Below are 57,671 nucleotides of genomic sequence, written 5' to 3'. Positions count from 1 at the left end.
CCCTTGGCTGGCGCCGGTTCGAGGCCCTCGCCGGTCAGGACCAGACCAGGGCCACCGCCCGGCTGACCCTGGAACGCCTGGCCAAGGCCCGCCGGGCGGGTGCCGACGACGCCGCCGACCTGGTGATCACCGGTCGGCGGGGGAGTGGCCGCACCGAGTTCGCCAGGCTGTACGCCCAGTCACTGACCGAACTCGGCCTGATCCGCACCGGCGTGCTGCACCGGGTGCACGTGGCCGCCGAGCTGTGGCCGCAGTGGCCCGGCCAGGCCGAGGCACTGGCCCGCGACGCGGTGGCCCAGGCCCGCGGCGGGGTGCTGGTGCTGGACCTGGACGGGGACTGGCTGGCCGAGTCCGCCGACCCGGTGTTCGAGGCGGTGGAAGCGGTGCTCACCGAGACCGCACGGCGGGCCGGCGATCAGGTGCTGGTGCTGCTCGGCGAGCCGGAGCGGATCGGCGCGCTGTCCGGACTGCTCAACCTGCCCGCCCGCTTCGGGCACGCCTGGCCGCTCGGACCGTACACAGTGGAGGAACTGGCCCAGGTCGCGGTGGCGGCGCTGGCCCGGCGCGGCCACGAGGTGCCGGAGGACGTGCGCGAGGCGCTGGCCGGTGAACTGGCGAAGTCCGGAGTGGACAGTGTGCGCGGCGCCCACCAGCTCGCGCTCGCCCTGGCCCGCACCGCGGCCACTCGCACCCTGGTCGCCGCCGACCTGCGCGCGCTCGCGCCGGTCGGCGCGGAGGAACTGCCGCTGGGCCAGGGCCTGGCCGCGGTCGGATGAGAGGGAGCACGATGAACGCCAACTACGACGACCTGCGGGCCGAGGCCCTCAGCGCGTACCAGAGCAGGCGGGCCGAACTACTGGCCCTGCGCGGTGATCTGGCCGCGGTGTCCGGGGTGGCCAAGGCTCCGCGTGATGTGGTGACGGTGACCGTCGGCCCGCACGGCGAGCTGAAGGACATCAAGTTCCCCACCGCCGCCTACAACAAGCTCACCCCGGCCGAACTGGCCGCGGTGATCCTCAAGACCGCGAACGCGGCCCGGACCAAGGCGGCCCGCACCGCCGGTCAGAAGCTCGGCGCGCTACTGCCCGCCGGACTGACCGGGGAGAAGTTGCTGCGCGGCGAACTGGACCTGGGCGCGCTGCTGCCCGAGGCACCCGACGTGGCCTGAGGCCACCGGACAAACAGGAGGAGCACATGGCAGGCGAAGAGCACTTCGAGGTGGTGCCGGACGGGCTGCGGGTGGCCGCCCGCGGTTTCCACACCAAGGCCGACCACCTGATGCGACTGCACCAGCAACTCGCGGTCCTGGTCGACGGCAACCGGCTGGCCCCGCTGGTCGGCGACAACGACAACGCCAAGACCTTCCTGGCCGGGTTCACCAGATCGGGTGGCGGGGTACGGGACGTGGTCGGCGGCTGGGGTACCGCGATCCGGGTGACCGGCGACGTGGCCGGTGGCATGGCCGAGAACTACGACCTCGCGGAGCGTTACGCCACGGATTCGGGGCGTGGCCTCGGCAACGCGCTGGCCAACATCACCGGCGGCGGGCCTGTCAACAACATCGTCGACAACCTGTCAACACGTCGCTGATTCCCTGAACACGGGCGGATCGGCGGTCTGGCGCGGGTCCCGGCAAGGAGGACGGATTCATGCAGCCACCGGAGGGCATCCTGTGGATCTTCCCCTTGCTGGGCGGCGACTTCTGGCCCAAGGGCGATCCCGAGGCGCTCTTCGCCGAGGCTGATCAGTGGCAGAACCTGTCCAGCCAGATCGCCGCGGCCGGCGGCGGACTGCCGGACCTGGTCCGCAACGTCAACACCAACCTGACCGGCCCCGCAGGCCGGGCCTTCGTCCGCTGGGGCCAGAAACTCAGCGGCTTCGAAGGCGACCTCGGCACCATGGTCGCCAACCAGGGCGAGTCGCTGCGCCAGTACGCGGTCAACCTGGAAAACGCCCAGTACTCCCTCATCATCCAAACCGCCTTCACCGCAGCCGAGATCCTCTGGGCCATCGCCGACCCCTTCACCGCGCCGCTGGTCCCGGAAATCCTGACCCTGGGCCGCATCGCGGTCCGCGAAACCCTGGAACGCTTCCTAGGCAAGGCCGCCACCCAGGCCGTGCTCGCCATTACTTCCGAAGCCGCCGAAGAAGCCTTCACCGCCTTCCTGGCCAGCGCCATCCAGAAGGGCCAAGGCCACGTCGACAACATCGACTGGAAGAGCGTCGGCCTGGGCGCGGCCATCGGTGGGGCGGCGGGGCTGGTCGGTCACGGGGTGCATCTGGGGATGCACAAGTGGGCGCCGAACGTGGCGAAGACCTGGGTGGGGGCGGGGATCACCGAGGCGGTCACGGAGGGTTTGGTCGGGCTGGGCACGATGCCGTTGGGTGGTGGGCTCAGTGGGGTTGGGCTGGGGGCGGCCAGTGGGTTCTTCACGGGTGCGGCTAGTCACGGGGCGCACAACCTGGGGCAGAACCTGCATGGGAAGTTCGAGAACTGGCGGAACGGGCCGCAGTTGCAGGGCGCGCCGAAGACGCCGGATGCGATCGCGCCGCCGGCTGCGTTGGCCGGGCCGGGGTCGGTGGGGCCGGTGGATGTGCCGGGTGGGCTTGGTGGGGATGGGCCGGGGAACACCGGCGGGACGAGTGGCGGATCCGGTGCAGGGGGCAATGGCGGACCGGGCTCGGGTGGCTCGAACCAGAACAATGGCGGCTCGGGCACGAACGGCTCCGAGGGCAGCGGTGGGTCCGGGACCAACACGCCGCTGAGCGGGTTCGGCGGCTCGAACAACAGCTCCGGCAACTTCGGGCAGACCAGGGACAACACCACGACCTCGCCCAACACCAACGGCACAACCCACAACTCCGGCGTGCCTGGCAATTCCGGCACGCCGGGCATCCCCGGCGGCCCGGGAACGCCCGGCGCCCCTGGCACTTCGGGCGGTTCGGGCACCCCCGGCACCCCCGGCGGTCCGGGCACTCCTGCTGACTCCAACACTCCGGGCACCACGGCTCACGGCACGGGCAACACCAGCACCGACGCCCCCGCCTCGCCGAACACCGGCCCAACCCGGGACATCACCTCCCACATCGAGGTCACCTCCCCGGCCACCAACACCCCCAACACCTCAACGCCGAACCCCAACACACCCGCCAGCACCACCCCGACACCGTCGAGCCCCAGCCCAACCCCAGCCACCAACACCGCAACCCCGTCGACGACCACCAACACCCCGTCGACCAGCAACGCAACGCCGTCCAACACCAGCGTGCCCGCCAACACCGCAACCCCATCGCCCTCCACCCCCACCCCCAACTCCTCTCAACCGTCCACAATCGACACCACCCCAAAGCCAACCCCCGCCCCCCAAGCCCCCACCCCCAGCATCAAACCCACCACCCCCACCGAAACCCCCGCCCCAACCACCACCCAACTCACCACCGCCACCACCCTCCTCACCCAGGCCAACATCACCCCCGCCCTCTCCGACAACCCCACCTGGCAACAACTCCACGCCAACCTCACCCACACCATCGCCACCACCCAGGACCCCGCCCTCACCACCAAACAACTCCGCGCCGAACACGGCGAACGCATCCTCACCTACCGAGCCATCGCCGCCGCCGACACACTGTCCAATCTGGACACCAAGACCCAGCGCCAAGCCAACAAAGAAGCCGCGAAACTGGTCAGTCAGCACCACCAGATCCCGCTCGTCATCGGCGAACCGAACGAGCGGCAACAACACAACCGGGACCTGATCGACCACGTCGTGACCGTGGTAGCCGCCGAGTACGCCCAGCACGGTCCGCAACGTGCCGCCGCGCTCGCCAAGGATCTGGCGCAGGAGTCCGGCACCGGTCGCAGAAGCGGTGGCCCCGGCGGGAATCCGGTTACCGTGCACGGGATTCCGCAGGTGCACTTCGGGCCGTTCCAGCAGCAGCCCGGCACCTGGGTGAACACCCGGTTCGCCCAGCTGGCGCGATCCGGCGGACCGAACTTCACTCCCCAGTCCTATGCGAACTTCCTCGCCCAGAGCGCGGACAGGTCCGAGATCTCCTTCGTGGTCAACGTGATCCTCCCGGCCAAGAAGGCCGGCGAGATCCCGGCGACCATCGCCAAGGTGCTCGAACAGTACTCGGGCAACCGGCGGGTGGCCTTCGTGTTCGGGGTCAACGGCAACGCCAAGGATCTCAACTCCTTGGCGAACTCCTTGCCGTACCAGCACATCGAGGCTTCCGGGGTGCCGGTCGCGGTGGTCCAGACCCCGCTGCCCACCGGGTTCCGCAAGTCCAAGGACAACTTCCCCTACGGCACCATGCGCAACGACACGCTGAACTCCGGGGCCACCAGGGGCGCGCTGGCCGGGCTGCTCAGCCAGGGCACGCACCCCTACATCTCGGTGCAGGATCTCGACCAGGGCAGCCGGACCACGCCTGCGGGCACGCACATCTTCGACCACTTCGACCAGATGACCGGGGCGAGGGGACACGGGGAGGAGCGGCTGGCGGCGGATCGGCCGTTGCTGATGGCCGGTGGTTACCGGCCGGGGCAGGGCAGCACGGTGCGGGCCAACACCCAGGCGGCGATCCTGGCCGATATGCAGACCAGGGACCGGCAGGCCGGTGATCACCCGTTGCTGCCGTACTCGCCCGAACCGAACCTGTACTTCGACGGCACGCTGCTGTTCAGCCAGCACGCCACCATCGCCTTCGGGCAGGGCGGCGGCGAGTTCAGCCACCTGGCCGAGCAGCTCAACCTGGCCTTCGCCGCCGAGCTGAACCACTACCACCAGTCCGGTGTGGACGTTCAGGTCTTCGGCGCCACCAGCAGTCACCCCGACCGCGGCCGCGCGTACCTGACCCAGTTCGAGGACGCGTCGATCGTCACCGATCTCAAGCGGTTCCAGTCCAAGTTCAAGGGCACCTACGGCACCCTGCCGCAGAGCCACCTCGGCCTGACCAACGTGGCCACCCAGTTCTTCGAGACCCGCAGTGCCAAGGGCGGCATCGAGATGTCCCCGTACCGGCACGCCTACCCGGGTGTCGCGGCCACGGATTCGCCGCTCGCGCCACGGGTCCAGCCCGGTGGTTCGAGTCACTGGCGGCCTGGGCCGCAGCCGTTGCGGACCACCGAGCACGGCACCGTCCCGGCCAACCACCAGCGCTGGGCGCCGCCGGACTCCGGGCGCGCCAACCAGCTCGGCGTGCCCGGCACGAACCTGATGAACCCGCGCATCTCCGCACCGCTGAGTGCGGGCGGGCACGCCGGGATCGCCGCGGGGGAACAGGTTCTCTCGGCGTGGAACACCGCGCTGTCGGACCCGTCCTCGCGGATCGTGGTGAAGTTCCAGAACTTCCAGCACCTGGTGCAGCCCAACCAGCAGCAGTCGCTGTGGACACCGCCGCAGCAGGTGGTCTTCGACGGCAACCGGATGTACGCCCGGCCGACCGGTCCGGCCACGCCGCCGGGGGTGGCGCCGAACACGTTGTTCGACGCGGTGTCCAGGGCCGACGGCACCCGCTCGGCCGGTGGCATCCGCCGGGACGCGATCGCGGTGGCCATCGCCGAGGGCGGCAACCCGGACTCGATCAACCGCCTGGTGCCCGGTTCGCTCCAGGAACAGCTGACCAACCACCGGGTCCAGGACGCCGACCTGGCGACCACCGTGTTGCAGACCGCGGGACTGCACTTCGACCCGAGTCCGCTGGGCGGGCAGCGCAACACCGAGGTGGCCAACGCGGTCGCGGTGGCGGGCAGACTGGCCGCGAGTGTGCTGAACCGGCGGGTGGTGATCACCAGCAACGGGCAGGAGTACTTCACCGCGACGCCGTTCCGGGACCGGCCGGTCAACCAGGCCGATGTGGTGGTGGACATGACGGTGGACCAGCACGGCCGGGTCCGGTTCCAGCCGCAGGCCGGGGGATCGGCGTTCGGCAACCAGCCGGACACCACGGCCAACGCGCAGCACCCGGCGCCCCAGCAGGCCCCGGCCAACCAGACCCCGCAGCCCGCGACGACCCCGCGGCCCGACCAGCCCGGCAACGCGAATCCCACCGAGGCGACCCCGACTGACACCCAGTCCGCCGACAACCCGCCGCTCAAGCCGAAAACCACCGTCCTCGACGACGAGTCCTGGCGGCACTACCCGGGCCCCACCGCCGACTGGATGTCCCCTGACCCCCGCCCCCTGCACCGCGACCAGTGGGAACACCTGCGCGCCACCGCACCCGTCAGCCACGTCGAGTCCGAGCTGACCGCGATCCTGACCAACACCAGCGCGGTGGTCGACGCCAACGGCCGCCCGCGGTTCGCCCTCAACTCCGAGATCGTCCCGGTGCGGCACGACGTGCGCCGGATCGAGGTCGAGCCGGGTCGCTGGGTCAAGGAGTTCACCCTCAAGGTGCACCTGACCGCGCAGGCCGGGGTGTCGCCGGAACGCCTGGACCTCGTGCGGCGCAACGCTCATCGCGGGGTGGACCGGATGTACAACCAGGGCTACCGGATGCCCGACGGCGATCAGTTCCACGTGCGGCTGGAGTTCGTCGAGCATGCCGAGGACGCCTTCCAGCAGGTGAACGTCTGGCCGAGTACCGACCGGTCGGTGCACAACCAGTGGGACGCCAACCTGCCGCCGCAGGACATCGCGCATGAACTGGGGCACTACGGCTTCGGGCTCTACGACGCCTACGACACCAACCTCGCCCTGCAGCACAAGCCCGCCGGATCCCAGCACCACGGCCGGGGCGGCAAGGTGGTCGGCGAGGTGTCCAACCGGGTCATCCGGGACGCCGACAGCGGTCTGATGTCCCTGTCCCACCGCCCGGACACCGTGTTGCGCCCCCGCGAACTGTGGCAGATCGGCCGGAACCTCCAGTCCACCACCAAAATCGTCCAGGACAACCCGCACGTGTCGCCCGGCCAGGGTGTGCCCATACCGGAAACCTCGCTGTACGCCAGGGCCGCCAACGGTGATCTCGACGCGACGATCGCCCTGGCCGATCAAGGTCACCAGGAGTCACTGCGCACGCTTGACCAGCTCGCCGTCGGTGGCAACCAGCAGGCGCACCACGCCCTGGTCGTGCTCGGCTCGCAGGGCGAGACGCACGCGCTGGACGCGCTGGTCCGGGCCGGGGACAACAACCCGCACCCGGAACTGGGTGGCCGCACCGCGGTGCAGGAGCTGGCGCAGCTGACCTTCCAGCCGGTGCCGCACCGGCAGGCCAAGCTGTTCCTGGAGAACCTGGCCAAGGACCGGAACCTGCCGACCCTGGTCGTCTTCGCCCAGCACGGCAACGAAGAGGCCCGCGATGAGGTCCGCAAGCTGGCGGGGGAGGGCAATCAGCAGGCGCTGATCGCGTTGGCGGACAACGGTGACGCGGTCGGCCTGGGCCAGTTGGCCAAGGCGGGCAACGCCGATGCCTACGCCGGGCTGAAACTGCTGGCGCGCAACGGCAACAACGACGCGGTCAAGGTGCTGGGCGAGGCGGGGGATGTGCCCGCGCTGGTCGAGGCCGCCACCGGGCCTGGGCCCGCCTACGACGCGGTCAAGGAGTTCGCCACCCGGGGCAATGCGCAGGCGGTGGCCAAGGTGACCGAGGCCGGGGACGTGCCGCTGCTGACCCGGCTCAGCCTGGACGGCAACCCGGATGCCAAGAACGGCCTGCGAACCTTGGCGGGCAACAACAACCCGGCCGCGCTCACCGCGTTGCGCGACCAGCAGGACATCACCGGACTGCTGGAAGTGGCGAAGAAGGGCAGTGCGGACGCGCACACCGCGCTGAAGCAGTTGGCGGGCCAGGGCAATGAGGCCGCGGTGCAGACCCTGGTGACCGCCGGGGACGTGGCCGGGCTGGTCGAGTACGCGGGCACGGACGGACCGGCCTACCACGCGGTGCGCGAGTTCGCCGCCAACGGCGACACCACCGCGCTGGCCAAGGTGGTCGACAACGCCGACGTGGCCACCCTGATCACCCTCGCGGACCGGAACGTGCCGCACGCCCAGGACGGACTGCGGCACCTGGCGGGCAACGGCAACGGGCAGGCCACCCAGGACCTGGCCCGGCGCGGGGATGTGACCGGGCTGACCACGTTGGCGCAGAACGGGAACGAGACCGCGCAGCAGGCGTTGTTCGCACTGGCCAACGGCGGGAACCGGGACGCGATCGTGGTGCTGGCCAACCTCGGCGACCAGAACGCCGTGCAGTACCTGGCCCAGGAGGCCGCCCGCAACAACAGCGCCTTCGGCACCACGGCCGCAAACCAGGACCGCCCCGAGCGCGACCTCCCCGCGCTGTTCCAGCGGGTCGCCACCGAGCAGAACCTCACCGGCACCGAGCTGGAAATGCGCATGTACCACCCGGCCGCCGCCGTGATGGAACTCGGCTTCACCGAACCCGACCTCACCCAGGCCCAGTCCTACCAAACGGCCCTGGCCAACTTCCAGGGCGTCTGCGGTGAAAGCTCGGCCCACCTCCGCGACATCTACTTCGCCAACCCCGTTCAGCCCCAGCGCGGCCTGGACGCCCTGGCCGCCGCCCTGAACACCCCCGGCGACGCCGCCATCCGGGTCAACACCTACGCGCACAGCTGGTTCGTGGAGAAGCGCGGCGACATCGCGCACCTCTACCAGAGCTACCTCGGCAGAGCCTCCTTGACCGAGTACCTCAGCAACCCGGTCACCCTGCCCGCGACCGAACTCCTGGCCAAGGTCAGCACCATCGACTCCGCCTACCGCAAGGCCATCGCGGACGGCGAGACCGTCGGCAAACAGGTCATGCACCCCGACGAGCAGCTGCTCTTCGGCGGGATCGGCCTCAACGCCAAGGACTTCACTCCCGACGGCGGCTTCAAGGTCGAGGTCACCAGGGACCTCGCCGACCCGGAGACCCAGCGGGACCGCCTGCGGGCCAAGCTGGACGAGAACAGTCGCTACTGGAACCACCTGCGGGACAACCACTCCCAGACCATCGAAGCCTGGAACAACACCTACTTCGAGGGCGGCCTGGACACCGCTATCGCCGAACAGCAGACCCTGGCCCACCGCGCCGAAGTCGCCGCCACCACACTGTCCACAATGGACGACGACTCCCGGGGGCAGGCGCTCGAAGCCGCGGCCACCATCGCCACCCGCTACCATCACGCGCCGCTGACCATGGGCGAACCAACCCCGGAACAGCAGCACCTCAAGGACGTGGTCGACCAGGTCGTCACCGTGGTCGCCGCCGAGTACGCCCAGCACGGCCCGGACCGCGCCGACACCCTGGCGCACGAGCTGGCCAAGGACTCCGGCACCCGGCGCACCCACGGCGGACCCGGCGCGGGCAAGAAGGAGGACCGCAAGGGCAAGGGCCGCGCCAATCCCTATCCCAGCCGCAACAACAACGGGGCCTCCTCCTCGCACAGCCAGGAACCGCCGACCGTCTACCACCAGGTCGGCCCGTACACGCCGCCGGCGGGCACCTTCGCCAACACCGCCTTCCTCGGTCTGGCCCGCACCGGAGGGCCGGAGTACAACCGCACCGACTACCAGAACTTCCTGCGGGAGAGCGCCGCGCAACGGCCGGTCTCCTTCGTGGTCAACATCATGCTGCAGCTCAACCAGCTGCACCGGATCCCGGCCACCGTGCACGAGATCATGCAGGGCTACCAGGGTGATCCGCGCCGGGTGGCGTTCGTGTTCAACGCCAACGCGACCACCGACTCACCGGAGTGGCAGCAGCACTGGAACGGCAACCGGGAGACCTGGCAGTGGCTGCAGGCATCGCTGTGGCCGATCGCGGTGGTCGGTGGCAGGCACGACGGGTTCCGCTACGGCTCGGTGCGCAACGATACGCTGAACTCCGGCGCCACCAGGGCCGCGCTGAACGGGATGATGCAGTTCGGCACCCACCCGTACGTCTCGGTGCAGGACTTCGACCGGGGCAGCCGGGTCACCCCCGGTGGCAGGCACGTCTTCGACTACTTCGACCGCCAGACCCGCGGCAGCCGGGACATGCCCGCGGAACGCCCGCTGTTGATGGGCGGCGGTTACCGGCCCGCGCCGAACTCCGGCTTCGAGCAGAACACCGAGGCGGCCATCCTGGAGGACATGCGCACCAGGGACCGGCAGGCCCGGATCGCGCCCACGCTGCCGTACGTGCCAGAGCCCAACCTGTACCTGGACGGCACGCTGCTGTTCACCCAGCACCGGCAGGTGGTCTTCGGTGACGGCGGGGCCGAGTTCGGCAGGCTCGCCGACACGGTCGGCCGGACCTACGCCGACGAGCTGAACCACCTGCGCGCCAACGGCATCGACGTGCACACCGACCAGAGCAACAACCGGCACCCCAACCGCGGCCGGGCCTACGTGGTGCACTTCGAGGACGCCGCGATCGTCACCAACCTGCAGCGCTTCCAGGACGAGTTCACCAGCGGCGGCCGCCAACCGGCCCGCGGCAACCTGCCGCAGTCGCACGTGCCGCTGGGCAGTGTGGTGGACCAGTTCTACGTGGACAAGGACGCCAAGAAGGGCGTGTCCGCCTCGAAGTACCGCGACTCCTTCCTGAAGAAGCTCGACCAGGACCAGCCCTTCGGCCCGCGCAGGCTGCCCGGTGGCACCTCATACTTCAACACCGGTCAGCAGCGGCAACGTCCCGAGCAGCCGCTGCCCAAGCACAGCTGGCTGCCGACCGCCCGGCCGGATCAGGGCCACCTGGGCAACCTGGTGCGCAACGAGCCCAGCCACCGGGTGTCCGCGCCCATGGGCAACGGCGAGGCCGCCGGGGTGCAGCCGCACCACAAGGTCCTGGCCGCCTACCTGATGGCCACCTCGGACCCGGCCTCCACGCTCACCCAGCAGATCCACCAGCTCGGTCTGCAGCTCCAGCTCGGCGATCCGCTGAACCAGCAGCCGCAGGTGGTCCGGGACGGGTTGTTCGACCAGGTCGGCCGGGCCGCGGGCACCTCCGGCGAGGCGATCCGGGCCGGTGCGATGCGGCTGGCGTGGGAGCTGGCGGTGGCCGAGACCTCCGCCCAGGCGATGATCCCCGGTTCGATCCTGGACCAGCTGCACCGGGCCCCGGTGCGCGGCAACGGCAACCTGGTGGTCGCGCTCGGCCAGACCAGCCGGTTCCAGTACGAGACCCGCACCAGCACCGGCGATGCCCAGCGGGACCGGCGGATCGCGGCGCGCAACGAGGAGGTGACCAACTCGATCATGCTGGCCGCCCGGCTGGCAGCCACCGACCAGCAACGGCAGATCATCATCCACCACCCGCGGGTGCAGGGTCCGTTCATCACCGCCAACCCGTTCAACGCCCAGCCCGCCCAGCCCGCCCTGGTGCTGCGGATGATCATCGACGACAGCACCGGCCGGGTCCGGTTCGCCGTGGTGCCCACCTCGGTGTTCGGCAACCGGCCGGAGACCGAGGTGCTCCGGGACGAGAGCTGGCGGGACTTCCCCGGCCAGACCGCGGACTGGATGACACCGGACCACCCGGTGCGGCCGGAGCTGTGGGCGCACCTGCGTGGCACCGAACAGGGCAGTTTCGCGCAGGTGAGCACTGAACTGGCCGGTGTCAAGGTCCAGCAAAACCTCGCCGACCGACCGGTAGGTAGGTTGTCCGGCGAGATCGTCGAGGTCCGGCACGATGTGCGCCGGATCGAGGCCGCGCCGAGCCGCTGGGTCACCGAGTTCACCCTCAAGGTGCACCTGGACGCCCAGCCGGGGGTCACTCCGGCGCAGCTGGACACCGTGCGGCGCAACGTGCACGCGGGCGTGGACCAGTTCTACAACCGGGGCTACCGGCTGCCCAGCGGCGACCAGTTCCACGTCCGGGTCGAGTTCACCACCGATCCGACCCAGGCGTACCAGCACGTGCGGGTGCACCCGGACCTGGACCGGATGACCCACCAGGACTGGAGCGTCAACGCCGACCCCAAGGACCTCGCGCACGAACTCGGTCACGCCGGGTTCGGCCTGCACGACAGCTACCACCACCCCGGCCTGGCCCTGCAGGACAAGGCCGCCGGGAGCCAGCACCTGGGCGCCGACGGCCGGCCGGTCGGCGAGGTGCGCAACCGGGTCGCCGGGCCGGGACAGCAGGGCCTGATGTCCGGCGCGGACTCGCTGCGGCCCAAGGAACTCTGGCGGATCGAGCACAACCTGGTGGCCAGCAGCAAGATCATCCCCGAGACGGCCTACACCGCGCCCGCGGTCGACCCCAGGGTGGCCAAGGCCGACCCGCTGGTCACCACCGACTACACGATCAGCGTCACCGGCAGCGAGGTCCCGTTCCGCCGGTTCGGATTGCCCGGCACTACCGACCGTTCGGTAGGCGACACCGGCCTGCACCTCCAGCTGCTGCACCAGCCCGCGGTCACCGATGAGCACCCGCCGCTGCGGATCGCCGAGGACGGCAGCCTGGCCGTGGTGCACGACCCCGGCGTGTTCCCGCAGGAGTTCTTCGCCACCCAGGAGATGATCACCAAGTCGCAGCACGCGTTGCGCGCGGCGGACAGCAACGTCCGGCTGACCCCGAACCCGGACATCACCATCACCCTGTCCCACCAGGGCAAGGCGCGCACCCTGGTGCAGGTCCGGCCGAGCTTCACCGGCACGCCGCCGCCGGATGTCTGCCGGGACGCCACCGCCGCCGTGCTCGGCGGCCAGCCAGACCGGATCGTGCTGCGCGGCAACGGCCCCACCGTCGCCGCGCGGACCAACTCCGGCAACAGCACCGAACTCACCGGCACCCACCACCTGGCCGAGGCGCTCATCGACGCGGTCGAGCACGCCGAACGCACCGGCGGCCCGGTGCGGCTCGACCCGGCCACCGCAGGGGACGCGGTGCACCGGGACGACCGGCCGGTGGTCGGCGTGGGCACCGCGCCCGCGCCGGGACAGCGTTACGGCAGTGCGCAACGGACCACAGTGGACAATCACGACCGCCGCGAACTACTCGGCGAGGCCGCCGGGCAGATCGGCGTCAACCAGCACGCCTGGGCGCGGATCGGCGAGGGCTACAGCGTGCACTCCATCGCCGGGATCGACGCCGAGGGCGAACGCGGGCTGGACACCAACCACGCCCGACCGGACAACAACCGGGTGCCCTACGGCTACCACTTCGGCGCGGTGGTCGCCGAGAGCGGGGACACCCGCACCCAGCTGACCTTCGAGAACTTCAACCGCACCGGCGGCACCAACCGGGCCGCCCAGGCCGCGGTCGAGCACAACCTGACCGCCCTGTCCGGCAAGTTCGACGAAGCCGAGGCCAATACCACCGGCCTGGAACAGCACCTGGTGCGGGAACTGCGCGAGCTGCACGACCTGCGGGCCGCGAACGCGCCGGCGGAGCAGCAGCGGCGCCAGGCCAACACGGCCAGGGACCTGCTGATCGCCGCCTCGAAACTGCCCAGCCCGCCCACGCTGTGGCACTTCCAGGCATTCAGCAAGCGGCCGGGGGAGAGCTTCCACGAGCAGAAGTCCAAGCTGCGCGCGGACGAGCCGATGTCCTCCATCGTCAACCCACTCACCTTCGTGGTGCTCGGCGGGCACGGCAAGGACCAGCACGGCGTCACCTTCCCCAAGCACGGCAAGGACATCGACGGCGGTGAGCAGCACAGCCTGAACCAGTTCGCCCGCAAGGTCGCCCGGCAGAGCGTGTGGCGGGACAACCAGCAGCTGCCCCGGCCAGAGGTCACCGTGACCGGCTACGGCAACGCCTGGCAGCCGGGCAGGGCCAAGGACACCGGCCAGTCCAGGGCCGAGCAGACCAAGCGGCAGTTCACCGGACAGCTGGACCGGCACGTCGCCGACCTCACCGGCCAGCCCCAACCGAACCCGGCCGAGGTCACCGTCACCGCCGCGAGCGCTGGCCGCGGCACCCCGCCCAACCTGCGGCCCTACGGCGACCAGGACCTGTCCAGTCGACGTAGACAAGCCGTGCTCAGCCTGTCCGTGCGCGAACAGGAAGCGCCGGAGTTCATCGAACGCGGCTCGGCCGCCTCCAAGGCCGCCCAGCCGACCGTGCTCACCGGCCTGGACCACACCGGGGCCGAACAGGAGTTCAGCCTGGCCGACCTGGAGGTCAGCCTCGCCAAGGACGGCGACCGGGTCAAACTGCTCAGCTTCCGCCCGCACGTGCAGGCCGAGCACGCGGTGGACTGGGCCGGGCACCGCACCGCCGAGCACACCTACCCGGTCGACCCGGACAAGCACCCGGACAGCGACGCCCTGCGCCGAGCCATCCGCAAGCAGGACGTCAAGTCCCAGCCGCTGCCCTGGGCCGGGCGCAGCCCGCTGTTCCTCGACATCGACGGCACCCCGACCCGGTTCACCGTGCAGCACAAGGACCTCGGCCCGCTGTCGGTGGACCCGGCCACCCTGGCCGAGGTGCTCCGCCAGTCCGGCCACCACACCGAGGGCAGCGAGCTGGACCTGGTGCTGCTCACCAACTCCGGCGGCCTGGTCAAGGGCGAGACCGGCAGCGCGCACGAACTCGCCCAGCACCTGGGCGACAAGGTCGCGGTGCACGCGGCCAGCCGCCAGGTCGAACTACTGCGCGAACCCAAATCCGTCGACCCGGACCGGCCCGGACTGGTCGTCACCCTCGGCGGTGGCCGCTGGTACACCTTCCGCCCCGGACCCGGCCTCAAAACCGGCTCCGGCACCTACCTCGGCTACACCGCCGAGGGCATCCCGCGCCGGTTCGATCTGTCCACTGTGGACGTGACCCCGATCCTGGACCGGCAGGGCGAGGTGCTCGGCGCCAGCTTCCGCAAGGCCCGCACCGACTCCGCCATGCTCGCCGAGGACCAGCGCATCGGCCAGGCCCGCGGCCCCGCCCTCGCCGGCTACGAAGGCCCCGGCGGCCTGCCGAAGAAACTCGGCCCCGTCGACCACCTGACCGCCCCCTGGTCGGGTGAACGCGCCGAACCGTTCCTGGTCTCCGGGCACGCAGGCGAACACCTGCTGCACCTGGACGAGAGCCTGCTCGTCGACGGCGAGACCCTGGCCAGGGTGGTCGACGACTGGCACCGGCTCTACCTCGGCGTCGGCCTGGGCGAACGGCACCAGTCGGTGATCCTGTTCGCCTGCTCCACCGGCGGCCTGCCCGGCCCCGGCGGCGTCGCGCACGACTTCTCCCGCACCCTGCACGAGGGTGGGGTGCGCCGGGTCTACGGCGCCACCAAGAACGTCGTCGGCCGCTCCACAGTTCCCGGTGACCCCGGCCGTCGCTCGTTCGTGGTCCGGCACGGCGGCACCTGGGAGACCTTCCACAACGGACTCGCCGAGAGCACCTCGGAAGGTCAGCTCGCCCGCGCCAAGGACCTGTTCGACCTGCACGGCCTCACCGATCCACTGCGCGGCCACCCCATCGCGCTGGAGACGCTGACCGAGCAGACCGTGCAGACCTTCGCCTACCTCGACCCGGCCGAGGTCACCCAGCAGGTGGAGCGGTACGCGATCGCGGCCGACCTGATCCGCCGGGCGGGCATACTCGGCCGGGTGCCCGACGGCGGCGACATGCTGATCCTGCTGCAGAAGATCGAACAGCTCATCGACAGCCAGGGCGTGGCGGCCGCGGAGGCGCAGGTCCTCGGCGGCAAGCCGGTCAAGCAGGAGGTGGCACCGTGACCGAACAACACTGGGTCTACCTGGTCGACCCGGACTGGCGAGGCGGCCCCGACGGCGGAGAGCCCCCGGCCACCGCGGTCACCGGCGGCTGGCTGGTCGAGGCCGACGGCCGGATCGGCGCCTTCCACCCCAACCCCGACTACCTGCCGGCCGGACCGGACTCGCCGACCGACCCGGTGGACGCCGCGCTGCGCCGCCTGGACGAGGGCCTGCTGGACGCGGAGGCGTTCTTCGCCGTACTGCGCACCGGGATACTCGGCCTGGCCGTGGACCAGTCCGAGGAACCGGTGGTCGCCCCCGCCCCCGACGACGTGCCCTCGCTGCTGATCACCACCGCGCCCGCGCACCGGCCCAGGGTCGGCGCGGCCGGCTGGCGGGCGGTGTCGCTGACCGAACTGGCCCTGCTGCTCACCGAGTACCAGGTGGACCTGCTGATCAACCCGGGCGCGCCCGCCTCGCTGCGGCTGCACGGCGCGGCCGTGGTGCGCGCGGCCGGCTAGCCGGAACGTCCTTTAATCGCCGCGAACACCTGGGCGCACCGCTGTTACCGTCAGCGCCGAACCAGGGAGGCGGTATGGGCCGGGGAGTGCTGGAAGGCGCGTTCTTGCTGCTCGAGGAGATCATCGACACCGAGGAGTGCGGGCTGAGCGAACTGGCCGCCCGGACCGGGTTGCCCAAGGCCACCGTGCACCGGTTGCTGGACCAGCTCGTGCAGCTGGGCGCGGTGGAACGCGGCGAGGGCCGGTACCGGATGGGTGCCCGGATGTTCCGCTTCGGCACCGGCTGGCGCTCCGGCGCGGACCTGCGCGCGGCCGCGCTGTACCCGTTGCGGCAGTTGGCCGCCGCCCTGCCCGGAGCCGCGGTCAGCGTGGCCGTGCCGGACCGCGAGAACACCCTGGTGCTGGGCGCGTTGCGCGGGGAGACCGATGAGGCGCTGCCGCTGCGCGCCGGGCTGAAGTACCCAGCCGAAGGCGCGTGGCAGGTGCTGTTCAAGGCAGCGCGGGACGGCGACGGCGTGTTGTACGTGCAGGAGTCCACCTGTGCGCAGGAGGTGGCGGGGATCAGCGTGGTGGTGCGCACCCGGACGGGCGAGGTGTGCGGCGCGGTGTCCGCCTCGGTGCTGGACCGGCGGCGGCTGCCCGCGATGGTGCCCGCGGTGCGGCACGCCGCCGACCTGGTCAGCGGCCAGCTCGCCCGGATCTGGCGACCCAGCGGCCCGGTCACCGCCTAGCCTGTGGACAACCCGCGCCGATTAGGCTGAACGGCCCATCCTGGTACTACGATTGGCCCCCGGTTCGCAGATCGGACACAGAGGGGCCTCCCTTGACCCAGGGACTGAAGTTCGCCGTGCTGGGGCCGGTCCGGGCCTGGCGGAACGGTTCCGCCGTCGGCCTCGGATCGCCGCAGCAGCGCACCGCACTGGCCATCCTGCTGCTCGCCCGCGGCCGGATGGTCTCCACCGACGAGATGGCCGCCGCGCTGTGGGGCCTGGACGTGCCGCGGGCCGCCCGCGGCACCATCCGCACCTACGTGCACCGGCTGCGCCGCGCCCTGGAAGAGGAAGCCGGCGAGCCGGTGGTGCACTCCACCACCGGCGGCTACGCGTTGCAGGTGCCGCCGCAGACCCTGGACCTTGGCCGGTTCCGCGAGCACGTGCGCGCCGCCGAGGCGGCCAAGGCCCGCGGTGACCGGGAGAGCGCGGCCACCCACCTGCACCAGGCATTGGCCGAGTGGCAGGGCGAACCCATGTCCGACCTGAACTCCGAGTTCGCCGAGTCCGAACGCGGCAGGCTGGGACAGCGGCGACTCGCCGTGCTGGAGGAGCTGGCCGCACTCGAACTCGACCTCGGCCGCAGCCCCGACCTGCTCGACCCACTGGCCATGGCGGCGGCGGCCGAACCGCTGCGGGAGCGGTTGCACGAGCTGCTCATGCTCTGCCTGTGCCGCGCGGGCAGGCAGGCCGAGGCGCTGAGCGTCTACGACCGGCTGCGCCGCCAGCTCGGCGACCAGCTCGGCGTCGACCCGGCCCCGGCCATGCGTGAGCTGTACCAGCGCATCCTGGAAGGCGACCCGGTGCTGCTGGCCCCGCCGCCCCCCGCCGCGCCCCCCGAACCCGCCGCCGCACCCGCCCTGGTCCCGGCCCAGCTGCCGGTCGACCTGCCCGTGTTCACCGGCCGCGAGCAGGAACTCGACCGCCTGATCACCGCGGTCCGCCCCGGCGCACCCGACGCGCCGGGGGTGGTGATCGTGCACGGCATGCCGGGACTGGGCAAGACCACCTTCGCCGTCCGCGCCGCGCACCGGCTGGCCCCGCACTTCCCGGACGGCCAGCTCTACCTGGACCTGCGCGGCTTCGAGGACGGCGACACCGAGGTCGACCCGATGGAAGCGCTGTGGTTCCTGCTGGACTCCCTCGGCGTGCCCACCCAGCAACTGCCCAGCCGCCTGGACACGCTCACCGCGTTGTACCGCAGCGTGCTCGCCGACCGCGGCTGCCTGATCCTGCTGGACAACGCCCGCGACACCCGCCAGGTGCTGCCGCTGCTGCCCGGCAGCTCCCGCTCGCTGGCCGTGATCACCAGCCGGGACAACCTCTCCGGCCTGGTCGCGGGCACCGGCGCGCACACCGTGCCACTGGAACTGCTCAGCGACACCGAGGCCACCAACTTCCTGGCCCGCCGCCTCGGCGAACCCAGGGTGGCCGCCGAACCCGAAGCGGTGCGACAGATAGTCCGCACCTGCGCCCGGCTGCCGCTGGCCCTGGCCCTGGTCGCCGCCCGCGCCGCCAGCTACCCCTCCTTCCGGCTGGCCGACCTGGCCGCCGAACTCGACGGCAGCGAAGGCGCCCTGGACGCCTTCGCCGGACCGGACAGCCGCAGTGACATCCGCTCCATCCTGTCCTGGTCCTACCGGGCGCTGAGCCCCGAGGCGGCCCGGATGTTCCGGCTGCTGTCCTGGTTCCCCGGCCAGGTCATGGAAGTCCGCATCGGCGCCACCCTGGCCGCGCTGCCCATCCCCAAGGCGCACGCGCTCTTCCGCGAACTCGCCGCCGCCCACCTGGTCGAGGAGATCCGCCCCGGCGGCTACACCTGGCACGAACTGCTGCGTGCCTACGCCGCCGAACTCATGGAGGAGATCGACAGTCCCGAGGAGCTGCTCGCGGTCCGCGGCCGCGGTGCGCAGACCGCGCTGCACACCGCCTACAACGCGGCCCGGCTGCTCTCCGTGCACCCCGACACCGCCCGGCTGGGCGAGCCGGCCCCGTTCGTCTACCCGCGCAAGTTCATCGGCCACAACGACGCCTTCGCCTGGTTCGCCAACCACCACTCGGTGCTGATGACCATGGTGGAGCGCGGGATCAGCCTCGGTGAGGAACGCGCCGCGTGCAGCCTGGCCTGGTCCATGCGGCACTACCTGGACTGGGCCGGGCACTGGCGGGACCTGGAACACGTCAACCGGATCGCGCTCCAAGCCGCGCAACGCATCGGCGACCGCATCGCGGCCGGATACGCCCACCGCGGCCTGGCCAGGGTCGACTGCCACCACTACCGCTTCGAGCAGGCCAACGCCCACCTCGACGAAGCCCTGGACTGCTTCGCCGAGGACGACCTCGCCCGCGCCTACACCCTGCGCCAGTACCTGGGCGTGCGGCAGCTCGAAGGCGACTTCGCGGGCGCGCTGGCGCAGGCCAACACCGCCATCGAGTTGTTCCGCCAGGCCGACTGCGCCATCGGCGAACACGGCGCCCTGCTCGGCGTGGCCTACAACCAGATCCGGCTCGGCCAGGTCGAGGAGGGCCTCACCACGGCGCTGGACGCGTTGGAGGTACTGGAGAACGCGGGTGAGATCTACGGCCTGTCCTCCGCGCTGGACACCGTCGCCGGCGCCTACCAGCGCCTCGGCCAGTACCAGGCCGCCGCCGAGTACCGCCGACGGCACGTGGCCTTCAACCGGGACCTCGGCCAGGGCAGCGACCTGGTCAGCTCCCTGTTGCACCGCAACGTCACCAGTGGCCTGATCAACCTCGCCGAACTCCACCACACGATGGAGCAGCACGCCGAGGCCGACGCCGAACTACGCGAGGCCATGACCCGCCTCAGCCGCGAACTCGCCGAGAGCTACCTGGCCATCAGCCGCTACGACGAGGCCAAGGCCACCCTGCGCGCCACCCTGGCCAACCTGGACGACTTCCTGGCCGAACCCGATGGCGCGCAGTGGTATCCGCGGGCGATGAAGGTGCTGCAGAAGACGGTGGCCATCGCCGAGGAACTGGGTGTGGGCGCCTACATCCTGGACAACTGACGATCGGCCCGGCCGCGGTTCAGTCTTTCGCCTCGCGGACGTCCGCTCCACGCTCGGCGAAAGCCTTGAAGTCCCGCATGTGCTGTAGCGACTGCTTGCGGAAGGTGCCGGGCATCAGAAGCCCCACCAGCCGCATCAGCAGGCTGCCGAACCGGTATTCGTTCTCGCTCACCCAGAGCGTCGTGTCCGGGCCGGTTTCGGTGAAGCGGTCGCGGGTGGCGCTCCACATGCCGTTGCCGACCAGCTCGCGTTCGAAGTGGACGGTGTCCTCCCGCGCGATCCCGTGCGGGTCCACCGGTTCCCGGCGGGTGATGGTCTCGAGGCCCTCGAACTCCTGCTGCCCCATCCGCAGCACCACCCGGGACTTGGTGCCGAGCTGCCCGTGCACCCCATCCTGCGGCTCGTGCAGCACCAGGCCCCGCAGCCACTTCGGCAGGTGTTCCGGGTCGGCGAGCAGCTGGACCACCCGCTCCCGCGGCAGGGCGATCTCCAGCGAGACGGTGTACTTCATGGCGGAGCGCTCCAGTCCTCAAGTGACCGGCCGCACACTAGCGGAGGGCCTGCCGGCGCGCTCAGCACAACGCCGGAAGGCCCTCCACACAGCCGGAATCAGCCCTCCAGCAGGGGCAGCGCCGCGAAGGTGTGGTGCTGCCAGATCAGGCGGGACGCCTCCTCCGGGTAGGCGGTGACCGTGGGCTCGGTGTCGAAGAGCCGGGTCAGCCGCTGCTCGCTGTCGTAGGCGGGCCAGCCGGGGTCGCCGTGGGTGGCGAAGGCCGTCCAGGCCGCGCGCATCCGGGCGGAGACCGGCTCCGCGACCGACGGGTCCTCGCCGATCAGGGCGGCAGGCTGGCCGCGGTCCAGGCTGCCGAAGACCAGGGGCACGTCCAGGCCGTGGCAGGCGGCGAAGATCCCGCCCATGCCGGGTGCGGGCCAGGTCAGCTCGAACAAGTGCACGCGGCCGCCCGCGCTGGCCTGGGCCTGGGCGAGGTGGAAAGAGGGCATGCGGAACAGCCAGTCCGAGTTGACCAGCTCGTGCAGTTCGTCCGGACTGGCCCCTGGGAAGCTTGTGCGGTACCGGCACGCGCCGCCTTCGGGGGCGAAGGTGGCCAGCGCGGTGGCCGCCTGCTCCTCGGTCACCATCCCGAAGACGCCCTCGACCACGTTGAACAGCCGCTGTTCCTCGCGGGTGTGACCGACCACGAGGTCGACGCCCCGCGCCGCACCCGCGGCCACGGCCTGCCACGGGGAGGCAGGCAGGATGTCGCCGTCGACCACCGGGGAGAACGGGATCTGGCGGTGCGCGGCCAGGCCCCAGCGGTGCGTCCAGTCGCCGATCTTGGCCATCACCGCGTCACCGGCGGCGGCGAACTGTGCCGGGGTGGCGGTGGACAGGTCGGCCACGGTGGGCCGCAGACCCAGTTCGGCGGCGGCGACGGTGGCGATGTCGGCGGCCAGCTCGGGGCTGAAGACGGTGCCCGGCGCGCTCTGCACGATCGCCCGGTGGAACAGCCCGGCCGCCCTCGGCATCGCCAGCAGGCAGGCGATCGAACCGCCGCCCGCGGACTGGCCGAAGACGGTGACCCGGTCCGGATCGCCGCCGAAGGCCCGGATGTTGTCCCGGACCCACTCCAGCGCGGCGACCTGGTCGAGCAGGCCCCGGTTGGCCGGTGCGCCCTCGATCTGGGCGAAGCCCTCCAGGCCGACCCGGTAGTTGAAGGTCACCAGCAGCACGCCGTCGCGCACCAGCCGGTCGCCGTCGTACTCGGGCAGCCCGGACATGCCGAAGGCGTAGGCCCCGCCCTGGAGCCACACCATGACCGGCAGGCCAAGGCCGGGGTCTGGTTCGGGGGTGAAGACGTTGACGGTCAGCCAGTCCTGGCCGGGGTTCTGCTCGGCCAGCGCGTCCATGCCGAAGAACCCGGCCTGCGGGGGCGGCGGCCCGTACGCCACGGCCTCCCGCACCCCGTCCCACGGCTGGACCGGTTGCGGGGCCGCGAACCGCAGCCTGCCGACCGGTTGGTCGGCGAACGGAATCCCGCGGAAGACCGCCACGCCCGCCTCCCGGCTGCCCCGCACGGCGCCGGCCGCCAGGCGAACTTCAGACTGGGCTCCGGACGGCGTGGACGCGGCAACAGACATCGGATTTCCTCTCGTGGCGGGCCGGGCGCCCGCGACTATGGAGCCGCGGCGGCCAGGGCGGTGGGATCATCCACGCCGGGTCTGGACAGTCGCCACCGAATTACCGCTGACCGGAATTGGTTGCCCCAAAGGGCGAATCCGGGGGCGGACCGGGTGGTGACAGGAAGCGGACACCCGCGGCGGGGGAGCGGGCCGGGCGGGGAGGATCGCGGGGGTGTGGCTGGTGAAGGCGAGGCGGGGCATGGCCAGGAAACGGCGCAAGGGCGGGGAACCGGCGCCGCCCGGGTTCGCGCTGCCGCCCGGTGCGCTCGACGCCGCCGCGGCGGCGATGCGCGATCCGCTTGCGCCGCAAGGACTTGGTGCTCCACCCCGGCGGCAGCCGCCGGTCGGGCGGCGGGTGCCAGGGCTCGCGGGCGGTCCGGCCACGTTCATGCTGCCGCTGGAGCAGCGGGTGATCGTCCGGGCACTCCGGCCCTTCCTGCGGCCCAGCGATCCGGAACCCGGCACCCTGGCCGGGCTGCTCGCGCCGCGGCTGCCCGAACTGGCGGCGCTGCTGGCGGCCAGGGAACGGCTGAAGACGATCAGCGGCACCGTGGCCGGGCTGCGGCTGGAGGCGGCCGTCTGCCGCACCGACCCGGACCTCGACCTGAGTGGGGCGGGCACCTCGGTGGCCGACGCCCTGGTGCGGCTGGCCCGCCGGATCGCACCCAGTGGCGACTCCGGCGACAACGAGCTGAACGACGGTTTCCGGGTGGTGCGCCGGATGTTCAGCCAGCGCCTGCGTGCACGCGCCAGGGAGCTGACCCCGGCGGAGAACCCCGGCGGCGGCGACTGGACCCGCACCCCCGTCCCGGCCGCCGAACCCCTGCCACCCAGCCGGGAACTCGGCACGCTCACCGCCCTGACCCGCGATCTGCCCAGCGGCGATCGGGCCCGCCACCGCCTGTGGGCCGACCGCCTGGCCCCGGCCCTGACCCAGTTCCGCTTCGCCAGGTACCCCACCCCGGTCGAGCACCAGGACCTGCTCCGCCACTTCCTGGCCAACCTGCCCGAGCTGACCGAACTCGGCGCGATCAACCAGTCGCTGACCGAGGCCGAACGCGAGCACAGCGAACTGCACTGCCGGCTGGCGCCGAAACGGCAGTCCTTCGGCATGACCTCGGCCGAGGTGCGCTGGCGCAACGCGCTGGCCGCGGAACTGCGGGCGCAGGCCGAGGCGGTCGGGGTCGGCGGCGCGCTCGGCGTCGGTTTCGGCGCGGCCTTCGACGCGGCCGCCAGCGCCATCGTGCACACCCTGCGCGACCTCGCCGACCGGCTCACCGTGCACTGACCAGCCCAAACCGCGTGTTGGCCGTTGTCGTACGCCACGTTGGCCGTTCCGGTACGCCGCACAACAGGGTGATCGGTCGGATACACCGGGTTGGTTCTGCCGGTACACCCATCCTGGTTAAAACCGTGTCCCGCTCCGGTCACCATGAACTTCGACATCGGCGAACACTCGGGAGGGGTCAGGGGTGTTCGTTGTGCACCTGCAGGCTGAAGCGGTCGCCGCGGAACAGCGAACGGACCCGGTGCACCGGCACCCCGGTCCGGTCGTAGCCGATGCGGTCCAGCGCCAGCATCGGCACCGTCGGCGCGACATCCAGGAGCGTGGCCTCGTGTGGATCGCAGAGTGCGGCGCTGATCTGGTCCACGGTGCGCGCCACCGTCACGTCGTAGTGCTCGCGCAGGCAGTCCAGCAGCGATTCGGCCGGGTCGAACACCGAGGTCAGCCCGGGGAACCGGTCGGCGGGCAGGTAACTGGACTCCAGCAGCAGCGTGTCCGGTCCGTTGACCAGCAGCCGCCGCAGGTGCAGCACCAGCTCACCCGGCGCGAGGCCGAGCTGCAACGCCAGTTCCAGGTCGGCGGGCAGGTACTCCTGGGTGACCAGCAGCCGCGCTGGGTTGTCCTGGCCAAGCTGGGCGCGGTCACAGCCGGCCGCGGCCAGGTCCTGCACCAGTTTGGGCGCGGCCACGAAGGTCCCGCTGCCGCGTTTGCGGGACACCCTGCCCTCGCTGGCCAGCTCGATCATGGCCTGGCGCAACGTCATCCGGGCCACGCCGAGCCGCTGCACCAGGTCCCGTTCCGAGGGCAGCGCCGCGCCGGGACCGAGCTGGTCGATCAGCTCCATGATCCGGGCCTTGGCCCAGTAGTACCTCGGCTCCTCGGCCGGGGCGGTCCAGCTCGGCGCGGCGGTGATGGTGATCTGCCTGCCGTCCACGACCAGCAGCACCGCCCGGCCACGCAGCGGACTGTCCAGCCGCAGGCGCAGCGTGGTCAGCACCTCGCGTTCGCGGGCCGGGCCGAACGGGATGCCGGCCAGGCGCACGGTGACCCGGTCCGCGGACTCGGTGCGCTGGTGCGCGCACAGGTCCAGGCTGGTGCGCCCGGTGAGCTGGACGATCAGCTCGGCGCCCTCGCCGCGCGTCCACCAGGTGGCGGTGAGCGCGGGCGTGTGCGTGGCGAGTGCGGGCAACGACAACGTCATGGCGTACTCCCTGGCGGTGGATCAGCCCGTTCTTGTTTGTCAGACGCTAAGGCCGGGAAGGGGTGCGCGGTGATCAACTGCCTGCACGGGCCCTAACCACTGCCCATTTCAACCATGCCCCGCCATCGAATCATTGAAAGCGGTTCGGGAAACCGGGGAAGGGCAGCCGGTCCGCCGGCCAATACCGACGAGTGATTTCCGCGGAGGTCAACCATGCAGGATTACCGATGGCTGCACGGCCGGGTGGCCGAGCTGTCCGCCGCCGTGTCCGAGGGCGACCGCTGCCGCGCGGAGCAGCTCGTCGCGCACACCAGGGCCGAGGGTGGGCTGGAAGCCGCCGAGTTCCTGCTGGTAGAGCTGCTGATGCTGATCTCGGGCCAGGCGCAGCCGGATGCGGAGGAAGCCTTGGGCTGCCGGTGGGGCGGGGACCCGTGAGGGGGTCCCGGCCCCACCGGAGCCGGGGCGGGCGGTCGGCCCCTGCTGCCGACCGCACGCCGTGCGCCCCGCCCGCTGCGAGGGCTGTCAACAGCTTGCGGCGGGGGCGGTTCGTGCCACGTCGAAAGGCTATGTCGACCCCGGATCGGGGAGAAGGGCGCTGCACCTAAGAACCGGAATACCTGCCCTCTTGACTTCGATAATCCGAGATTAATTCGGGTGTCGGTGGCAATTGGTCGATTTGGTGTGTTCCGGGGTAGCCCGCCGGGGTGAACCTGGCGAGCGCTTACCAGCGCTTCACGGCCCGCGTCGAACACTGGGATGCGAATAGCTGTTCCGGTTCGAGGAGGGGCGCTGATGAGCACAGCCTGGGAAGCAAACCGGCGAACAGTGCTGAAGGCGGCGGCGGCCTCGGCCGCGCTCGCCCAGGTCCCCGCGCCCACCGCCGCGGCGGCCCCGGCCGATACGCGGGCCGCGGCAGCCGAGAGCGGGGCCGAGATCGTGTTGCGGGTCAACGGCGAGCAGCGGCGGCTCCGGGTGGAGAACCGGGTCACCCTGCTGGACGCGCTGCGCGAACGGCTCGGCCTCACCGGCACCAAGAAGGGCTGCGACCGCGGCGAGTGCGGCGCCTGCACCGTGCTGGTCGACGGCGAGCGGATCAAGTCCTGCCTCACCCTCGCGGTGATGCGGCAGAACTGCGAGATCACCACCATCGAGGGCCTGGCCGACGGCGACCGGCTGCACCCGGTGCAGGCGGCGTTCATCCGCCGGGACGCCTTCCAGTGCGGCGGCTGCACGCCGGGGCAGATCATGTCCGCGGTGGCCTGCATCCACGAGGGCCACACCGGCTCGGCCGAGGAGATCCGGGAGTGGATGAGCGGCAACCTGTGCCGCTGCGCCGCCTACGCCAACATCGTGCACGCGGTGCAGGACGCGGCCGGGGAGATGCGCCGGTGAGGACCTTCGACTACACCGCGGCCCGCACCGTCGAGGAAGCCATCCGACTGGTCGGGGAACGTCCGGGTGCGGCCTATATCGCCGGTGGCACCGACCTGCTCAACCTGATGAAGGACGGCGCCCGCGCTCCCGACCGGGTGGTCGACATCAACGCGCTGCCGCTGGCCGGGATCACCCAGGACCGCGGCGTGCTCCGGATCGGCGCGCTGAGCAGGATGTCCGCCGTGGCCGCGCACCCGCTGATCCGGCGCAGCATGCCGGTGGTGGCGCAGGCCCTGCTGGCCTCCGCATCGCCGCAGGTGCGCAACATGGCCGCGATCGGCGGGAACCTGTTGCAGCGCACCAGATGCGGCTACTTCCGGGACACCGCCGCCCCGTGCAACAAACGTGTGCCCGGCAGTGGTTGCGCCGCCCTGGACGGGGAACACCGCCAGCACGCGATCCTCGGCGTCAGCCAGGACTGCATCGCCACCCACCCCTCCGACCTCGCGGTGGCGCTGCTGGCGCTGGACGCGACCGTGCTCACCCAGGGCCCGGACGGTCCGCGCCGGGTGCCGATGCGCGATTTCCACCTCGTGCCGGGGACCACGGCCGACCGCGAGAACGTGTTGCGGCACGCCGAACTCATCACCGGCGTCGAGGTCCCGCTGACCGCGATGGCGGCCCGGTCCCGCTACCTCAAACTCCGCGACCGGGCCACCTTCGAGTTCGCCGTGGTCTCCGTCGCGGCCGCACTGGACCTGCGCGGCGGCCAGGTCCGCGATCTCCGGCTGGCCTTCGGCGGGGTGGCCACCAAACCCTGGCGGTCCGAGGAGGCCGAGGACCGGTTGCGCGGGCGTCGGCTGACCACCGCCGACCTGGACGCCGCCGGCGCCGCCCTGGTGCGTGACGCGGTGCCGCGCGAGCAGAACGCGTTCAAGTCCACCCTGGTGCGGCGCGCGCTAACCGGCCTGGTCGAGGAGATGGGGGCACTGCGATGAGCCAACCGGTCGGTAGGGCGGTGGAGCGGGTCGACGGCCACCTCAAGGTCACCGGCGGCGCCCGCTACGCGGCGGATCGCACACTGCCGGGCATGCTGCACGGCGCGCTGGTGCTCAGCACCATCGCCCGCGGCACGGTCGCCGCGATGGACCTGACCGCGGCCAGGAACGCACCCGGCGTGGTGGCGGTGTACAACCACGAGAACGCGCCGCGACTGGTGCCGGGCAACAGCGGCCCGGCGCCGATGCAGAACGCCACCGTCGCGGTCAACGGCCAGATCATCGGCTACGTGGTGGCCGAGACCGAGGAACAGGCCCTGGACGCCGCCTCGATGATCACCGTCACCTACGGCGGGCAGCAGCCACCCAAGACGCTGATCGCGGACGCCCCCGGCGAGGCCATCCTGCCGCCGAACCAGGAACTCGTCCTCGGCGACCCGAAGGCCGGGCTGGCCAAGGCCGAGGTCACCGTCACCGGGCGCTATTCCAGCCCCACCCACCACCACAACGCGATCGAGCCGCACGCCGTGGTCGCGCAGTGGGAGGGCGAGAAGTTCACCGTGCACCTGAGCACCCAGGGCGTGGCCAACAGCCTCCGCTCACTGGCCGCCGCGGTGGGCGTGCCGGTGGCCAACGGCCGGGTCCAGTGCGAGTACCTGGGCGGCGGGTTCGGCGGCAAGACCTCCAACGCGGCGGGCCCCTACGCCCAATACACCCTGGCCATCGCCAGGGAACTGCGCCGCCCGGTCAAACTCGTGCTCACCAGGGCGCAGCTGTACTCGGTGATCGGGCAGCGCGCCGAGTACCAGGCCGAGGTCACCCTCGGGGCCACCAGGGACGGCGCGCTGACCGCGATGCTGCACTTCGGCACCCAGCAGCTGTCCAGGAGCACCGGCACCCTGCTGTACAACCCCAACCGGTCGGTGCAGCGGCTCTACGGCGTGCCCAACCTGCACACCCGCGCCCAGGGCGTGCGCCTGGACCTGCCGACCGCGGCGTTCATGCGGGCGCCGGAGATGTGCGCGCACTTCGCCATGGAGACCGCCCTGGACGAACTCAGCCACGAGCTGCGGCTGGACCCGGTCGAGCTGCGGCTGCGCAACTACACCGAGATCGATCCGGCCACCGGGCGGCGCTACAGCTCGAAGTACCTGCGCGAGGCATACCAGCTGGCCAGGGACGCCTTCGGCTGGCAGCACCGCGACCCGCGTCCAGGCAAGACCAAGGACGGCAAGGAGTTCATCGGCTGGGGCATGGCCACCGAGGCGCACGCCTACGAGGGCGGCGTGGGCTCCGCGCTGGTGCGGGTGGCGACCGACGGCACGGTGCTGGCCCGGTCCGCGACCCAGGACATCGGCACCGGCACGTACACGGTGATGACCCAGGTGACCGCCCAGGCACTGGGCATCCCGGTGGCCAAGGTGCGCTTCGAACTCGGCGACACCACCTTCCCCACCGCGGGCATGTCCGCCTCCTCCGCCACCGTGCCCAGCCTCACCGGCGCGGTCGACAAGGCCGCCCGCGCGGTCCGCGGCACGGTCATCCGCCTGGCCGTGGCCGACCCCCGCTCACCCCTGCACGGCCTGCCCCCCGAACAGATCACCGCCGAACACGGCTTCCTGTGGCACCAGAGCGACCGGTCCCGCCGGGACAGCTACCGCGACCTGCTCACCCGGCACGGCGCCGCGGTGGAGCACCTGGCCAGCGGCACCAACGAACCCGGCAACAGCACCGGCGCGGTGTTCGTGGAGGTGCGGGTCGACCCGCGCTACGGCCGGGTCCGGGTGAGCCGGATGGTCGGCGCCTACGACTGCGGCCGCGTGCTCAACCGGCACACCGCCCGCAGCCAGGCCATCGGCGGCCTGGCCTGGGGCATCGGCAACGCCCTGATGGAACACACCGTGTACGACCGCCGCACCGCCAGGGTGGTCAACCCCAACCTGTCCACCTACCTGCTGGCCGTCAACGCCGACATCCCCGACCCGGAGATCCTGTTCGTGGACAAGGCCGACCCGGTCAGCACCGCCCTGGGCGCCAGGGGGTTCGGCGAGTGCCCGATCACCGGGGTGCCCGCGGCCATCGGCAACGCCATCTTCCACGCCACCGGGCGGCGTCTGCGCGACCTGCCCTTCACCCAGGACAAGCTGCTCTGACCCGGCCGCACCACAGGGCGTGACCGCTTGGTGCCACCGCGTCCCATTCGGTGCCGCCGCCTTCCACGCTGAACGCCATGACCACCGCCGAGCAGGACCGCCGACAGCGGGCGCTCGCCGACCTCACCGCGACCGCGGAGTCCCCGGACGGCCTGGTCGAGGCCACCGTCGGCGCTTTCGGTGACCTGCGTGAACTGGACCTCGACCCCCGCCACCAGCGCGGCAGGGACGCCGCCGCGCTGGCCGAGACCATCCTGGCCACCGTGCGGGCGGCCGCGCACGCCGCGGCCGCCACCGCCTACCACGTGCTCGCCCCTGACCTGCCTCCGGACCTCGATCCGGACGAGGCCGACCTGCTGTTCGGGCCCGCGCTGCACGCCCTCGACCACCCCGGACCGCACCGGTCGGTGGCGGATTCCCGGCCGGTCATCGGCGCGGGCCTGGACGACGAACTCTGGCGCCACCGGCTGACCGCGCTGCGCGAGCGGGTGCGGACCGCCACCGCGACCGCCGACTCCGCCGACGGCCTGTTCGCCGCCACCGTCAGCGGCCGGGGTGAACTCCTCGACCTGTGGCTTGACCAGCGAATCTACCGGACCTCGGACGCCCGGCGACTGGCCGAGGGGATCACCGGCACGGTGCGCGCGGCCATCGAGGCGGTGCGGGCCGACATCCGCGCCGACCTCACCGACATCCTCGACGGAAGGAGCCCGCGACCATGAACCAGCCGAAATCGGACATCCACCTGGTCGCCAGTCAGGTCGAGCCCGCGCTCGCCGCGATGGACACCCAGCGCCACGACCTGGACGTGGCCTGGCTCGACGGCTCGGCCCAGATCCGGGCCGGGGAGGGCGGCTTCGGCCCGATCGACACCCTGGTGCGCGCCTTCCGGCCCGGCTACCTGGCCAAGGCCGATCCGGTGAAGCCGGCTGCGGAGCGGCGGCAGGCCGACTACGGCTCGCTCATCGCGGCCGGGCGCTTCAGCGTGGACGTCTATCGCCGCGGTGACGACGTCAGCGCCCTCGGCTTCCCCGACTCGTACTAGGCGCTGTCATGGCGATCCAGGAACCGGATTCGGGTCTGTGGAACGAGGTCCGCCCGCGCACCGAATGGCCTGCCACCGACGAGACGATGATGCGGGAGCTGTCCAGGTCCTGGGCGAAAACCGGCGCGACCTTCGAGCGGATCGGCGCTGAGCAGCCGGACGCCCGGCTGGTCAGCGGGTGGACCGACGGCAACGGCGGCACCTTCCGCGGCAAGGTCGAGAAACTCCGCGGCCTGGTCTTCGCCAACGGCGTGCGGATGAAGGAGCTGTCCTGGCTCACCGAGCAGTACGGCAACGACGTCGCGCACGCCAAGACCGAGATCCGCGCCTTCATCGCCAACCGCGAACCCTTCTACGCCCAGGTGAATGGCCTCTTCGGCTTCTTCGCCGACGCCCAGGCCAAGGAGACGCTGCTGCGGGAGGTCGCCAACACCATCAACATCTTCCTCGCCGAGATGGCCGGGCGGATCGGCGCCCGCGCGCAGGGGGCGGCCGACCTGGTGCTGCCGGATCTCGTGGACAGCGCGCTCGACCCGCCGGAAGGTGGCGGGGCCATCCCGCCGCCGCTGAACCCGAGAGGCAGAGGCCGTCGCGGGGATCGCCCGAAGAACACCGCGCCAAGACCCGAAGTGCCGGTGCTGGACGGAGGAAGCCTGGCCGGGGTCGGCCGCAAGATCTGGGCGAACAACAATCCCTCCGCGCTGATCGGCACCCGGACCCCGGAACAGCTGCGCGCACTCGCGAGCCGGAGCGATGCGGTGCAGCTGCGAGACTTCTACCAGGCCGCCGCCGACACGAACCGCGGTGCCGAGACAGCTCCGGCGCGTGTGCGGCTGGCCCAGGAGATCATCGATGCATGGGACGGGTGAGGACACGATGGACGACACCGTGCTGCTGAAGTTCGCGGCCGCGCCAGGGTCCACCATCAGCGTGGGCTTCGAACCGATCGGCAGCACCTTCTCCTTGAGCGACGGGGACTTCGTCCACCTGCGCACCCCGGCGGCCAACGTGGGCAAGATCGAGGTGGTGGTGTGGCCGAACGGGATCAGCGTGGAGGTGCCCTACCCCGACGAGTACGCGATCCTCAACCGCGATGGGGACGTGATCGACTGGCTCTGACTCGATCGGGTTGCGCGGTTTGACCTTGACGTAACTGGAAGGTTTAGCGTCCCCGGCATGACGATCACAGTTCTGGACACCTACCCGGCCATCCGGGAGATCCTGCGGTCGCCGCACGCCGACCGCGCCGCGCTGCTGCAGGCGATGCTGGCGCCGGCCGCCGACATGTACCGGTACTTCCCCGGTGAGGTCGACCTGGTCGCCATGCACGCGATGTCCTCGGGCTTCCCGCTCGACCGGGACGAACAGCGTTGCCTGGACGCCCTGGAAAGCCTGCGCCAGGCCGATGCCTGGGGCCGGATCGAGCGGGCGTTGCACCGGGCGGTGGGAGTGCAGCTGGCGGCGACGCCGGGGATCACGGTGCCGGACCTGACCGTGCTCATCGTGCTCGGCGACCCCGGCGACGCCCACTTCATGGGGCCGAGCCTGGGTATGAACGCCAACGGCAGCATGTCCGGGTACATCTACCTCAACTTCTGGCCGTACCCGGAGAACCTGGCCCGGCTGGAGGCGACCGCGGTGCACGAGCTGAACCACAACCTGCGCTACAGCCCCGGCGGCGTCATCTGGGACCCGGCGACGGTGACCGTGGGGGAGCAGATCGTCTCCGAGGGACTGGCCGACGCCTTCGCCCGCCAGCTCTACGGCGACGAACTCGGCTACGCCCGCCTCGGCGTCCCGCACCTGGGTGATGACGCGGTGTTCGCCAAGGTCGTCACCGGCCTGGAGATCACCGGCATGCAGAACTTCACCGCCTGGGTGCACGGTGACGAGGCCGCCGCCCGCTACGGCGCGACCCCGGTCGGGCTGCCAGCCGGGGCGGGGTACGCGGTGGGCAACCGGCTGGTCGACGCCTACCTGGCGGCGACCGGGCAGACCGCGGCGGAGGCGTTGCTGGCGGATCGACGCGCGGTGATCGACACCGCGCTCGCCGCCGCGAAGTGACCGCGAGTCCTCGGCGCGGTGCCGGTGCACACCGGTGCCGCGCCGGGGGCACACCGGCAGGACGGACGGGCAGATCACCGGTCAACTAGACGTTTGCGCAGTTGACCGGTGCTTTCCTGACACACCTGCTGGGCGGGGCCACGCCGCCCACCGAGGAAAGCCGGCCGCCATGACCGTCACCGACGAACCCGCGCAACGCGACCGCCGCTTCGACCAGACCCGTCTGCTGGAGAGCCTGCACTGGCCGATGCGGACCAACCCCGACACCGGCGAGCGCGAACTGCTGATCGGCGAGGAGATCGGCGCGATCGCCATGCGCGCTGGCCTGGGCGCGGAGACCAACTCGATGCTGGCCCTGCACATGCTGACCGTCCCGGTGCTGGGCTGCTCGGGCAGGCCGGAGGAGTGGATCTTCCTCACCGGCCCGGCAGGCGCCAGCCTGCGCCTGACCACCCTGGCCGACCTGTCCCGCATCGCGGTCTGCCTGATCCCCCGCCAGACCTGGCTGCCACTGCCGTCCGCCGAGGCGCCCGGCCGGGTTCGCTGGGTGGTGCCGCCGTTGCGCGGTCAGACGCTGGCGCCGTGGCAGTCAGTGATCAGCGCGGTCCGGTCGACCTCCTCGGTGTCCTCCCAGCGCGGTTGACCTGGCCAGCGCGAGGCCCCACAACGCGAAGTTCCCGTACACGACGGGCAGCACCCACCCCGTCACGAAGTGCGGACTGTCCACTGTGGAGTCAAACGCGAGCAGCAGAACCCCATACACACCGGGAAACCCCGCACTGACCAGCAGCAGACTGCCAAACCACCCAACCCCCGTCAGCAAGCCCCGCACCGAACGCGAACCCCACCCCCGAGCCTGGGCCAGCGCGATCACCATCGCGACCAGTGCGGCCAGCACCGTGCCCCAACCCGCCAGCCAAGCCCCAAGACCCGCGCCGAAAAGCGAGCCCAGCGCACCGGCCTGCATGAACCCGTGCTGCCCGCCCAGCGCCCAGTAGGTCTTGAGCAGCAGGTAGGGCAGGGGCAGGGCGCACGCGGCGTAACCCCACCAGGACTGGCTCCCACGACCGGCGGTCGCCCGGAGGAAGAGCAGGGCGCTGACCGCGGCGAGCCCGCGCAGGAGCACGGTCGCGGTGTCGGTCGCCGACGGCACGACCGCCACCAGCCCGAGCAGCTCGAAGACGAACCCGCCGCTGACGGCGAAGAGCGTGAACGTCACGGCCGCGCCGACCCGCTGCCAGCCTGGCCGGAATCGCGAGTGACGGAGCAGGAGCGTGGTGAGTCCACAAAGGACTGCGGCGAGGATCAGCCAGCGGGGGACCATGGTGGGTGGGTAGTGCTGTGCGCCGGGTGGGTTGGGCGCGAGTGCCCACAGCAGTCCGGCGGCCGCGCAGAGCAGGGCCGTGATGTGGTCGGTGCGGCTCCAACTGGAACCGGCGCGGGCCCTGCTTGTGGTTGACATGGCGGTCTTTCCGGTTGGCACCGCGTGCCAGGAGCACGCGGTCGTGAACGTACCAAGAAGCCTCAGCCTGGTGCCAAAGTGGCCGCCGCACTCGCCGGATCAACCCTCGTCGCCACGATGCTGCTGCTCCCCGGCGTCACCACCACGGCCCAACCCACCGCCGCGGACTGCCTGCCGGGCTCCGGGCGGTCCGTCGGACGTGATCACGCCGACGTCCCCGCCGACAAGGTGCGGGCCGTGCAGGCCGAGCTGACCCGGCGCTTCGGCGCCGACGGCGATGTCCGGCTGGCCGCCGCGACGATCAACGTGTACGTGCACGTGGTCAGCAAGGACACCACCCTCGCCGGCGGCGACATCCCGGACAAGCAGATCGCCGACCAGATCAAGGTGCTGAACACGGACTTCCGCAACACCCCCTTCCAGTTCGTGCTGGCCGGCACCGACCGGACGGTCAACCCGGCCTGGCACCTCGCGAAATGGGACAGCCCCGAGGACCTCGCCATGCGCCGGGCCCTGCGCAAGGGCAGCGCGGCCGATCTGAACCTGTGGTTCAACACCTCCGGCGGCTCCCGGGAGAACCTCGGCTACGCGACCTTCCCCTGGGACGCCTACCGGCACCCGCGGATCGACGGTGTGGTGATCCAGTTCGACACCGTGCCCGGCGGCACCCTCGCGCCGTACAACCTGGGCCGCACCGCCACGCACGAGGTCGGCCACTGGCTGGGACTGCTGCACACCTTCCAGGGCACGTGCGACACCCCAGGGGATGAGGTGGCCGATACGCCTTACCAGGCCTCGGCTTCCGAGGGGTGTCCGGAGGGGCGGGACTCCTGCCCGGCACCCGGCGCCGACCCGATCCACAACTTCATGGACTACAGCGACGACGCCTGCCTGACGGTGTTCTCCTCCGGCCAGATCAAGCGGATGAAGATGATGGCGGTCACCTATCGCGAACTGGGCTGAGCCGCCAGCGCGGCAATAGGCTGTGGCGGCATGAAGCCCGCATTGGTGATCGTCGACATGCAGGAAGTCCTGATCCCCCTGGTCTGGCAGGGCGCCGAACTGGCCGACCGGATCGCCGCGCTGGCCCGCGACGCCCGCCGGCACGGCACACCCGTGCTTGCGCTGCAACAGATCGGCCCCAGCGGCTCCATGTTCGACCCCGACGCCCCCGGCACCCGGCTCAGTGCGCGGCTGGGCCTGGAACCGACCGATGTGGTGGTGCGTAAGACCGCGACGGATGCCTTCTACAGCACCGATCTCGCCGTGCTGCTCACCGAGCGGGAGGTGGACACCCTGGTGCTGACCGGGGTGGCCACCGACTACTGCGTGGACGCGACCGCGCGGGCCGCGGTGAGCCACGGGCTGGACGTGGTGCTGGTCAGTGACGGGCATGCCGGTGCCGCGGGGGGCGATCCGGTGGCGGGGCTGAGTGCGGAGCAGGTCGTCGACCGGCACAACCGGATCCTCAGCACCGCCATCCACCCGGGTGGCACGGTGCGGTTGTGCCCGGCGGCGGAGGTTGTGTTCGGGACGGGGTGAGTGGGTCACCGGCAGAAGTGGTGGCAGTCGTTCTCGCCTGGGCACGGCACTGTGTCCATTCAGGCAGTCTCGCCCAACCGGTCGGTCGGGCTGGCATCGTGGGATCTTGGCCGATCCGATGTGGACGGTCCGCGTGCTCAGTTGAAGGAGACCTCAGTGTCCCTGCGTCACAAGGCGATCCGGGGCGGCAGTGCGGTTGCCGTGGCCGCGATCGGCCTCGGGGTGCTCGCCGCGACCCCGGCCGCCGCCGGTGCGTCCGCCGCGAGCTGCAGTGATCCGGCCGGCAAGGTGCAGGCGTGTGTGGAGACCGCTGGTGGGTCGGTGTCGCCGTCGGCGTTCCAGCAGGGGCCGCTGCCGGGGGACTGCCGGATCCGGGTGGTGTTGCGGGCGCCGGACGGGCGGGTGGCGAGCACGCCTCGGCAGGCCTGTTTTGTGGGACTGACCAGGGGACCGGCGTTGGTCGCCGGGCCGGGTAAATGGGTTGTTGTGGCGGAGGTGACCTCCGGTGGTCGGACGTTCGCGGCGGCTTCGGCGGAACTCGTTCTTACCTGATTGACGTTCTCTTCGCCCTAGCGGACGGAGATTCCCTCCACGCTGCGTGTGGAGCACGCGGCGTCCGGGTGGATTACCGCTTCGTTGCGCGGTGCCGGCATCGCTGCTGGTCTGACCCGCGCTCCACGGTCGTTGAAGTCCGCCCGTCCGGCGGCCTTGATGTTGATCGCGGCGTTGACGTCCCGGTCGTGGTGGCTGCCGCAGCGGCAGCCCCACCTTCGGATCTCCAACGACATTTTTTCGTTGATCCGTCCGCAGTCTGAGCATGTCCGGGTCGACGGGAAGAACCGGTCCACCTGGCCGAAGGTGCGGCCGTACCGGGCTGCCTTGTACTCCAACATGCGAATGAACGATGCCCATCCGGCGTCGTGCACGGACTTCGCCAGCCTGGTCCGGCCGAGACCAACCACACACAGGTCCTCGACGAAGACCGCTTGGTTGTCGCGGATGATCGACGTCGAGAGCTTGTGCAGCCAGTCCTTGCGGGTGTCGGCCACCCGCGCGTGAGCGCGGGCGAGTTTCACGATGGCTTTCCTGCGGTTCTGACTCCCTCGCTGCTTGCGGGAGAGACCCTGTCGTAACCGGCGCAGCTTGCGGGCGGCCTGGCGCAAGAACCTCGGCGCGGCGATTTTCGTGCCGTCAGAGAGCACGGCGAAGTGGGTCAGGCCCAGGTCGATGCCCACCTCGGACTTGGCTGGCGGCAGTGTTTGGTCATCGGCAGTCCGCACGACGAACGAGGCGAAGTACCGGCCCGCTGAATCTCTGATCAGGGTGAGTGAACTGGGCTCGGCAGGAAGCTGGCGTGACCAGCGAACCGGTACTTCGCCGATCTTCGGTAGCCGTAGGTGGCCGTTGACCAGCACCTTGAAGCTGCTGTTCCTGGTGAAGCGGATCGCCTGTCGGTTGTCCTTGCGGGACCGAAACCGAGGCGGGCCGACCTTACCGCCCTTTCGTTTGCCCGAGACCGAGGCGAAGAAGTTGCGGTAGGCCAAGTTCAGATCGGCCAGGGCCTGCTGCAACACCACGGAGGAGACCTCTCGCAGCCACGCCCGCTCTGGTGTGTCCTTGGCCTGGGTGATGACCTGCTTGGACAGGTCCCCATCCGAGATGTACTTCTCGCCGTTGTCCCGTGCTGTCTGCCGTGCCCGCAGCCCGTCGTTGAATACCACCCGAGCGCACCCGAACACCCTTGCCAGCGACTGCTGCTGGTCGGGCGTCGGGTAGACGCGATAGTTGTACCGGAGCTGCACCAGCCCAGGGTAGTTGCAGTGACAGCACCTGTTCGCCCTGTGTGCTCACCCGGGCTTCGTGACAGCGTTCCGGCACAAGGTGTCCAGATGAAACTGGACAGTTCCGGCAAGTGCGCCTCCTCATCTTTCGCAGGCTCCGCGCCGGTTGCGCACCGATGACCATCATCCGGCATCCATACGTTGAGCAGCAGAACCGCCCAATTTGAGGCGGTCGCCGACACAGCGCCGGTGGCCGCCCGACTGCTATTGGCAAATTGCCATCCGAGGTTTTCACCCGTTGGTGTGCTGTCGGCTGACCAGTCCACCGCATTAGCCTGCGTTGGTCCGGCGGGCCGGTCCGGCCTTTCCACGCGCGGAGCCCGCCGGGCTCGACGGTGGGAGGCGAGAAAACCGTTGCTTGGCTGGCTGTGCAGCATCCCGCTCTGGGCGCTGATCGTCGTCAGTGTGATCCACTGGCGCCGCACCAGGAATCAGCCGCTCTATTCCGAGGACGATGCGGGCTGAGCCCGAATGGGTCCCTTCGGGCGCGTCCCGAGGGTCATCTGGACACATTCCCGTCCGTGGCCACAACGATTGCGCCAACTCGGCTTACATCGGAGTGGGCACAGCACGCCGTAGCCGGCCGTGAGGGAGACGCGGATGACCAGCATCGCCGAACCATGCCAGGAACCGGCCGATCCCGGGACCCATCCGGTGCTCGGCATCCCGGCCGGACCCCCGGACTACAACGGCACCCAGGTGTGGCGGCTGCCGCCGGATGCCGGGCCCTGGCCCGAGGTGGACGTCTTCACCGGGCGCAGTCAGGCCCGCGCGGCCGCCGGTCTCGGTGAACTCGCGCTGGCCGCGGGGGCGGAGTTCTTCGTCATCCGCTGTGCCGACGTCGAGGTGAGCAGGCTGCACCGGGAGGACACCGGGGTGCCTGCCTGGCCGGTCGAGGTTTTCATCGTGGTGACGCCGGTCGGGCCCGCGGCGGCCCGGTTCGAGGTCTTCGCCGGCGACCCGGCCGAGGGTGTGCGGCTGGCCGTGGCAAGTCTGCTGGCCCGGCCGGTGCAGGCGGTGCGATCGGCGCGCGCACCCGGCTGAGCCCGGCCCGGCGGCGATCAGCTGCCGGTCTCCGCGAGCAGCCGCGCGGTCGCCCTGGTGTGCCGGTGGGCCGCGCCCAGCACCCGCTCGCGCACCGGCAACAGGCCGCGCAGCCGCTCCCGTGCCGCGGCGAGCAGACCGGCCGCCAGCTCCCACAATGCCAGTTCGTGCCAGGTCAGCAGGGTGCGCGGGTGGGCTGGGCCCTGGGACTGGCGGCGGTGGTCGAGCAGGTCGGCGAGCATGGCCGCGGCCTTGGCAGGCTGGCCGGACAGGCCGGTGCAGCGGGCCAGGGCGTGCCAGGTGCTCAGGGTGTGCGGGTCGTCGGGGCCCAGGGTGGTGCGGCGGATGGCGCGGATCTCGCGGAGCTGTTCGACCGCGGTCTCCGGTTCGCCGGACTCACCGCGGCGCAGCGCGAGTTCGTGCGTGGTGGTGTGGGTGTCCAGGTGTTCCGGGCCCAGGGTGGCGGTGCGCAGCGGGAGCAGGGTGCGCAGCATGGCCACGGCGGCCAGGGTGTGGCCGGCCTCGCCGGTCCAGTGCGCCAGGCAGTGCTGGGTGCGCAGGGTCTCGGGTTCGGCCGGGCCGAGCACGCGCTGGCGCAGCGGCAGCAGTTCGCGGGACAGCGCCGCCGCGCGGTCGGGATCGCCTGCCTCGCCGGTCCAGTAGGCCAGGCTGTGCCAGGTGCGCAGGGTGCGCGGGTGGTCGGGGCCGAAGGCGGCGCGCTGCAGCGGCAGCAGATCCTCGAACGCGGCGGCCGCGGGCAGCGGATCACCCGACTCGCCGGTCCAGCGGGCCAGCAGATCGCGGGTCACCAGCGTTTCCCGGTGCACCGGGCCGAGCCGGTCGATGAACTCGGTCACCAGTCCGCGCAGGGCGGAGGCGGCCGCGCCCGGATGCCCGGCGCGCCCCAATGCCTCTGCGAGTCCTCTTCGCTCGGCGGGCGTCCGGCCTTCGGTTCGCACCTCGTCCAGATCCACCCCCACATCCCATCATGTCCGCGGCGGGCATCCGGCCAAACCCGCCGCGTTGCGGCAACAGGCTCATTGCGAACTGATCTCGTCCGGACTAACCGAGGTTGGCGCTCGGGCAGGATGATCCGACCGATGGCCACCGGGAGGGCGAATCCGCTGGTGACCGGATGTGTTGTGCGCCAAGCAAGCATCGCCCCGCACCGTCCACACGTGTGTCCACTGTGGACTGAAATTGGCCGGGTCCACCGCATGATCGCCGCGTTGCGCCGGTAATACGCCAGGACTGCTCCGTTGAGGTGAACGTTGATGTTCACCCGGATGGCCGGGCCCCGTTGCACCGAAGGGCAGCGGGGTTGCCCGAGTGGTCAGGCAGGATTGGCGCCGATCCGCGAACCGGTTGTCTGTGCACGTGATCGTCGAGTTGCCCTGTGGTGAACCGGACTGGCAACGTCGCCGTCGGGGGAAGCACTGGGCAAGGGGGAACGGGATGCCACTGGTCGGCCGGGAGGCCCAGCTGCGGCAGTTGACCCGGCTGCTCGGCGAACCGGCCGGGGGCGGGCTGACCGTGGCCGAGGTGGTGGGCGAACCCGGCCTTGGCAAGACCCGGCTGCTGGAGGAGCTGCGCGATCGGACCGGGCGGCGACTGCTCGGCTGGGGGCGTGGGGTGGAGTTCGAGCCGCGACCGGCCTTCGGCATGTTCGTCGAGGCCCTCGACCCACTGCTGGCCGACCACGTGCTGCCCGCCGCCCTGCGCACCCGGCTGGCCTCGGTCTTCCCCGCCTGCGCCGGCCGCGACACCGACGGCCTCGACCTGGACGCGGAACGGTTCGTGCTGCACCGCGCGGTGATCAGGGCCCTGGAACTGCTGGCCGAGCACCGCGGCCTGGTGCTGGTGCTCGACGACGTGCACTGGTGCGACCCCGCCTCGGCCGAACTGCTCGCCCAGCTGCTCCGGCAACCACCGCGCGCCCCGGTGCTGCTCATCGCCGCCTACCGGCCACGCCAACTGCCCAGCGCGGTGGCCGCGGTGCTCACCCGCGCCGTCCCGGCAGGCAGCTCCCGCCGGATCGAACTTGGTCCGCTCGAACTGGCCGAGGCCCGGCGGCTGCTCGGACCCGGCGTCGGCGGCCTGCGCGCCGCCGCCCTGCACCAGGCCAGCGGCGGCAACCCGCTCTACCTGGAGGCCCTGGCCCGCGCCCCGGCCGCGGCGCTGCACCCGCACCAGCTCGCCGAAGCGGTCCCGGCCCCGGCGAAAACCGCGCTGCTGGCCGAGTTCACCCGGCTGCCCGAACAGGTCCGCCTGGTCGCCAAGGCCGCCGCGGTGATCGGCGAACCCATCGAACCCGACCTGGTCGCCGCGGCCGCCGGACTCGGCCTGGCCGAGACCCTGGCCGCCGCGCAACAGCTGATCGCGGCAGACCTGTTGCGCGCCAACGGTCCTGAGCGGGTGGTCACCTTCCGGCATCCGCTGCTGCGGGCCGCGGTGTACGAATCGGCCAGCCCGCTCTGGCAGTCCACCGCGCACCGCAGGGTCGCCGACCTGCTGCGCGAGCGCGGCGCCCCGGCCGTCCAGCTCGCCCCGCACCTGGCCCGCTGCGGCGAGATCGGCGACGCCTCCGCCATCGAGGTGCTCACCCGCGCCGCGGAGAACCTGCAACTGCACGCCCCGGCCGCCGCGGCCAGCCTGCACCGCGCCGCCCTCCGGCTCACCCCGGAGGACGCCGGCCTGCCCCGGCTGCGGCTGCAACTGGGCTACGCCACCAGCATCGCGCTGACCGGCGACGTCGAGGAGGCACTCACCGTCCTGCACGACATCCTGGCCCGCACCCCCGGCGACGACGACCTGCGGCAGACCGCGGTCGGCCGCTGCGCGCTGCTGCACCGCTGGCGCGGCCAGCTCGCCGACTCCGAGACCCTGGTGCGCCGCGAACTGGACCGGGCCCCGATGACCGACACCCCGGCCGGCGCGGTGCTGTGGCTGACCAGGGGCCTGATCGAGTTCCGCCGCGGTGGCTACCAGTCCGCGCTGGCCGCCACCCGGCTCGGCTGGGCCGCCGCGATCTGGTGCAAGGACCCGTCCCTGCAGATCGCCGCCCGCGCGATGGCCGTGCTCTTCGCCCCGCCCGACGGCGGCGCGGAGGCCAGGGACAACCTGGACATGGCCGCCACCGCGCTGGACAAACTGCCCGACGCCCAGGTGCTGCCGCTGTGGAACACGCTGACCTGGGTGGCCATGGCCGAGCAGACCCACGACCGGCACGCCGACGCCGTGCGCCACCTCGACCGCGGCCTGCACCTGGCCCGGCAGCGCCACCAGCACCTGCTGATCTGCGAGTTCCTCACCCCGCGCGCGGTCTCGCTGTCCGCGCTGGGCAGGCTGCCGGAGGCCGCGACCACGGTGCGGGACGCGATCGAGGCGGCCCGGCTGGTCGGCGCGCTGCCGCCTTACCTGATCGGGCTGACCGAGCTGCTGACCATCGCCCGCTGGCGCGGCGGCGTGGAGGCGGCCAGGGCCGAGGCCGCCGAGGTGCACCCCGATGTCTACGACAGCGATTTCCAGCTCGGCGCCTGGGTGCTGTTCCGCCGCACCGCCGCCCGGCTCGCCCTGGGCGAGGCCGCCGACTTCCGCGCCGAGGTCCAGGCCCTGGGCGGACCGGGGTTGCCCGGCCTGCTGCACGCCTACCGGCCCGAGCACTACGAGACGCTGACCGAGGCCGCACTGGCCCGCGGCGCGTTGATCGAGGCGCGTGACTGGGCCGCCCGCGCCGAGGCCACCGCCGAGCAGAACCGGCCGCGTGGCTGGGGATTCGCGCTGCTGGCCCGCGCCAGGGTGCAGCTGACCGAGACCGAGGGATGGGCCGCCGCGCAGACCGCGACCGCCGCCGCGCGCAGCTTCCACACCGCGGGCGACCTGGTGCACACCGGCCGGTCCCGGCTGCTCACCGGGATCGCCCTGGCCGAGGCAGGCCACCGGGAACGCGCGCTGGGCGAACTCGACCGCGCCGCCGCCCTGTTCACCGGCGCCGGCGCGGAACTGCTGCTCAAGGAGACCACCCGGCAGCAGCGCCGCCTCGGCCTCCGCCGCGTCCCGACCGGCCCCGGACCCACGCACAGCGCACCCGGCGACCTGACCCGGCGGGAGTCCGAGGTGGCCGCGCTGGCGGGGGAGGGGCTGACCAACAAGGCCATCGCCACCCGGCTGTTCCTGTCCGAACGCACCGTGGAGACCCACCTGGCCCGGGTCTACCGCAAGCTCGGCGTGCCGCGCCGCTCCGCGCTGGTGGCGCACCTGCACCGCGGGGTCAGTTGACCGCGAAGGCGTGCAGTGTGTTCACCGCGTCCCACAGCCAGGCCGCGTGCTGGTAGGTCAGCTGCCGGTCCGCGGGCGCGTCCGGCAGCTCGCCGGTGGTGAGCAGTTCGGGCGCCCAGGTGGCGGTGTAGGCGATGCGCAGGTGCAGCAGCACCGAACTCCAGCCGCGCACCGAGGCCGGATCGGCGGGCAGCGAGATCAGCCCGGTGGACTCGTCCAGGGTGTCCAGCGTGGTGGTGATGCCGGCGCGCAGCTCGGCCAGGAAGTCCGGCTCCCACCACAGCTGGATCTCGGCCGGATCGTCCCGGTCCAGCAGCGCCGCGCGCAACAGCGTGCCCAGCACCGGTTCGCTGGGCAACTCCGGCGGCAACGGCATGCCCAGCAACGCGCCGAGTGGGTAGCCGGTGGAGTACTGGGCGGTGCGCCAGTCGATGAGCTGGGCCAGTTCGCCGAGCCGGGCGCGCAACCAGCGGATCCGGTGTGGCTGACCGTGGCCGGCGAACCGGGTGCCGGCCCGTGCCCAGCGGATCACCGCCGCCACCCCCATCCTCTCCGGATCATGCAGCGTACCGGTTCGTGTCCCCCGGCAGGGCGTGGGAGCTACCCGACCGGCTGATCCGGGTGGATACTGAGCGGTGATCGAGGTAGTACCCGTGAGGGCACACGGGCGGAGGCCGGAGATGGCACTACGAGATCACGAGCAACGCGCACTCGCCGAGATCGAGCGGCGGCTGGCCGAGGAGGATCCCCGGCTGGCGGAACGGTTCCTTGGGCTGAGTTCGCCGTCCCTGCGCAACCGGCAGGCGGTACTGGCGCTGCTCGGTGTGCTCGGCGCGTACGCGCTGGGCCTGACCGTGCTGGTGATCGGGGTGTCCGGGGCCTGGATCGAGTTGATCGTGCTGGGTGCGGTGATCAGCGTGAGCGTGCTGGCCTGGTTCACCTGGAAACGGTTGCACCGCAGGTAAAGTCCACTGTGGACAGTCTGCTCGGGCTCAGGTGTACTGACTGGTCAGTTCCAGGTAGCTCAGCCCGTCCAGCAGCCGGGCAGGCTGGTCGGCCAGATCGGCCTCGAACAGCCAGCCCGCGCCGTAGGGATCCGCGCGCACGAGTTCGGGCGCATCGATTACCCGCTGGTTGACCCCGGTCACCGTGCCGGTCACCGGGGTGAACAGGTCGCCGGTCCAGTAGCTGGTGGCCAGCAGTCCGCAGGGGGCCAGGTGCTGGACCTGCTCGCCCAGGCGGGGCAGCCGCACCTCGCACAGCCCGGTCAGCCGCTCGGCGAAACACGCGGTGATCCCGATCCGCGCGGTGTCGCCGCCGATACGAACCCAGTTGTGATCGGCGGTGAACTGGAGTCCTTCGAAGCTGACGATCATGTCGGCCAATTCTTCTCCGGTGAGTCGGCGACGCTGCCTGCCCTGACTCCATCTTGCCCGAAAGTCCATCGCATCCTTCGCTAGCGTACCGACGTTGTTGAATTGTTAATGGGGTGACGCTCCGCCATGGCGTGCCGAGTGGAGGGGTCACTGCCATGGAGCCAGCGCGGGCCACCGCGGCTGCCGAGGACGAGGGCTACGCCAAGTCCCTCGGCAACCGCCAGGTGCAGATGATCGCCCTGGGCGGGGCCATCGGAGTCGGCCTCTTCCTGGGCGCCGGCGGTACGCTCAGCCAGTCCGGACCGGCGTTGGTGCTGGTCTACGCGGTGTGCGGGATCGCGGCCTTCTTCGTGATGCGGGCACTGGGCGAGCTGGTCACGCACCGCCCGGTGGCGGCCAGTTTCGTGGCCTACGCGCGGGAGTTCGTGGGTCCGTGGGCCGGGTTCGCCAGCGGCTGGCTGTACTGGGCGAGCTGGGCGATGACCGGGATCGCGGAGATCACCGCGGTGGCGATCTACCTCAATCGCTGGTTGCCAGAAGTACCGCAATGGGTGACTGCATTAGTAGCATTGGCCTTCCTGCTGGTAGTGAACCTGGTGTCGGTGAAACTGTTCGGCGAGCTGGAGTTCTGGTTCGCGATCATCAAGGTGCTGGCCATCCTGATCTTCCTGGCGGTCGGCGCCGCACTGGTGATCAACGGCGCCGACATGGGTGGTGGAATGACCGCCGGGGTGGCCAACCTGACCGGGCACGGCGGCCTGTTCCCGTTCGGCCTGGGCGCGGTCCTGCTCACCATGCAGTCGGTGATCTTCGCCTACTCCGCGATCGAGTTGGTCGGCATCACCGCGGGGGAGACCGCCAGCCCGGCCACCGTCCTGCCCAGGGCGATCAACGGCGTGGTCTGGCGGATCAGCGTGTTCTACGTCGGCTCGGTGCTGCTGCTGGTCATGGTCCTGCCCTGGACCGCCTACTCCGGCGCGGAAAGCCCGTTCGTCACCGTCTTCTCCCGCCTGGGCGTGCCGATCATCGGCGACGTGATGAACGCGGTCGTGCTCACCGCCGCCCTGTCCTCCTGCAACTCCGGCCTGTACTCCACCGGCCGCATCCTGCGATCCCTTGCCCAGCAAGGCGAAGCCCCGCGATTCACCGCCAGGCTCTCCGGCACTCAGGTCCCGGTCGGCGGCATCCTGTTCACCGGCGCCACCTTCGGCATCGGCGTGCTGCTCAACTACCTCGTCCCGCAGCAGGCCTTCGACCTGGCCGTCGCCATCGCCTCGTTGGGCGTGATCTCCACCTGGGGCACGCTGCTGTGGTGCCAGCTCCGGCTGCGGCGGGCGGCCCTGCGCGGGGAGGTCCGCAGGCCGCTGTACCGGATGCCCGGTGCGCCGTACTCGGGGTGGATCACGTTGGCGTTCCTGGGTTTCCTGCTCGGGTTCATGGCCTTCAGTGACGGGGTGGAGCGCTACGCTGTGTACTCGATCCCGGTGGTCGCGCTGGCCCTGTGGCTGGGCTGGCGAGTGGTCCGCCGGCGCGCCCGGTTGACCTGACGCGCCGCGACCCTTACCGTTTCCGCTACAAGTCGTAGCGTAATGGGGGTGTGCGGGCGTGATGGCTGGTCGGCCACGGGATCTTGATCTCGAGCAGCGGTTGCTGTCGGCGGCGTGGGCGCTGCTGATCAGCAAGGGCTATGACGCCCTGACCATGAGCCAGGTCGCGACCCAGGCGGAGGCGCACCGGACCGATGTGTACCGCCGGTGGGCCGGAAAGGCCGAGCTGGCCACCGACGCGCTGGCCGCGAACCTGCCGCCGGTGCGCGAGTTCAACGCGGGCTCCCTGCGCGCCGACCTGCGGGCCTACGTCGACGACCTGGCCGCGGTCTGGTCCTCCCCGTGGATCGACGGTCTGGTCGGGCTGCTGGGCGAGCTGCGCGACGGCGCCGAGGCCACGTTCCTCTCGATGGCCTCGGTGCGCATCCAGCCGCTACAGCACGCGCTGGCCAGGGCGGTGGAACGGGGTGAGATCGAGGGGGAGCCCGACGCGGACCTGGTCGCGGACGTGATCGAGGGATCGCTGATGCACCGCAGGCTGATCGGGCGCGCGAGCTTCAGCCCCGAGTACCTGGACACGCTCACCCGCACCGCGCACTACCTGCTCACCGGCAAGGCCGAGACGCCATGACCGAGCCGCACGAGCTGTCCGCGGTGGCCCAGCTGGACGCCCTGCGTGCGGGCGAGATCAGCTCCCGCGAACTCACCGAGCACTACCTGGACCGCATCGACCGGCTGGACGCCGGACTCGGCGCCTTCGTCACCGTCACCCCGGAAATCGCCATGGCGGACGCCGCCCGCGCGGACGAGCGGCTGGCGCGGGGCGAGTGGTCGCCGCTGTGCGGGCTGCCGCTGGGGTTGAAGGACCTCTACCCGACCGCGGGCATCCGGACCACCTTCGGTTCGGCCGCGCTGGCCGAGTACGTGCCGACCGAGGACGCCTGGGCGGTCGGGCTGCTCCGGCAGGCCGGCGCGGTGATCATGGGCAAGACGAACACCCCGGAGTTCGGCGCGGCCTGCTACACCGAGAACGACGTGACCGCGCGACCCGCGGTCACCCCCTATGACCAGGGCCGCTACGCCAGCGGCTCCAGCGGTGGCGCGGCCGCCGCGGTCGCCGCCGGACTGTTGCCGGTGGCCCATGCCGGTGACGGAGCGGGTTCGACCCGCACTCCGGCGGCGACCTGTCACCTGGTCGGGGTGAAACCCAGCCGGGGCCTGGTGAGTCCGGCGCCGGCGAGTTCCTTCTTCAGCACGGTCATCGAAGGGCCGATCGCCCGCACGGTGCGGGACGCGGCGATGTTGCTGGACGTGCTGGCGCGACCGTGGCCGGGGGACCTGTACGGCTGGCGGCCGGAGACCAGCTTCGCCAGCGCCGCGACCCGTCCGCTCGCCCGGCCGCGCAAGATCGCGATGTGGACCGGGACCGGACTCGACGGCGTGACCCCGCATCCGCAGTCCGTGCTGGCGGTGCAGCGCACGGCCGGCCTGCTCGGCGAACTCGGCCACGAGGTGCACGAGATCGCGATCCCGGCCGGTTGCGACGGGCCGGTGCGGCAGGCGCTCAAGGACCTGTTCGTCTACGCGGTCGGCACCATGGCCCCGACCCTGGTGGCCGCGGATCGGCGGCACCTGTTCCAGCCCTACACCCAGCACCTGATCACCGCCGCCGAGACGATGACCGCGGCCGAGGTGGTGACCGCCCAGACCGTGCTCGCCCGCTACGCCAGCACGTTCCTGGCCGGACTCGACGAGTTCGATCTCGCGCTGACCCCCACCACCAATGGTCCGCCGGTCCCGATCGGCCACTACTTCGCCAACGGGGTCGACGGCGAGGCGGACCTGATGCTCGGCTGGTCCTGTTACACGCCATGGGTGAACCTCACCGGCCAGCCCGCGATCTCTCTTCCGTCCCATGTGGACGGTGACGGCCTGCCGCACGGGGTGCAGCTCGTTGGCAGGCAGCGCCAGGACGTCGAACTGCTCGCCCTGGCCGCCCAGCTCGAGGACGCGTCCCCGTGGGCGGACGTCCACCCGCCCTGCTGGCACCAGTGAAAGGCCGCGCCATGTCACCGGAACGCGCCCTGGACCCCGGACCGGGCCTCACCGAACACCGGGTCGTACTGCCCGACGGCCGCCGGATCCGCACCGTCACAGCGGGCGAGGGCCCCGGCCCGCTGGTCGTCTTCGAGGCCGGGATGAGCGCGCCGGCCGCGTCCTGGGTGCACACCCAGCGCGAGATCAGCACCCGGCACCGGACCCTGTCCTACGACCGCGCGGGCTACGGCGGCAGCGACCTCGACCCGGCGGACCGCACCCTCGAACGCCTCGTGGACGACCTCACCGACCTGCTCGACGTGCTGGCCGAGACCGATCCGGTCGTCCTGGTCGGCCACAGCTGGGGCGGCCCCATCGCCCGGCTCTTCGCCGACCGGCACCCGGACCGGGTGGCCGGCCTGGTCTTCGTCGACGCCACCCTCGCCGGGATCATCCCCGAGGATCAGGCCGGGCGGATTCGCCGTACCTTCCAGCTCATGTCGGTGCTGGCCGGCCTCGGCGGCAGCCGCCTGATCATGCGACTCTCCCTGCCCCACGGCACCGCCGCGGAGATCAGCCAGTCCGACCTGGAGATCATCCGCCGCGACTACGCGTGCGGCAGGGCGATGCGCGCGGGAGGCCGCGAGGCCAGGCAGATCCTGCCCGCACTCCAGGTGCTGCGCCGACTTCAAGAGGTCGGTACCCCCGCGGTGCCCACGATCTGCCTGCAGGCCGGGCGGATCGACCGTGGGATGGCCACCGTCCGCCCGGCGCTGAACCAGCTCGCGACCGAGCTGATGTCCTTGGCGCCCAAGGGAAAAGCCGTGATCGTCGAGCAGGCTGGCCACCTCATCCCGCAGGAGTGCCCCGCCGCCGTGCGGGAGGCCGTGCTGGAGGTGGTCGACGCCGTGACGGAGGTCCGCTGAATCCCGGCCCACCTGCCCCGCCGCCCCGTTCGGAGTGATGTTGCTTGCTCGAGGACCGTGCCCGTCACCACGCCGCCCACCCGGTGACGAAGCGCCCCCAGTGCCCGAAAATCCCTTCCCGGTAGTCCCTTTCCCGAATATCGCGTTGTCGAACGCCGTCCGGTTAGCTGATTCGGAGTATTTCCCGATCGACCTCTACCCGTATATCGTTATCGATGTCGCCGGTCGTAGATCACCCCGCGCTTTTCTGGGGGAGGTTGTCTGGGCTTTCGCCCATCGAGGAGAGTATTCGATGAACGGCAAGCCGCGTACCCGCTCCCGCTGGTCGAGAGCGATCGGCAGACTGACTGCCCTGGCCGGTGCGATCCTGGCCGGTGGCGTGCGTGCGGCGGGTTCGGTCGGCTTCACCGCCCGCACCTGAGTTGACTCCGGAAGATAACGACCCGTCTGTTATTGGGGGTGGGCCGTTATCTTCCGGCCCTGCTCCGGTTGGTCGCGGCGATTTCCTGATATCGTGTCAGGGCATTGAGTGCGGCCGGGAAACCGGCGTAGACGGAGATATGCAGAATGGTCTCCAACGCGGCCCGCTCGGCGCCGATTCCACACAGCTCCCGGAGCTGTTCATCGACCTGCGGCGCGATTCCACCCGTCGCGGTATAGGCCGCCAGCAGGGTGAGCAGCCGGGTCTGGTGGTCCAGCGGCGGCTCGTCCGGGGCCGGGGTGAGGTCGGCGGTGACCGGCGGCGTGCCGAAGGTGCCGGTGACCAGGTCCAGGCTGTCCCGCAGGTGGCTGGCCGGGCAGCCGAGGTTGAGCGCCGCGGTGAGGTGGAAGCGAAGCTGGGCGGTGGCGTAGCCCAGCGCGGCCAGCGCGCTGACGGTGATCAGCTGACGTTGCGGCAGGGTGAGGCCGGGGCGCTGGTAGAGGCCGCCGTAGACGTAGGCGACCGCGTCGGCGCCGAAGTCGGTGGCCCGCACGGCGGCGAACAGGTCGAGCACGGCGGGGTTGTCCGTGCCGCCCAGTCGCCGGAGCAGTTCCAGGCCCTGTTGGTAGTCACCCATGAGCGCCGATCCTGCCAGGCGGACCGGTTGTTGTCCGGACATGTGCACCGCGCGCCCGAGGCGGGACCATGGGTGGATGCGGGGGAGGCCGGAGCGGCCCGGCATCGGCAATTCGGTGCCCGGCACCGCGAGGGCTTCCCCGACGGCCACCTCTACGCCAACCTGCACGGCTTCGACCTGGACAACACCAAGATTGCCCCCGCTGACGTCCTGGAACGCTTCCTACTGGCACTGGGGCTGGACACCGAGCATCTGTCGCTGGGCATGTTCTCGCCGGAGGAGGCGATCGCGTTGCTGCGCAAGGTGATCGCTGGCCGGGATGACCGCGGCACAGGCTCGGGTGGCGTTGCGCGAGTTGGTCTCGGCACACCTGCTGGAGGAGTTCCGGCGCAACCGGTACCGGTGCCACGACCTGCTGCGCGCGTTCGCCCGTCGGCAGGGCAAGGCTCAGCGGGCCTTGGCACAACCGCGCGCCGCGCTGGCGATCCGGGCAATAGTTGACGGAATGTAACCCCCCGCGCACATACCGCGAGGGTTGAATGGACTCGTGACCCGACGCGCGACGCTCGCCCAAACGGCCGTATGGGGTGTGCTGGTACTGGGCCTCACCGTGATGTGGGTTCGGTACGGCGCGTCCAACGCGACCACCCTGCTCACCCTGCTCTCCGGTGGTGCCGCCGTGGCACAACTCCTGGTCGCCACCCGCTGGCGCGCGGGCGGCCAGCCCAGCACGCCCGAACAACTCCAGTCCGCCGCGGACGCGCTCGCGTTCGAGGTGCGGCGGCAGTGGGGGGCGGAGGCTCGGCGGCGGATGTTGGAGGATGGGGATCGGTTGCCGGTGCGGTGCCGGGGGTTGGGGGAGGCGGGGTCGGTTGACCTGGCGGAGTTGATTTCCGGGTTCGCGGACGCGCCGCGGCGTTTGGTGGTGGTGGGGGAGCCGGGGGCGGGGAAGACGGGGTTCTGCCTGCTGTTGATCCTGGAGTTGTTGCGGCGGGGGGATCCTGGGCGGACGCCGGTGTTGTTGCAGGTGTCCGGGTGGCATCCGGCGGAGAACCTGGACGCGTGGTTGTTGCGGTCGTTGGTCTCGGCCTATCCGTTCCTGGGGAATGAGTCGCGGTTCGGCACGACGGCGGCTCGGGATCTGTTGGGGCTGGGGCGGATTCTGCCGGTGCTGGATGGGTTGGACGAGCTTCCCGTTGAACTGCGGGAGGTGGCTTTGCGGGCGTTGGACAAGGACCTTGGGCAGCAGGAGCCGTTGGTGCTGACCTGCCGGAGTGCGGAGTTCGCGGCGGCCAACGCGGGTGGGGCGGTGCGGGAGTCCCAGGTGGTGGAGTTGTTGCCGTTGGCCGAGGAGGCGATCGCGGGGTACCTGCTGGACTCGACGCCGCGGGCCCGGCTGGAACTGTGGGAGCCGGTGCTGGACCGGTTGGTGGACCCGGCGGCGGATCCGTTGGCGCGGGCGTTGCGGACGCCGTTGATGGTGTCGTTGGCGCGCACCGCCTACCGCGACCCGGGGACGGATCCGGGCGACCTGCTGGCCCTGGCCAGTGCGGAGGGGGTGCAGGCCCGATTGCTGGATGAGTTCACCAGTCAGGCCTTCGCGACCCGGCCGCCGTCACCACTGTCCAACGAGGTGGATCCGGTGGGGCGGTGGGATCCGGTCAAGGCCGAGCGGTGGCTGTCCTTCCTGGCCCGCACGGGCGAGCGGGAACTGGACTGGTGGCGGTTGTGGTTACGGGTGCCGCGGGCGGTGTTCCTGGTCAGCGGCGCGCTGGTGGGTGGCTTGGCGGCGACGCCGTTGGGGTTGCTGTTGCTGGGGTTGTTCGGGCGGCCGGGGCTGGGGGCGTTGCTGGGACTGGCGATCGGCGCCGGGGGTGGGGCGTTGCTGGGACTGTTGCGGGCCGAAGCGCCGCGGCGGTTCGTGCCGCGGTTGTTGCGGCGGCACGAGTTGGGGCGGGATCTGGTTTTCGGGCTGGTGGGCGCGATCGCCGGGGGGATCGCGGTGGGGGTGGTGTACGGCGGGGTGTACGGGCTGGTGATCGGCCTGGTCTTCGGGCTGGCTTTCGGGGTGGTGCGGCGGTTCACCGAGCCGACCGAACCGGCGGAGGCGGTCACGCCGGCGAGTGTGTTGCGTGGGGATCGGCTCTCGGCGGTGTACGCGGCGGGGCTGGGTGCCGTGCTGGGGTGTTTGACCGGGGGATTCCTGGCCGGTGTGGTGGGGGTGGCCGGGTTGGGACTTGCGGTGCCGGTCAGCAGTCCGGTGCTGATCGGGTTGCTGGGGGCCGGGGCCGGCGCGGTGGTGGGGGCCGGTGGGCTGGGGCTGACCGTGATGGCCACCAGTGCGGCCGGGCGGTTCCGGACCACCCGGGTGTGGTTCTGGCTGCGCGGGCGGACTCCGTTGCGGCTTATGCGGTTCCTGGACGACGCGCACCGGCTGGGTGTGTTGCGGCTGGCCGGGGCGAGTTACCAGTTCCGCCACGAGCTGCTGCGGGATCGGCTGGCCGGGCGAGAGTGAGCACCGCGCTGGCGCCCAGCCGCCAGAACGTGGTCCGGGCCGAGGGCTGCAACCCGTAGCGGGCCTCCGGGAAACGGACCGTCGGCATGCCGCCGGGGCGGGTCTCGACGCGGACATCCTTGGCACGTAACCGGATTCGCTCGATACCGGCTGGTGGGTGGGTGAAGTCGAGTTGTATCCAGTCGGCCTGGTCGAGTTCGACCTCGGTGAGCTGGCTGGGCCTGCCGTCGACCAGGCAGCGGAGGATCTCGAACTCGCCGTCGCGCAGCCAGGCCGAGCGTTCGGCCAGCCACACCGGCTCGAAGGCGAGTTGCCGCCGTTCCAGCCAGACCAGGTAGCCGGTGCGGGCGGCGGCGTACACGGCCAGGGCCACCCCGGCCGCGGTGACCGGCCCGCGCAGTGGCGGCAGCACCGCCCACTGGCCAAGGGCCAGCACCGCCAGCGCGGCCAGCACCAGCCACAGCGTCTGGGTGTGCGCGGTACCGAAGGCGGGCTCGCGCGGCGCGCTCAGGCCGCGGGCGAGCACGTTCGACCGGGCCACCAGCGGCGTCACCAGGTCGGGACGCGGCAGGTCGCGGTCGTGGGAGCTTCGCGCGGCCACCGCACCACCTTCCTCCACCCGAGTGCCCCTGGACAAGTCATCGCCGCCGGTGGACTGCCTGTTGCACCAGGTTGTCGCCTGGCCGCAACAGGAAACCCAGCGGCCCGCGCGGAGTGCCGCCACCACTGCCAAGGCCGGGCAGGTGGCGGCGCAGGAAGGAGGCCCACAGATAGGCGTAGACCACCGCGTACAGCGGGCGCACCCGGCCGTAGTGCGCGTGCAGCCGGGGCGCCAGCGCACGCAGTCCGGCGCAGACCTGGGGCAGGCTCAGGCCGTCCCGGGTGGCGGCGGTGACCACGCCGGCCCGCCGGTCGAGTTCGACGTCCTGGTAGTCGTCGAGCTGTTGCAGCACCCCGCCCAGCTCGTGCACCAGCGCCAGCTCGCGTTCCGGCATTCCCGGCCGGACCAGCGCGAACAGCACCACGGTGCCGAACCCGCCCTTGCCAGCGGTGATCGCGGCCAGCTCCTCGGCCGGGATGGCCGGATCGCCCTGGCGCAGCCGGGACCGGACCTGGCAGCCGTGCAGCCCGCGCAACGCGGTGAAGATCGGATCGTCCCGGTCCCGGCCGAGCCGCCGCTCGACCTCGCGGAAGAGCCCGTGGAAGAGCCGTTCCAGCTCCCCGGCGGGCTGGAAGTCCCGGCCGTGGAACAGCTCGTCCAGCCGGCGGTCCAGCTCTGGGCTGCCGAAATCGTCGATCAGGTCGTCGTAGGCCCTGGTCACCGCCCCGCTGAGGGCGGCGAGGTCACTGCGCAGCGGCAGCCCGGCCATGGCCGCGTACCCGCCGAGCAGGAACCCGAGCTTCACGCTGGCCGCCTTGAGCGCCCGGCCGATCCGCTCCCGCCGCGCACCCTCCACAGTGGACTCGACAATCGGTGCGATGACGAGGTCGTACTGGCGGGCGTACTCGGCGGCGCGGCCGGGCACCCGGGGGATGCGCCCGGCGAACCTGGTCCACCGGAGCAGGGCGCCGAGATCGGCGATCACCCCCGCCCGCGCCAAGCCAGCCGTCGCGTGAATCTCAGTGATCCTCTCGCCGAGGTTCCTCCTGCCCTGTTCGGAGGTTACCGGTGGTGTCAGTGGCAGTGACCCTGCCGACCGAGGGTTTCCACCGGGCTCGCGCCGGGGCGGGTCCACTGCGGCACCGGACGGCCGGTCGGGCCCCAGGTGGCGTTGCCGTCGGCGTCGGTGCGCCAGGACCAGCAGGAGTGGCCGCCCTCGGGCCAGCCTTCCGGGTTGTCCTCCCACTTCTCGCCGCGGCCGTAGGGGGTCAGGTCGAGCAGGCCGAGGGCGGAGTTGACCGTCTCGTTGCCGCGGGCGGTGCAGGAGTAGGTGCGGAAAACCCGGTCGCCCACGCGCAGGAAGCACACCAGGTAACCCATCTCGCCGCCCACCGGCCCCGCCAGGCCGCGCACCGAGTACCAGGGCTGGGTGTAGCCCATGAACTCCACGAAGGCGGCCACCTCGGCCCAGCGCCCCTCGGTCAGGATGGCGAAGGAGACACCGCGGGCGTTGAGGTAGGAGGCGTCCTGCAGGTGCCAGGCGGTGGTGGTGCAGCCCTCGCACTGCCCCTGGTGTGGCGCGCCGTCATGCCACATGTGCTGGTAGACCACGAGTTCCGGGCGGCCCTGGAACAGCTCCAGGAACGGGACCGGGCCGTCGGGACCGATGACCTCGACCGTGCCGTCCAGTTCCACCATCGGCAGCCGGCGGCGGGCCGCGGCCAGCGCGTCGCCCGCGCGGGTGTGCGCCTTCTCCCTGACCAGCAGCTCGTCCCTGGCGGCCTGCCAGGTGGCCTGGTCGACGATGGGCGGGCGGCCGGGCAGCTCGGTGGCCGGGTTCTCTGGAGTGGTCGTCATGGTGTCCTCCGTGCGGTCTGCTTCGACGGTCACCAGGACTGACCCGGGCCGCGGCCGGAACTCATCGCTACAGCCCCGACTCGGCCCGGATCTCCGCCGCCTCGGCCCGGCAACGTGCGGCTTGGGCCGGATCACCGTTGTGCGCCAAGGACACCGCCAGGGTCTCCAGGCACATCGCCAGTGGCTCGCCGCCGCGGCCCAGTTCCCGGTAGCCCTGGATCGCCTCCTGGCACAGCTGGACCGCGGTGTCGTGCTCGCCGAGCCCCTGCCAGGCCAGCGCCGCGTCCAGCCAGGCCCAGGCCTGCCCGGAGCGGTCACCGGCTTCGCGGCGCAGGTCCAGTTCGCGTTCGGCGTGCCCGAGGGCCTCCTCGAACTCGCCGAGGCGGGTGCAGATGGTGCTGAGGTTGCCCTCGGCCACGGCCTCCTGGCGCAGGTTGCCGGTGCTCCTGGCCAGCGGCAACGCGGCGGTGTAGTGCTCGCGGGCGGCGGCGAACCGCTGTTGTTCCAGGCAGCCCAGGCCGAGTTCGCACAGTGCCGAGGCCCGCCAGCGCACGCTGTCCAGTTGCCCGGCCAGCGCCAGCAGCCGGTCCAGATCGGCCTGTGCCCGCGGCCAGTGACCCAGCAGCCGGCAGGTGGCCGCCCGCCACAGCCGCAGCAGCGCCTCGGCGGCGGGTTCCGGGGCGGCCTGGAGGCCCAGGGAGAGGGCTTCGAGGTGTTCGGGCAGCACATCGCGGGGCAGGCGCAGGCGGAAGCGGCTGGTGGAGGCCAGGTATGTGGTGAGGCGGTGTTCGCCGAGGTCGGCGGCCAGGCGCAGGGCGGCGAACAGGTTGGCGCGTTCGGTCGTGCACCAGGCCAGCGCCTGGGCCGGGTCGGTCAGCGGTATCCCGGTGGCGGTGAAATCCTTGGGCAGGAAGGGAAAACCGGGGAAGAGCAACTGGTCCGCGGTGGCCGAGACCTGGGCGTAGAACTCCAGCAGCGCCCGTACGGCCTGCTCGCGGTCGGCCGGCGGATCCTCGGCTTCGGCGACCTCGGCGGCGTGCGCGCGCAGCAGGTCGTGCAGGTGAAAACGCTTGGCGCCCAACGGTTCGACCAGGTGCATCTCGGCCAGTTCGTCCAGCAGCCGGTGGGTGGTGGTCAGGTCGAGCGCGGCCAGTGCGGCGGCCGCGGGCACGCTGATCTCCGGGCCGGGGTGCAGGCCGAGGCGGCGGAACAGCCGGGCCTGCTCGGCGGTGAGCTGGCGGTAGGACCAGTCGAACACGGTGCGCACCCCGCTCTGTTGATCACGCCGGATCTCCTCGATCGCCGCGGTCAGCACACCCCGGCGGCGCACCCGGCTCGCGGCCACCCGCAGCGCCAGCGGCAACCGCGCGCACACCCGGACCAGGTCCGCGATCCCTTGCGGCGCAACGGGACCGAGTAACCGCCCGGCCAGTCGCGCGGCCTCCTCCGCCGAGGGCAGATCGAGGGTGACCGGCACCGCGGCCTCGCCGATGACCAGGTCGGACAGCGCGGCCCGGCTGGTCACCAGCACCAGGCAGCCGGGTGCGCCGGGCAGCAGCGGCCGGACCTGCCCGGCGCTGCCCGCGTTGTCCAGCAGGATCAGCACCCGCCGCCCGGCCAGCATCGACCGGTACAACGCGGTCAGGCTGTCCAGCTCGGCCGCGATCCGCGCGTCCGGCAGCCCCAGTGCGCCCAGGAACCAGCCGAGCACTTGCCGGGGGTCCAGTGGCGAGCTGGATCCGTGACCCCGGAGATTGGCGTACAGGGTGCCGTCCGGGAATCGTGCCTGCACCCGGTGTGCCCAGTGCACGGCCAGGGTGGTCTTGCCGACGCCCGCGGTGCCGGCCAGCACGGCGATCACGGTGGCACCGGCCGGTTCGGGCAGCAGCGCGTCCAGGGTGGCCAGGGGCCCGGCGCGGCCGGTGAAATCCCGGACCGAGGGCGGCAGCTGGCGGGGGACGGGCAGCTCGGCGGCGGGGCCGAGCACCACCTGGTTGATGGTGCCCGCCTGCACGACGTGGCCGCCCACCCGGCCACTGACCTCGTTCGACCCCACCCTGGCAGTGTGTTCCCGGCCGCGGGGGTCAGCAGCCGGGAACACCCGCTTGGCTCAGCGGATTCCCCCGTTCCCGCACGCCGGGCAGTCCGGCCGACGCCGTCGCGGCCCTGGCAGCGCGGTGTGTTCCAGGGTGACCAGGTTCAGCGCGTACCGCCGGTTCACCGTCAGCGCGGGCACCCCGGTGAGCAGGCTCAGCGCGGCATGCGCGACGAACTGCCCGGCCAGCCCGGCCGACACCGCGTTGGCCGCGTGCACCTGGGGGCCGACGGGCAGTGGCGTCCACGGGTGGGTGGCGTCGCGGCAACGCCGGGCGGTCATGGCGCAGTCGTGACAGGGCCCGCCGTCCGGTCGGTAGACGCCGAAACTGACCTGGGGACCGTGGTAGCCGCCGTGCGTCCACGCGGTGCCGGTGGCCAGGCAGGCGCGGTTGGCCCAGGAGCGGATCTCGGCCGGTTCGTCCGCGGCCAGTACCAGTAGGTCGGCCCGGCCCGCCAGTTCGAGCAGGGCGGTCGGTCCGGTGATCCGGGTGCGTTCGCCGGTCACCGTGATGTCGGAGTTGTGCGCCCGTAACCGGGTCAGCGCGACCTCGACCTTGGGGTGGCCGATGTCCGCCTCGGTGTAGAGCGCCTGCCGGTTCAGGTTGGACAGCTCGACCACGTCCGGTTCCACGCAGTGCAGGTGCCCGACCCCGGAACCGGCCAGCGCCAGCGCCGCCGTGCAGCCCACCCCGCCCAGTCCGACCAGCACCACCCTGGACTGCCGCAACCGCAACTGGGCGTCCCAGGCCGAGATCCGCGGGGTCAGGTCCATCCACCGGAACAACGCCCGCCCCCGCCCGTACCGCTCCCGCTCCCGGTCGGTGAGCCCGTGCGGCACCGACTCGTCGGCCTCCTCCAGGTGCCCGGCCGCGGCGAGCTGCCGGATGGCCAGCCGCACGTCCGCGGCGGTCCGGTGTGGACAGCACCGCACCACCTCCGCGACCACCTCGTCCATCGTGCGGCCCCCGTCCATGGCCGCCAGCAACGTCCACACCGAACCGTCCGGATCGGGCAGTTCGGCCGCGATCCCGGTCACCGCGCCGCCAATGCGCACCAGGCCGTCGGCGCGGCGGACCGGCCGGTGCTCGCACTTCACCCGCGGTCGCAGCACGGGTCCCCCTCTCCTGGTCAACCCTGCTCGTCGCGATCGCAGAAGATCTTCTTGGTGATCCGGCGGATCTCCACCATGGCCGCACCCCTCCTCGTGTGAACGTGGCAAGGTTCGCCGACGGGTGCGGACAGCACTCCGGACAAGATCCAGGACAGCTCG

45 protein-coding genes (1 of these 45 only partly in view) are annotated in these 57,671 nt (G+C 71.5%); 31 read left to right on the top strand and 14 right to left on the bottom strand.

Annotated features, from left to right (window positions below; genetic code table 11):
* The 7 genes from HNR67_RS30165 to HNR67_RS30135 all read left to right on the top strand — a co-directional run.
* Positions 1-776, top strand: the end of a protein-coding gene (locus tag HNR67_RS30165) for a right-handed parallel beta-helix repeat-containing protein (RefSeq protein ID WP_185005567.1). 2,347 nt of this gene lie to the left of the window's left edge; only the last 776 of its 3,123 coding nucleotides appear in the window; its start codon lies off the left edge, out of view; its stop codon occupies positions 774-776.
* A gap of 11 nt (positions 777-787) precedes the next feature.
* Positions 788-1,168 carry a YbaB/EbfC family nucleoid-associated protein gene (locus tag HNR67_RS30160; protein WP_185005566.1) on the top strand — a complete coding sequence of 127 codons (381 nt, stop codon included), beginning with the start codon at positions 788-790 and terminating at the stop codon, positions 1,166-1,168.
* A gap of 26 nt (positions 1,169-1,194) precedes the next feature.
* Complete coding sequence (locus tag HNR67_RS30155) at positions 1,195-1,590, top strand: hypothetical protein (protein ID WP_185005565.1); 396 nt, start codon at positions 1,195-1,197, stop codon at positions 1,588-1,590.
* 59 nt (positions 1,591-1,649) lie between these two features.
* Positions 1,650-15,617 (top strand): WXG100-like domain-containing protein, encoded by a 13,968-nt coding sequence (locus tag HNR67_RS30150; RefSeq protein ID WP_185005564.1) that lies wholly within the window; start codon positions 1,650-1,652, stop codon positions 15,615-15,617.
* Positions 15,614-16,117 (top strand): type VII secretion system-associated protein, encoded by a 504-nt coding sequence (locus HNR67_RS30145; protein ID WP_185005563.1) that lies wholly within the window; start codon positions 15,614-15,616, stop codon positions 16,115-16,117. The genes HNR67_RS30150 and HNR67_RS30145 overlap by 4 nt, the downstream gene beginning before the upstream one ends.
* A gap of 74 nt (positions 16,118-16,191) precedes the next feature.
* Complete coding sequence (locus HNR67_RS30140) at positions 16,192-16,848, top strand: helix-turn-helix domain-containing protein (RefSeq protein ID WP_185005562.1); 657 nt, start codon at positions 16,192-16,194, stop codon at positions 16,846-16,848.
* A gap of 92 nt (positions 16,849-16,940) precedes the next feature.
* Positions 16,941-19,919 carry an AfsR/SARP family transcriptional regulator gene (locus HNR67_RS30135; protein WP_185005561.1) on the top strand — a complete coding sequence of 993 codons (2,979 nt, stop codon included), beginning with the start codon at positions 16,941-16,943 and terminating at the stop codon, positions 19,917-19,919.
* Positions 19,920-19,938: 19 nt separating this feature from the next.
* Here HNR67_RS30135 and HNR67_RS30130 read toward each other — a convergent pair whose 3' ends face one another.
* Both HNR67_RS30130 and HNR67_RS30125 read right to left on the bottom strand, forming a co-directional pair.
* The gene (locus tag HNR67_RS30130) at positions 19,939-20,430 is read right to left on the bottom strand and encodes an SRPBCC family protein (protein ID WP_185005560.1); all 492 of its coding nucleotides are present in this window, start codon (positions 20,428-20,430) and stop codon (positions 19,939-19,941) included.
* Between the two features lie 98 nt (positions 20,431-20,528).
* Positions 20,529-22,058 carry a carboxylesterase/lipase family protein gene (locus HNR67_RS30125; RefSeq protein ID WP_185005559.1) on the bottom strand — a complete coding sequence of 510 codons (1,530 nt, stop codon included), beginning with the start codon at positions 22,056-22,058 and terminating at the stop codon, positions 20,529-20,531.
* A 223-nt stretch (positions 22,059-22,281) separates the two neighbouring features.
* Here HNR67_RS30125 and HNR67_RS30120 point away from each other — a divergent pair, with 223 nt between their 5' ends.
* Positions 22,282-23,388 (top strand): hypothetical protein, encoded by a 1,107-nt coding sequence (locus tag HNR67_RS30120; RefSeq protein ID WP_185005558.1) that lies wholly within the window; start codon positions 22,282-22,284, stop codon positions 23,386-23,388.
* 178 nt (positions 23,389-23,566) lie between these two features.
* Here the strand turns inward: HNR67_RS30120 and HNR67_RS30115 are convergent, their stop codons facing one another.
* Positions 23,567-24,586 carry a GntR family transcriptional regulator gene (locus HNR67_RS30115; protein ID WP_185005557.1) on the bottom strand — a complete coding sequence of 340 codons (1,020 nt, stop codon included), beginning with the start codon at positions 24,584-24,586 and terminating at the stop codon, positions 23,567-23,569.
* A gap of 213 nt (positions 24,587-24,799) precedes the next feature.
* Between HNR67_RS30115 and HNR67_RS30110 the strand changes: the two genes are divergently transcribed.
* The 10 genes from HNR67_RS30110 to HNR67_RS30060 all read left to right on the top strand — a co-directional run bounded on the left by HNR67_RS30110 (position 24,800) and on the right by HNR67_RS30060 (position 32,863).
* Positions 24,800-25,021 (top strand): hypothetical protein, encoded by a 222-nt coding sequence (locus HNR67_RS30110; RefSeq protein WP_185005556.1) that lies wholly within the window; start codon positions 24,800-24,802, stop codon positions 25,019-25,021.
* Positions 25,022-25,378: 357 nt separating this feature from the next.
* Complete coding sequence (locus HNR67_RS30105) at positions 25,379-25,978, top strand: (2Fe-2S)-binding protein (RefSeq protein WP_185005555.1); 600 nt, start codon at positions 25,379-25,381, stop codon at positions 25,976-25,978.
* Entirely contained in the window at positions 25,975-26,958 is a 984-nt protein-coding gene (locus HNR67_RS30100; RefSeq protein ID WP_185005554.1) for an FAD binding domain-containing protein, read from the top strand. Before HNR67_RS30105 ends, HNR67_RS30100 begins: the two co-directional genes overlap by 4 nt.
* On the top strand, positions 26,955-29,111 hold the full coding sequence (locus HNR67_RS30095; protein ID WP_185005553.1) for a xanthine dehydrogenase family protein molybdopterin-binding subunit: 2,157 nt from the start codon (positions 26,955-26,957) through the stop codon (positions 29,109-29,111). Before HNR67_RS30100 ends, HNR67_RS30095 begins: the two co-directional genes overlap by 4 nt.
* 77 nt (positions 29,112-29,188) lie before the next feature.
* The gene (locus HNR67_RS45055) at positions 29,189-29,833 is read left to right on the top strand and encodes a YbaB/EbfC family nucleoid-associated protein (RefSeq protein WP_246492628.1); all 645 of its coding nucleotides are present in this window, start codon (positions 29,189-29,191) and stop codon (positions 29,831-29,833) included.
* The gene (locus HNR67_RS30080) at positions 29,830-30,156 is read left to right on the top strand and encodes a hypothetical protein (RefSeq protein WP_185005552.1); all 327 of its coding nucleotides are present in this window, start codon (positions 29,830-29,832) and stop codon (positions 30,154-30,156) included. Before HNR67_RS45055 ends, HNR67_RS30080 begins: the two co-directional genes overlap by 4 nt.
* Before the next feature lie 8 nt (positions 30,157-30,164).
* Positions 30,165-31,025 (top strand): WXG100-like domain-containing protein, encoded by an 861-nt coding sequence (locus tag HNR67_RS30075; protein ID WP_185005551.1) that lies wholly within the window; start codon positions 30,165-30,167, stop codon positions 31,023-31,025.
* Entirely contained in the window at positions 31,009-31,275 is a 267-nt protein-coding gene (locus tag HNR67_RS30070; protein WP_185005550.1) for a hypothetical protein, read from the top strand. The genes HNR67_RS30075 and HNR67_RS30070 overlap by 17 nt, the downstream gene beginning before the upstream one ends.
* Before the next feature lie 57 nt (positions 31,276-31,332).
* On the top strand, positions 31,333-32,220 hold the full coding sequence (locus tag HNR67_RS30065) for a DUF2268 domain-containing protein (RefSeq protein WP_185005549.1): 888 nt from the start codon (positions 31,333-31,335) through the stop codon (positions 32,218-32,220).
* A 169-nt stretch (positions 32,221-32,389) separates the two neighbouring features.
* Positions 32,390-32,863, top strand: coding sequence for a hypothetical protein (locus tag HNR67_RS30060; RefSeq protein WP_185005548.1), 474 nt, complete (start codon positions 32,390-32,392; stop codon positions 32,861-32,863).
* Here HNR67_RS30060 and HNR67_RS45900 read toward each other — a convergent pair.
* Positions 32,810-33,682 carry a hypothetical protein gene (locus HNR67_RS45900; RefSeq protein WP_185005547.1) on the bottom strand — a complete coding sequence of 291 codons (873 nt, stop codon included), beginning with the start codon at positions 33,680-33,682 and terminating at the stop codon, positions 32,810-32,812. The two genes, HNR67_RS30060 and HNR67_RS45900, sit on opposite strands and share 54 nt — an antisense overlap.
* A 78-nt stretch (positions 33,683-33,760) precedes the next feature.
* On the opposite strand from HNR67_RS45900, the gene HNR67_RS46430 reads away from it, so the two are divergent.
* The 3 genes from HNR67_RS46430 (at position 33,761) to HNR67_RS45895 (ending at position 35,776) form a co-directional block, all read left to right on the top strand.
* The gene (locus HNR67_RS46430) at positions 33,761-34,645 is read left to right on the top strand and encodes a zinc metalloprotease (RefSeq protein ID WP_185005546.1); all 885 of its coding nucleotides are present in this window, start codon (positions 33,761-33,763) and stop codon (positions 34,643-34,645) included.
* Positions 34,646-34,675: 30 nt separating this feature from the next.
* Positions 34,676-35,224 (top strand): isochorismatase family cysteine hydrolase, encoded by a 549-nt coding sequence (locus HNR67_RS30045; RefSeq protein ID WP_185005545.1) that lies wholly within the window; start codon positions 34,676-34,678, stop codon positions 35,222-35,224.
* Positions 35,225-35,380: 156 nt separating this feature from the next.
* Positions 35,381-35,776, top strand: a complete 396-nt coding sequence (locus tag HNR67_RS45895) for a hypothetical protein (RefSeq protein WP_185005544.1) — start codon at positions 35,381-35,383, stop codon at positions 35,774-35,776.
* A gap of 17 nt (positions 35,777-35,793) precedes the next feature.
* On the opposite strand, the gene HNR67_RS30035 is transcribed toward HNR67_RS45895, so the two are convergent.
* Positions 35,794-37,026 (bottom strand): RNA-guided endonuclease InsQ/TnpB family protein, encoded by a 1,233-nt coding sequence (locus tag HNR67_RS30035; protein ID WP_185005543.1) that lies wholly within the window; start codon positions 37,024-37,026, stop codon positions 35,794-35,796.
* A 639-nt stretch (positions 37,027-37,665) separates the two neighbouring features.
* On the opposite strand from HNR67_RS30035, the gene HNR67_RS30030 reads away from it, so the two are divergent.
* The gene (locus HNR67_RS30030; RefSeq protein WP_185005542.1) at positions 37,666-38,109 is read left to right on the top strand and encodes a hypothetical protein; all 444 of its coding nucleotides are present in this window, start codon (positions 37,666-37,668) and stop codon (positions 38,107-38,109) included.
* A 17-nt stretch (positions 38,110-38,126) separates the two neighbouring features.
* On the opposite strand, the gene HNR67_RS30025 is transcribed toward HNR67_RS30030, so the two are convergent.
* On the bottom strand, positions 38,127-39,083 hold the full coding sequence (locus HNR67_RS30025) for a tetratricopeptide repeat protein (protein ID WP_185005541.1): 957 nt from the start codon (positions 39,081-39,083) through the stop codon (positions 38,127-38,129).
* A 481-nt stretch (positions 39,084-39,564) separates the two neighbouring features.
* Between HNR67_RS30025 and HNR67_RS30020 the strand changes: the two genes are divergently transcribed.
* Positions 39,565-42,387 (top strand): helix-turn-helix transcriptional regulator, encoded by a 2,823-nt coding sequence (locus tag HNR67_RS30020; protein ID WP_185005540.1) that lies wholly within the window; start codon positions 39,565-39,567, stop codon positions 42,385-42,387.
* Here HNR67_RS30020 and HNR67_RS30015 read toward each other — a convergent pair.
* A complete protein-coding gene (locus tag HNR67_RS30015) occupies positions 42,380-42,919 on the bottom strand; it encodes a DUF2017 family protein (protein WP_185005539.1) in 540 nt (179 codons plus the stop codon). The two genes, HNR67_RS30020 and HNR67_RS30015, sit on opposite strands and share 8 nt — an antisense overlap.
* 148 nt (positions 42,920-43,067) lie before the next feature.
* On the opposite strand from HNR67_RS30015, the gene HNR67_RS30010 reads away from it, so the two are divergent.
* Positions 43,068-43,352 (top strand): DUF3040 domain-containing protein, encoded by a 285-nt coding sequence (locus HNR67_RS30010; protein ID WP_185005538.1) that lies wholly within the window; start codon positions 43,068-43,070, stop codon positions 43,350-43,352.
* Between the two features lie 27 nt (positions 43,353-43,379).
* Here HNR67_RS30010 and HNR67_RS30005 read toward each other — a convergent pair whose 3' ends face one another.
* On the bottom strand, positions 43,380-43,763 hold the full coding sequence (locus tag HNR67_RS30005) for a glycine cleavage system protein H (protein WP_185005537.1): 384 nt from the start codon (positions 43,761-43,763) through the stop codon (positions 43,380-43,382).
* A gap of 155 nt (positions 43,764-43,918) precedes the next feature.
* Here HNR67_RS30005 and HNR67_RS30000 point away from each other — a divergent pair, with 155 nt between their 5' ends.
* The 5 genes from HNR67_RS30000 to HNR67_RS45890 all read left to right on the top strand — a co-directional run bounded on the left by HNR67_RS30000 (position 43,919) and on the right by HNR67_RS45890 (position 48,694).
* A complete protein-coding gene (locus HNR67_RS30000; RefSeq protein WP_185005536.1) occupies positions 43,919-45,310 on the top strand; it encodes an amino acid permease in 1,392 nt (463 codons plus the stop codon).
* A 61-nt stretch (positions 45,311-45,371) separates the two neighbouring features.
* Complete coding sequence (locus HNR67_RS29995) at positions 45,372-45,941, top strand: TetR/AcrR family transcriptional regulator (protein ID WP_185005535.1); 570 nt, start codon at positions 45,372-45,374, stop codon at positions 45,939-45,941.
* On the top strand, positions 45,938-47,365 hold the full coding sequence (locus HNR67_RS29990) for an amidase (RefSeq protein ID WP_185005534.1): 1,428 nt from the start codon (positions 45,938-45,940) through the stop codon (positions 47,363-47,365). The genes HNR67_RS29995 and HNR67_RS29990 overlap by 4 nt, the downstream gene beginning before the upstream one ends.
* Positions 47,366-47,376: 11 nt before the next feature.
* On the top strand, positions 47,377-48,273 hold the full coding sequence (locus HNR67_RS29985) for an alpha/beta fold hydrolase (protein ID WP_185005533.1): 897 nt from the start codon (positions 47,377-47,379) through the stop codon (positions 48,271-48,273).
* Positions 48,274-48,565: 292 nt separating this feature from the next.
* Positions 48,566-48,694, top strand: coding sequence for a hypothetical protein (locus tag HNR67_RS45890; RefSeq protein ID WP_281403259.1), 129 nt, complete (start codon positions 48,566-48,568; stop codon positions 48,692-48,694).
* 46 nt (positions 48,695-48,740) lie between these two features.
* Here the strand turns inward: HNR67_RS45890 and HNR67_RS29980 are convergent, their stop codons facing one another.
* On the bottom strand, positions 48,741-49,499 hold the full coding sequence (locus HNR67_RS29980; protein ID WP_312988327.1) for a carboxymuconolactone decarboxylase family protein: 759 nt from the start codon (positions 49,497-49,499) through the stop codon (positions 48,741-48,743).
* 151 nt (positions 49,500-49,650) lie between these two features.
* On the opposite strand from HNR67_RS29980, the gene HNR67_RS29975 reads away from it, so the two are divergent.
* Both HNR67_RS29975 and HNR67_RS29970 read left to right on the top strand, forming a co-directional pair.
* Positions 49,651-49,842: a hypothetical protein gene (locus HNR67_RS29975; protein ID WP_185005532.1), complete on the top strand. Its 192-nt coding sequence runs from the start codon at positions 49,651-49,653 to the stop codon at positions 49,840-49,842.
* 36 nt (positions 49,843-49,878) lie between these two features.
* Positions 49,879-51,846: an NACHT domain-containing protein gene (locus tag HNR67_RS29970; RefSeq protein ID WP_185005531.1), complete on the top strand. Its 1,968-nt coding sequence runs from the start codon at positions 49,879-49,881 to the stop codon at positions 51,844-51,846.
* Here the strand turns inward: HNR67_RS29970 and HNR67_RS29965 are convergent.
* From HNR67_RS29965 to HNR67_RS29945, 5 genes are all read right to left on the bottom strand, one after another.
* Complete coding sequence (locus HNR67_RS29965; RefSeq protein ID WP_185005530.1) at positions 51,737-52,447, bottom strand: hypothetical protein; 711 nt, start codon at positions 52,445-52,447, stop codon at positions 51,737-51,739. The genes HNR67_RS29970 and HNR67_RS29965 overlap by 110 nt on opposite strands.
* Positions 52,448-52,484: 37 nt before the next feature.
* Positions 52,485-53,432 (bottom strand): hypothetical protein, encoded by a 948-nt coding sequence (locus HNR67_RS29960; protein ID WP_185005529.1) that lies wholly within the window; start codon positions 53,430-53,432, stop codon positions 52,485-52,487.
* Between the two features lie 89 nt (positions 53,433-53,521).
* The gene (locus HNR67_RS29955; RefSeq protein WP_185005528.1) at positions 53,522-54,304 is read right to left on the bottom strand and encodes a DUF899 family protein; all 783 of its coding nucleotides are present in this window, start codon (positions 54,302-54,304) and stop codon (positions 53,522-53,524) included.
* A gap of 67 nt (positions 54,305-54,371) precedes the next feature.
* Complete coding sequence (locus HNR67_RS46425; protein WP_185005527.1) at positions 54,372-56,360, bottom strand: tetratricopeptide repeat protein; 1,989 nt, start codon at positions 56,358-56,360, stop codon at positions 54,372-54,374.
* 54 nt (positions 56,361-56,414) lie between these two features.
* Positions 56,415-57,512, bottom strand: a complete 1,098-nt coding sequence (locus tag HNR67_RS29945) for a HesA/MoeB/ThiF family protein (RefSeq protein WP_185005526.1) — start codon at positions 57,510-57,512, stop codon at positions 56,415-56,417.
* Between the last annotated feature and the right edge of the window lie 159 nt (positions 57,513-57,671).

The sequence above is a fragment of the Crossiella cryophila genome, assembly GCF_014204915.1.
Lineage (GTDB): Bacteria > Actinomycetota > Actinomycetes > Mycobacteriales > Pseudonocardiaceae > Crossiella > Crossiella cryophila.
This window is presented reverse-complemented; position numbering and strand designations above follow the sequence as displayed.

What these genes read in the sequence shown, in the direction of transcription:
- HNR67_RS30160 (WP_185005566.1), top strand. Translation starts at nt 788, where the DNA reads ATGAACGCCAACTACGACGACCTGCGGGCCGAGGCCCTCAGCGCGTAC.
- HNR67_RS30155 (WP_185005565.1), top strand. Translation starts at nt 1,195, where the DNA reads ATGGCAGGCGAAGAGCACTTCGAGGTGGTGCCGGACGGGCTGCGGGTG.
- HNR67_RS30150 (WP_185005564.1), top strand. Translation starts at nt 1,650, where the DNA reads ATGCAGCCACCGGAGGGCATCCTGTGGATCTTCCCCTTGCTGGGCGGC.
- HNR67_RS30140 (WP_185005562.1), top strand. Translation starts at nt 16,192, where the DNA reads ATGGGCCGGGGAGTGCTGGAAGGCGCGTTCTTGCTGCTCGAGGAGATC.
- HNR67_RS30130 (WP_185005560.1), bottom strand. Translation starts at nt 20,430, where the DNA reads ATGAAGTACACCGTCTCGCTGGAGATCGCCCTGCCGCGGGAGCGGGTG.
- HNR67_RS30125 (WP_185005559.1), bottom strand. Translation starts at nt 22,058, where the DNA reads ATGTCTGTTGCCGCGTCCACGCCGTCCGGAGCCCAGTCTGAAGTTCGC.
- HNR67_RS30115 (WP_185005557.1), bottom strand. Translation starts at nt 24,586, where the DNA reads ATGACGTTGTCGTTGCCCGCACTCGCCACGCACACGCCCGCGCTCACC.
- HNR67_RS30110 (WP_185005556.1), top strand. Translation starts at nt 24,800, where the DNA reads ATGCAGGATTACCGATGGCTGCACGGCCGGGTGGCCGAGCTGTCCGCC.
- HNR67_RS30105 (WP_185005555.1), top strand. Translation starts at nt 25,379, where the DNA reads ATGAGCACAGCCTGGGAAGCAAACCGGCGAACAGTGCTGAAGGCGGCG.
- HNR67_RS30095 (WP_185005553.1), top strand. Translation starts at nt 26,955, where the DNA reads ATGAGCCAACCGGTCGGTAGGGCGGTGGAGCGGGTCGACGGCCACCTC.
- HNR67_RS45055 (WP_246492628.1), top strand. Translation starts at nt 29,189, where the DNA reads ATGACCACCGCCGAGCAGGACCGCCGACAGCGGGCGCTCGCCGACCTC.
- HNR67_RS30080 (WP_185005552.1), top strand. Translation starts at nt 29,830, where the DNA reads ATGAACCAGCCGAAATCGGACATCCACCTGGTCGCCAGTCAGGTCGAG.
- HNR67_RS30075 (WP_185005551.1), top strand. Translation starts at nt 30,165, where the DNA reads ATGGCGATCCAGGAACCGGATTCGGGTCTGTGGAACGAGGTCCGCCCG.
- HNR67_RS30070 (WP_185005550.1), top strand. Translation starts at nt 31,009, where the DNA reads ATGCATGGGACGGGTGAGGACACGATGGACGACACCGTGCTGCTGAAG.
- HNR67_RS30065 (WP_185005549.1), top strand. Translation starts at nt 31,333, where the DNA reads ATGACGATCACAGTTCTGGACACCTACCCGGCCATCCGGGAGATCCTG.
- HNR67_RS30060 (WP_185005548.1), top strand. Translation starts at nt 32,390, where the DNA reads ATGACCGTCACCGACGAACCCGCGCAACGCGACCGCCGCTTCGACCAG.
- HNR67_RS45900 (WP_185005547.1), bottom strand. Translation starts at nt 33,682, where the DNA reads ATGTCAACCACAAGCAGGGCCCGCGCCGGTTCCAGTTGGAGCCGCACC.
- HNR67_RS30045 (WP_185005545.1), top strand. Translation starts at nt 34,676, where the DNA reads ATGAAGCCCGCATTGGTGATCGTCGACATGCAGGAAGTCCTGATCCCC.
- HNR67_RS30030 (WP_185005542.1), top strand. Translation starts at nt 37,666, where the DNA reads ATGACCAGCATCGCCGAACCATGCCAGGAACCGGCCGATCCCGGGACC.
- HNR67_RS30020 (WP_185005540.1), top strand. Translation starts at nt 39,565, where the DNA reads ATGCCACTGGTCGGCCGGGAGGCCCAGCTGCGGCAGTTGACCCGGCTG.
- HNR67_RS30010 (WP_185005538.1), top strand. Translation starts at nt 43,068, where the DNA reads ATGGCACTACGAGATCACGAGCAACGCGCACTCGCCGAGATCGAGCGG.
- HNR67_RS30005 (WP_185005537.1), bottom strand. Translation starts at nt 43,763, where the DNA reads ATGATCGTCAGCTTCGAAGGACTCCAGTTCACCGCCGATCACAACTGG.
- HNR67_RS30000 (WP_185005536.1), top strand. Translation starts at nt 43,919, where the DNA reads ATGGAGCCAGCGCGGGCCACCGCGGCTGCCGAGGACGAGGGCTACGCC.
- HNR67_RS29995 (WP_185005535.1), top strand. Translation starts at nt 45,372, where the DNA reads ATGGCTGGTCGGCCACGGGATCTTGATCTCGAGCAGCGGTTGCTGTCG.
- HNR67_RS29990 (WP_185005534.1), top strand. Translation starts at nt 45,938, where the DNA reads ATGACCGAGCCGCACGAGCTGTCCGCGGTGGCCCAGCTGGACGCCCTG.
- HNR67_RS29985 (WP_185005533.1), top strand. Translation starts at nt 47,377, where the DNA reads ATGTCACCGGAACGCGCCCTGGACCCCGGACCGGGCCTCACCGAACAC.
- HNR67_RS45890 (WP_281403259.1), top strand. Translation starts at nt 48,566, where the DNA reads ATGAACGGCAAGCCGCGTACCCGCTCCCGCTGGTCGAGAGCGATCGGC.
- HNR67_RS29975 (WP_185005532.1), top strand. Translation starts at nt 49,651, where the DNA reads ATGACCGCGGCACAGGCTCGGGTGGCGTTGCGCGAGTTGGTCTCGGCA.
- HNR67_RS29955 (WP_185005528.1), bottom strand. Translation starts at nt 54,304, where the DNA reads ATGACGACCACTCCAGAGAACCCGGCCACCGAGCTGCCCGGCCGCCCG.